Origin of the sequence: Ideonella sp. (assembly GCF_041914305.1) — a bacterium.
Lineage (GTDB): Bacteria > Pseudomonadota > Gammaproteobacteria > Burkholderiales > Burkholderiaceae_C > Ideonella.
This window is the reverse complement of the sequence record NZ_JAYSDQ010000001.1, coordinates 569,292-625,185: the sequence shown is the minus strand read 5'-3', so window position 1 is coordinate 625,185 and position 55,894 is coordinate 569,292. Positions and strand designations below refer to the sequence as shown.

General features: G+C 69.8%; 50 protein-coding genes (2 of these 50 only partly in view). 28 read left to right on the top strand and 22 right to left on the bottom strand.

The features are described 5' to 3' along the window. Positions 1-941 carry the 3' portion of a DUF1501 domain-containing protein gene (locus ACE3SG_RS02560; protein ID WP_374562378.1) on the top strand. 499 nt of this gene lie to the left of the window's left edge, so only the last 941 of its 1,440 coding nucleotides appear in the window; its start codon lies off the left edge, out of view; the stop codon is at positions 939-941. Positions 942-949: 8 nt separating this feature from the next. Here the strand turns inward: ACE3SG_RS02560 and ACE3SG_RS02555 are convergent, their stop codons facing one another. Continuing rightward, a complete protein-coding gene (locus tag ACE3SG_RS02555; protein WP_374562376.1) occupies positions 950-1,975 on the bottom strand; it encodes an NAD-dependent epimerase/dehydratase family protein in 1,026 nt (341 codons plus the stop codon). A 115-nt stretch (positions 1,976-2,090) separates the two neighbouring features. On the opposite strand from ACE3SG_RS02555, the gene ACE3SG_RS02550 reads away from it, so the two are divergent. After that, positions 2,091-3,020, top strand: coding sequence for a LysR family transcriptional regulator (locus ACE3SG_RS02550; RefSeq protein ID WP_374562375.1), 930 nt, complete (start codon positions 2,091-2,093; stop codon positions 3,018-3,020). A gap of 15 nt (positions 3,021-3,035) precedes the next feature. Here the strand turns inward: ACE3SG_RS02550 and ACE3SG_RS02545 are convergent, their stop codons facing one another. Both ACE3SG_RS02545 and ACE3SG_RS02540 read right to left on the bottom strand, forming a co-directional pair. Next, positions 3,036-4,331: an NAD(P)/FAD-dependent oxidoreductase gene (locus ACE3SG_RS02545; RefSeq protein WP_374562374.1), complete on the bottom strand. Its 1,296-nt coding sequence runs from the start codon at positions 4,329-4,331 to the stop codon at positions 3,036-3,038. 27 nt (positions 4,332-4,358) lie between these two features. Then, a complete protein-coding gene (locus ACE3SG_RS02540) occupies positions 4,359-5,762 on the bottom strand; it encodes a glutamine synthetase family protein (RefSeq protein ID WP_374562373.1) in 1,404 nt (467 codons plus the stop codon). Between the two features lie 117 nt (positions 5,763-5,879). Between ACE3SG_RS02540 and ACE3SG_RS02535 the strand changes: the two genes are divergently transcribed. Together ACE3SG_RS02535 and ACE3SG_RS02530 are read left to right on the top strand one after the other, a co-directional pair. Next, entirely contained in the window at positions 5,880-7,430 is a 1,551-nt protein-coding gene (locus tag ACE3SG_RS02535) for a PLP-dependent aminotransferase family protein (RefSeq protein ID WP_374562372.1), read from the top strand. 109 nt (positions 7,431-7,539) lie between these two features. Beyond that, entirely contained in the window at positions 7,540-8,625 is a 1,086-nt protein-coding gene (locus tag ACE3SG_RS02530) for a glycoside hydrolase family 5 protein (RefSeq protein WP_374562371.1), read from the top strand. 72 nt (positions 8,626-8,697) lie between these two features. On the opposite strand, the gene ACE3SG_RS02525 is transcribed toward ACE3SG_RS02530, so the two are convergent. Next, entirely contained in the window at positions 8,698-9,342 is a 645-nt protein-coding gene (locus tag ACE3SG_RS02525) for a hypothetical protein (RefSeq protein ID WP_374562370.1), read from the bottom strand. 184 nt (positions 9,343-9,526) lie between these two features. Between ACE3SG_RS02525 and ACE3SG_RS02520 the strand changes: the two genes are divergently transcribed. The 6 genes from ACE3SG_RS02520 (at position 9,527) to ACE3SG_RS02495 (ending at position 15,743) form a co-directional block, all read left to right on the top strand. Beyond that, positions 9,527-10,750, top strand: a complete 1,224-nt coding sequence (locus ACE3SG_RS02520; RefSeq protein ID WP_374562369.1) for a PQQ-dependent sugar dehydrogenase — start codon at positions 9,527-9,529, stop codon at positions 10,748-10,750. A 154-nt stretch (positions 10,751-10,904) separates the two neighbouring features. Beyond that, positions 10,905-12,929 (top strand): hypothetical protein, encoded by a 2,025-nt coding sequence (locus tag ACE3SG_RS02515; protein ID WP_374562368.1) that lies wholly within the window; start codon positions 10,905-10,907, stop codon positions 12,927-12,929. Between the two features lie 58 nt (positions 12,930-12,987). Next, the gene (locus tag ACE3SG_RS02510) at positions 12,988-13,566 is read left to right on the top strand and encodes a TMEM175 family protein (protein WP_374562367.1); all 579 of its coding nucleotides are present in this window, start codon (positions 12,988-12,990) and stop codon (positions 13,564-13,566) included. Positions 13,567-13,623: 57 nt separating this feature from the next. After that, positions 13,624-14,535, top strand: coding sequence for a PHP domain-containing protein (locus ACE3SG_RS02505; RefSeq protein WP_374562366.1), 912 nt, complete (start codon positions 13,624-13,626; stop codon positions 14,533-14,535). Beyond that, positions 14,532-15,479, top strand: a complete 948-nt coding sequence (locus ACE3SG_RS02500) for a DMT family transporter (protein WP_374562365.1) — start codon at positions 14,532-14,534, stop codon at positions 15,477-15,479. Before ACE3SG_RS02505 ends, ACE3SG_RS02500 begins: the two co-directional genes overlap by 4 nt. A 12-nt stretch (positions 15,480-15,491) precedes the next feature. Further along, positions 15,492-15,743: a hypothetical protein gene (locus ACE3SG_RS02495; protein ID WP_374562364.1), complete on the top strand. Its 252-nt coding sequence runs from the start codon at positions 15,492-15,494 to the stop codon at positions 15,741-15,743. Positions 15,744-15,747: 4 nt separating this feature from the next. Here the strand turns inward: ACE3SG_RS02495 and ACE3SG_RS02490 are convergent, their stop codons facing one another. The 3 genes from ACE3SG_RS02490 to ACE3SG_RS02480 all read right to left on the bottom strand — a co-directional run bounded on the left by ACE3SG_RS02490 (position 15,748) and on the right by ACE3SG_RS02480 (position 17,834). Next, positions 15,748-16,419 carry an alpha/beta hydrolase gene (locus tag ACE3SG_RS02490; protein ID WP_374562363.1) on the bottom strand — a complete coding sequence of 224 codons (672 nt, stop codon included), beginning with the start codon at positions 16,417-16,419 and terminating at the stop codon, positions 15,748-15,750. Positions 16,420-16,467: 48 nt separating this feature from the next. Continuing rightward, a complete protein-coding gene (locus ACE3SG_RS02485; protein ID WP_374562362.1) occupies positions 16,468-16,893 on the bottom strand; it encodes a hypothetical protein in 426 nt (141 codons plus the stop codon). 74 nt (positions 16,894-16,967) lie between these two features. Beyond that, entirely contained in the window at positions 16,968-17,834 is an 867-nt protein-coding gene (locus ACE3SG_RS02480) for an SDR family NAD(P)-dependent oxidoreductase (RefSeq protein ID WP_374562361.1), read from the bottom strand. On the opposite strand from ACE3SG_RS02480, the gene ACE3SG_RS02475 reads away from it, so the two are divergent. After that, on the top strand, positions 17,833-18,474 hold the full coding sequence (locus ACE3SG_RS02475; protein ID WP_374562359.1) for an L-threonylcarbamoyladenylate synthase: 642 nt from the start codon (positions 17,833-17,835) through the stop codon (positions 18,472-18,474). The two genes, ACE3SG_RS02480 and ACE3SG_RS02475, sit on opposite strands and share 2 nt — an antisense overlap. A gap of 136 nt (positions 18,475-18,610) precedes the next feature. On the opposite strand, the gene ACE3SG_RS02470 is transcribed toward ACE3SG_RS02475, so the two are convergent. The 3 genes from ACE3SG_RS02470 to plsY all read right to left on the bottom strand — a co-directional run bounded on the left by ACE3SG_RS02470 (position 18,611) and on the right by plsY (position 20,349). Beyond that, positions 18,611-19,213 carry a di-heme oxidoredictase family protein gene (locus ACE3SG_RS02470; protein ID WP_374562449.1) on the bottom strand — a complete coding sequence of 201 codons (603 nt, stop codon included), beginning with the start codon at positions 19,211-19,213 and terminating at the stop codon, positions 18,611-18,613. A 108-nt stretch (positions 19,214-19,321) separates the two neighbouring features. After that, complete coding sequence (locus ACE3SG_RS02465; RefSeq protein WP_374562358.1) at positions 19,322-19,669, bottom strand: RidA family protein; 348 nt, start codon at positions 19,667-19,669, stop codon at positions 19,322-19,324. A gap of 2 nt (positions 19,670-19,671) precedes the next feature. Further along, complete coding sequence (gene plsY / locus ACE3SG_RS02460; RefSeq protein ID WP_374562357.1) at positions 19,672-20,349, bottom strand: glycerol-3-phosphate 1-O-acyltransferase PlsY; 678 nt, start codon at positions 20,347-20,349, stop codon at positions 19,672-19,674. 178 nt (positions 20,350-20,527) lie between these two features. On the opposite strand from plsY, the gene ACE3SG_RS02455 reads away from it, so the two are divergent. Next, positions 20,528-22,795: an ATP-binding protein gene (locus ACE3SG_RS02455; RefSeq protein WP_374562355.1), complete on the top strand. Its 2,268-nt coding sequence runs from the start codon at positions 20,528-20,530 to the stop codon at positions 22,793-22,795. Positions 22,796-22,911: 116 nt separating this feature from the next. Here ACE3SG_RS02455 and ACE3SG_RS02450 read toward each other — a convergent pair whose 3' ends face one another. The 5 genes from ACE3SG_RS02450 to ACE3SG_RS02430 form a co-directional block, all read right to left on the bottom strand. Beyond that, a complete protein-coding gene (locus ACE3SG_RS02450) occupies positions 22,912-23,694 on the bottom strand; it encodes a substrate-binding periplasmic protein (protein WP_374562353.1) in 783 nt (260 codons plus the stop codon). Between the two features lie 56 nt (positions 23,695-23,750). Beyond that, the gene (locus ACE3SG_RS02445) at positions 23,751-24,245 is read right to left on the bottom strand and encodes an aminoacyl-tRNA deacylase (protein ID WP_374562352.1); all 495 of its coding nucleotides are present in this window, start codon (positions 24,243-24,245) and stop codon (positions 23,751-23,753) included. A 10-nt stretch (positions 24,246-24,255) separates the two neighbouring features. After that, positions 24,256-25,314 (bottom strand): aldo/keto reductase, encoded by a 1,059-nt coding sequence (locus ACE3SG_RS02440; protein WP_374562351.1) that lies wholly within the window; start codon positions 25,312-25,314, stop codon positions 24,256-24,258. A gap of 110 nt (positions 25,315-25,424) precedes the next feature. Further along, positions 25,425-26,870, bottom strand: a complete 1,446-nt coding sequence (locus tag ACE3SG_RS02435) for a carbohydrate-binding protein (RefSeq protein ID WP_374562350.1) — start codon at positions 26,868-26,870, stop codon at positions 25,425-25,427. A gap of 423 nt (positions 26,871-27,293) precedes the next feature. After that, complete coding sequence (locus ACE3SG_RS02430) at positions 27,294-28,760, bottom strand: glycosyl hydrolase (RefSeq protein ID WP_374562349.1); 1,467 nt, start codon at positions 28,758-28,760, stop codon at positions 27,294-27,296. 427 nt (positions 28,761-29,187) lie between these two features. On the opposite strand from ACE3SG_RS02430, the gene ACE3SG_RS02425 reads away from it, so the two are divergent. From ACE3SG_RS02425 to ACE3SG_RS02410, 4 genes are all read left to right on the top strand, one after another. Then, positions 29,188-29,730, top strand: coding sequence for a DUF2975 domain-containing protein (locus ACE3SG_RS02425; RefSeq protein WP_374562348.1), 543 nt, complete (start codon positions 29,188-29,190; stop codon positions 29,728-29,730). A 61-nt stretch (positions 29,731-29,791) separates the two neighbouring features. Then, positions 29,792-30,010, top strand: coding sequence for a helix-turn-helix domain-containing protein (locus ACE3SG_RS02420; protein ID WP_374562448.1), 219 nt, complete (start codon positions 29,792-29,794; stop codon positions 30,008-30,010). Then, entirely contained in the window at positions 29,994-30,641 is a 648-nt protein-coding gene (locus tag ACE3SG_RS02415; protein WP_374562347.1) for a hypothetical protein, read from the top strand. The genes ACE3SG_RS02420 and ACE3SG_RS02415 overlap by 17 nt, the downstream gene beginning before the upstream one ends. A gap of 50 nt (positions 30,642-30,691) precedes the next feature. After that, positions 30,692-31,474, top strand: coding sequence for a hypothetical protein (locus ACE3SG_RS02410; protein WP_374562346.1), 783 nt, complete (start codon positions 30,692-30,694; stop codon positions 31,472-31,474). Between the two features lie 20 nt (positions 31,475-31,494). Here ACE3SG_RS02410 and ACE3SG_RS02405 read toward each other — a convergent pair whose 3' ends face one another. Then, complete coding sequence (locus ACE3SG_RS02405; RefSeq protein WP_374562345.1) at positions 31,495-33,291, bottom strand: acyl-CoA synthetase; 1,797 nt, start codon at positions 33,289-33,291, stop codon at positions 31,495-31,497. A gap of 95 nt (positions 33,292-33,386) precedes the next feature. Between ACE3SG_RS02405 and ACE3SG_RS02400 the strand changes: the two genes are divergently transcribed. Together ACE3SG_RS02400 and ACE3SG_RS02395 are read left to right on the top strand one after the other, a co-directional pair. Beyond that, a complete protein-coding gene (locus ACE3SG_RS02400; RefSeq protein WP_374562344.1) occupies positions 33,387-34,391 on the top strand; it encodes a tetratricopeptide repeat protein in 1,005 nt (334 codons plus the stop codon). Between the two features lie 46 nt (positions 34,392-34,437). Next, positions 34,438-35,184: a 2-phosphosulfolactate phosphatase gene (locus ACE3SG_RS02395; protein WP_374562343.1), complete on the top strand. Its 747-nt coding sequence runs from the start codon at positions 34,438-34,440 to the stop codon at positions 35,182-35,184. Here ACE3SG_RS02395 and ACE3SG_RS02390 read toward each other — a convergent pair whose 3' ends face one another. Next, positions 35,185-35,688 (bottom strand): N-acetyltransferase family protein, encoded by a 504-nt coding sequence (locus ACE3SG_RS02390; protein WP_374562342.1) that lies wholly within the window; start codon positions 35,686-35,688, stop codon positions 35,185-35,187. A gap of 61 nt (positions 35,689-35,749) precedes the next feature. Here ACE3SG_RS02390 and ACE3SG_RS02385 point away from each other — a divergent pair, with 61 nt between their 5' ends. Continuing rightward, positions 35,750-36,700, top strand: a complete 951-nt coding sequence (locus ACE3SG_RS02385; protein WP_374562341.1) for an alpha/beta fold hydrolase — start codon at positions 35,750-35,752, stop codon at positions 36,698-36,700. Here ACE3SG_RS02385 and ACE3SG_RS02380 read toward each other — a convergent pair. Together ACE3SG_RS02380 and ACE3SG_RS02375 are read right to left on the bottom strand one after the other, a co-directional pair. Further along, entirely contained in the window at positions 36,690-38,801 is a 2,112-nt protein-coding gene (locus ACE3SG_RS02380; protein ID WP_374562340.1) for a VC_2705 family sodium/solute symporter, read from the bottom strand. The two genes, ACE3SG_RS02385 and ACE3SG_RS02380, sit on opposite strands and share 11 nt — an antisense overlap. 267 nt (positions 38,802-39,068) lie before the next feature. Beyond that, positions 39,069-39,353 (bottom strand): DUF4212 domain-containing protein, encoded by a 285-nt coding sequence (locus tag ACE3SG_RS02375; RefSeq protein ID WP_374562339.1) that lies wholly within the window; start codon positions 39,351-39,353, stop codon positions 39,069-39,071. Positions 39,354-39,538: 185 nt separating this feature from the next. Here ACE3SG_RS02375 and prfB point away from each other — a divergent pair. Both prfB and ACE3SG_RS02365 read left to right on the top strand, forming a co-directional pair. Next, positions 39,539-40,643, top strand: a protein-coding gene (gene prfB, locus ACE3SG_RS02370) for a peptide chain release factor 2 (RefSeq protein ID WP_374562338.1) whose coding sequence is annotated in 2 segments (ribosomal slippage) — positions 39,539-39,619 and positions 39,621-40,643 — 1,104 coding nt in all. Because the reading frame shifts where the segments join, the coding sequence is not laid out codon by codon here. A gap of 56 nt (positions 40,644-40,699) precedes the next feature. Then, positions 40,700-41,770 (top strand): CDP-glycerol glycerophosphotransferase family protein, encoded by a 1,071-nt coding sequence (locus tag ACE3SG_RS02365; protein ID WP_374562337.1) that lies wholly within the window; start codon positions 40,700-40,702, stop codon positions 41,768-41,770. Here ACE3SG_RS02365 and ACE3SG_RS02360 read toward each other — a convergent pair whose 3' ends face one another. Genes ACE3SG_RS02360 through ACE3SG_RS02350 form a run of 3 tightly spaced genes read right to left on the bottom strand, consistent with a single transcriptional unit; the run spans position 41,771 to position 44,127 of the window. After that, positions 41,771-42,166 (bottom strand): adenylyltransferase/cytidyltransferase family protein, encoded by a 396-nt coding sequence (locus ACE3SG_RS02360; RefSeq protein ID WP_374562336.1) that lies wholly within the window; start codon positions 42,164-42,166, stop codon positions 41,771-41,773. Positions 42,167-42,176: 10 nt separating this feature from the next. Next, a complete protein-coding gene (locus ACE3SG_RS02355) occupies positions 42,177-43,016 on the bottom strand; it encodes a hypothetical protein (protein ID WP_374562335.1) in 840 nt (279 codons plus the stop codon). Between the two features lie 37 nt (positions 43,017-43,053). After that, positions 43,054-44,127, bottom strand: coding sequence for a hypothetical protein (locus ACE3SG_RS02350; RefSeq protein WP_374562334.1), 1,074 nt, complete (start codon positions 44,125-44,127; stop codon positions 43,054-43,056). Between the two features lie 66 nt (positions 44,128-44,193). Here ACE3SG_RS02350 and ACE3SG_RS02345 point away from each other — a divergent pair, with 66 nt between their 5' ends. From ACE3SG_RS02345 to ACE3SG_RS02315, 7 genes are all read left to right on the top strand, one after another. Then, positions 44,194-44,985, top strand: coding sequence for a hypothetical protein (locus ACE3SG_RS02345; protein WP_374562333.1), 792 nt, complete (start codon positions 44,194-44,196; stop codon positions 44,983-44,985). Positions 44,986-45,222: 237 nt separating this feature from the next. Continuing rightward, on the top strand, positions 45,223-47,895 hold the full coding sequence (pepN, locus tag ACE3SG_RS02340) for an aminopeptidase N (RefSeq protein WP_374562332.1): 2,673 nt from the start codon (positions 45,223-45,225) through the stop codon (positions 47,893-47,895). Between the two features lie 12 nt (positions 47,896-47,907). Next, positions 47,908-48,921 carry a class 1 fructose-bisphosphatase gene (locus tag ACE3SG_RS02335; protein WP_374562331.1) on the top strand — a complete coding sequence of 338 codons (1,014 nt, stop codon included), beginning with the start codon at positions 47,908-47,910 and terminating at the stop codon, positions 48,919-48,921. A 108-nt stretch (positions 48,922-49,029) separates the two neighbouring features. After that, the gene (locus ACE3SG_RS02330; protein ID WP_374562330.1) at positions 49,030-49,749 is read left to right on the top strand and encodes a hypothetical protein; all 720 of its coding nucleotides are present in this window, start codon (positions 49,030-49,032) and stop codon (positions 49,747-49,749) included. Positions 49,750-49,849: 100 nt separating this feature from the next. After that, positions 49,850-50,857: a PHB depolymerase family esterase gene (locus tag ACE3SG_RS02325; protein ID WP_374562329.1), complete on the top strand. Its 1,008-nt coding sequence runs from the start codon at positions 49,850-49,852 to the stop codon at positions 50,855-50,857. Between the two features lie 101 nt (positions 50,858-50,958). Then, on the top strand, positions 50,959-53,382 hold the full coding sequence (locus tag ACE3SG_RS02320; RefSeq protein ID WP_374562328.1) for a catalase: 2,424 nt from the start codon (positions 50,959-50,961) through the stop codon (positions 53,380-53,382). 10 nt (positions 53,383-53,392) lie between these two features. Beyond that, positions 53,393-55,894, top strand: the 5' portion of a protein-coding gene (locus ACE3SG_RS02315) for an excinuclease ABC subunit A (RefSeq protein WP_374562327.1). It continues 162 nt past the right edge of the window; only the first 2,502 of its 2,664 coding nucleotides appear in the window; the start codon lies at positions 53,393-53,395; its stop codon lies beyond the right edge, outside the window.

Here is a 55,894-nt window from a genome sequence, read left to right as displayed (position 1 = left end):
GCTGGGGTGGCCGCGCGTCGAAGGTGCTGGGCACGGTGAACCCGGTGATCTCGGTCGGTGGCAACGGCCGCTTCGGCGTCGAGGACACGCGGCCTTCGCCGCTGGTGCTGCCCGGCCCCGGCGCTACCTTCGGCGCCTATGGCCTCGGCCCCGACGACACCGACTGGGAGCCCAACCGCCTGCGCCGCCAGGCCATCGATGCGCTCTACGCCGAGCCGCAGCCGCTGGTGCTGGGCCAGGCCTACGCCGCGCAGCAGACCAACGCCTTCGACATGTCGGAGCGGCTGGCCGACATCGTCAAATCGATGCCGGGCGATGCCAACTCCACGCCGGCCATCGACAGCGCCTTCGCGCCGCTGATCGTCGACGGCAAGGTCTCCACCTCGATGGGGCAACAGCTCTACCAGATCGCCAAGCTGATCCGCTCGAACGCCCAGGTGCAGGGCAACCGGCAGATCTTCTTCGCCCAGCAAGGTGGCTACGACACCCACAGCGGCCAGATCGGCGACAACTCGCTGCAAGGCCTGCATGCCGGGCTGCTGAAAGAGCTGGGGGACGCGATGGCCGCCTTTCAGCAGGCGCTCGTCAACCTCGGCCTGGCGCCGGCGGTCACGACCTTCACGCAGAGCGATTTCGGCCGCACCTTCGCACCGAACTCGACCGCCGGCACCGACCACGCCTGGGGCAACCACCAGCTGGTGATCGGCGGCTCGGTCAAGGGCGGCGCCACCTACGGCAAGTACCCGCAGCTGGTGCTCGGCGGGCCCGACGACGTGGGCGTCGACTCGTGGGAGCTGCAGGGCCGCTGGATCCCCACCAGCAGCGTCGACCAGTTCGCCAGCACGCTGCTGGGCTGGTTCGGCGCCGGTGATGGCCAGCTCGACAAGATCCTGCCGAACCTGGTGCACTTCGGGGCCAAGCGCAACCTCGGCTTCTTGTAGGCGCGCGCTCAGGCGAGGGCCATCGCCTTGCGGCGGCCACCGGCCGGCGGCGTGCTGGCCACGCCGTCGCGCACCGCCTGCAGCGTCTGGCGAATGCCGTCGGCATACGGTGTCTTGCGGATCGGGCCGATCAGGCGCTGCAGCGCGGCATCGTCCATCAGCACCGGCTGCGTCTGCAGGTAGTGCATCTCGACCATCTCGCGCATGAACGGGTTGAACAGGCCCAGCAAGCGCAGCATCGTCTTGCCGACGACACGGTGCTTGATCTCGCGGCCCACCTGGCGGCCCATCTCGTGCAGCAGCGCCTGCTGGCTGGTGACCCCGGCACCGGCCAGATGCCAGACCCGGCGGCCACCAAACGCCGCGGGCGTGTCGATCAGCTTGGCGACGACCGGGCCGACATCGGGCACGAAGACGAACTCGTGCGGCGTGTGGATCGGGCCGATCAGGTCGGCCGTCTTGCCCTGAATCGCGGCCTGCGCGGCGCCATGCAGGAAGCTGGCCTCGACACCGGGGCCGTAGAAGTCGGGCAGGCGCAGCACGGCGGCTTCGATCTGGCCGTCGGCGGCGGCTTGCAGCAGCAGGTCTTCCTGCGCCTTGCGCATCCGGCCCTTGAAGGTGTGCGGCTCACGCGGGTGGTCTTCGCGCACCGTTGCGGTCTGCGGCAGGCCGTAGGGATAGACGGTGCCGATCAACAGGATGCGCTTGACGCCGGCGGCGATCGCGCCGTCGATGGTCTTTTGCATCAGCTGCGGGTGCAGCTCGAAACGCCAGTAGTCGACACCCACCATGTAGATCAGCGTGTCGATGCCCTCGGCCGCGGCCTGCACCGAGTCGGGTGAGTCAGGGTTCCAGGTCTTCACGTCGGCCAGCGGGTCGGCGCCGAACTGGCGGCGCAGGCTGCCCTCGCTGCGGCCGACCACACGGTAGGCGTGGCCCTGCGCGCGCAGCGCATGGGCGATGCTCTGGCCGATGACGCCGGCGGCGCCGAACAGCGCGATCTTCGGGGTGGTGGGGGTGGCGGTGGTGGACATCGGGTTTCCTTTCGGCGGTGGGGTGTCGAACTGCGATGAGGGCAGTGTGCGAGTCCACCGGCAAAAATAAAATTACCGAGACACGGCTAGCCGCTATTCATGATTGAATAGCCCGATGGAGACCCGCAGCGAACCGGATTGGCAGTGGTACCGCTCGTTCCTGGCCGTGCTGGACCAGGGTTCGCTGTCGGCCGCGGCGCGGGCGTTGGGCCTGACTCAGCCCACCCTGGGTCGACACATCGATGCGCTGGAAGCCGCGCTGCAGCTGAAGCTGTTCACCCGCTCGTTCGACGGCTTCGCGCCGACCGACGCCGCGCAGGCGCTGCGCCCCTACGCCGTGGGCCTGGCCGACACCGCCGCCGCGCTGCTGCGCACTGCCAGCGGCCAGCGCGAGGGTGTGCGCGGGACCGTGCGCATCACGGCCAGCGAGGTCGTTGGCGTCGAGGTGCTGCCGCCGATCCTGGCGGCCCTGCGGCGCGACCACCCCGAGTTGGTGATCGAGCTGGTGTTGTCGAACCAGATGGACGACCTGCTGCGGCGCGAGGCCGACATCGCGGTGCGCATGGTGCCGCCGACGCAAGGCGCGCTGATCGCACGGCGCATCGGCGCGATCGAGCTGGGCATGCACGCCCGGGCAGACTACCTGGCGCGCTGCGGCACGCCCCAGCGGGTCGACGAGCTGGCCGGCCACAGCCTGGTCGGCTTCGACAAGGAAACCGCGCGCCTGCGCCGCATGCAATCGACCATCGGCAGCTTCGACCGCTCGATCTTCGCGCTGCGCGCCGACAGCGACCTGGCCCAACTCGCGATGATCCGAGCCGGCTTCGGCCTGGGCATCTGCCAGGTCGGCCTCGCCCGTCGTGACGGGCTGGTGCGCGTGCTGCCCCACCCCTTCTCGTTCCCGCTCGACACCTGGGTCGCGATGCACGAGGACCTGCGCGACAGCCTGCGCTGCGCGGTGAGCTTCGCAGCGCTGGTCGAAGGCTTGAGCGCCTACATCACCACCGCTGCCGCGGCGCCGGCAAAGAAGCCGAAGCGCCGCTGAGCCGTCACGTCGCCGTCAGACGAAATCGCGCACCCGGTACCAACCCATGCCCACGGCCTGCATCAGGCCACCCAGGCGCTCGCCGCCAGGGAACGGCGGGTTGACGATGCCCGAGAACCAGTCGAGCCGCTCGGTGTTGCCTTGCATCGCCTCGGTCACCAGCGTGGCCGCGACGCGCGTGGGCACCAGGCCGTGGCCGCAGAAGCCCTGGGCCCAGAACACGCGGTCGTTGCGGCGGCCCCAGTCGGGCATGCGGCGCATCGTGATGTCGATGTGGCCGCCCCAGGCGTAGTCCATCTTCGCGTCCTTCAGCTGCGGGAAGGCGCGCTTGATGTTGGTCTTCATCGCCTCGGGCAGGTTGGTCGGCGTGCCGCCCAGGTAGGTGCACTTGCCGCCGAACAGCAGCCGGTGGTCGGCGGTGGTGCGGAAGTATTCGAGGATGAACTGGTTGTCGTAGACCGCGTGGTTCTTCGGGATCATGCTGCGGCAGACCGACTCGCCCAGCACCTCGGTCACGCCGATGAAGGTGCCGACCGGCAGCATGCGCGACGACAGCTTGCGCTCGACCTGGTCGACATACGCGTTGGCGCCCAGCACGATCTGGTCGCACTTGATCTTCAGGCCACCGGCCACGTTCACGGTGATGCCGTTCGGGCCTTCTTCGTAGCCTTCGACCTTGGTCTGCTCAAAGATGCGCGCGCCGGCCGACTCAACCGCGCGGGCCAGGCCCAGCACGTACTTCAGCGGGTGGATGTGCGCGCCTTCGGGGTCGATGATGCCAGCCTGGTAACGGTCGGAGTTCAGGTACTTCGGCAGGTTGGTCTTGTCGACGAACTGCAGCTTGTCGTAGAACCACTCGTGCTGGCACTCTTCGATCCAGCCGGTGAGGTCGGCGATGCGGCGCGGCAACACGGCGACTTCGAGGTGGCCTTCGACCAGGTCGCAGTCGATCTGCTCTTCGCGCATCAGCGTGCGGATCTTGCGCACCGCGCGGCGCGACTCGTCGAACATCTCCTTCGCGCGCTCGTAGCCCATCACGCCCTTCAGGCGCTGCATGCCGCACGGGAAGCCGATGATCATCTGGCCGCCGTTGCGGCCCGAGGCGCCCCAGCCCACGCGCGAGGCGTCGAGCACCACGACCTTCTTGCCAGCGCGGGCCAGCTCGAGCGCGCAGTACAGGCCGAAGAAGCCGGCACCGACGACGCAGACGTCGGCGCTCAGGTGCTCTTGGAGCGCCGGGCGATTGACTTGCCATTCACGCGAGGTGGCGGCGTAGTAGGTGTCGGTGTGCTGGGGACTGCTGCGGAACATGGGACGACTCTCTAGAAAACAGGCAAATCAGGCGAGCTCGATCAAGTGGGTCAGGTCCCACTCGTGGCGCGGGTCGGCGAGCTTCGCGCGCTCGGCGTGCTCGTGGCGCTTGATCGCGACGAAGGCATCGACCAGCGGGGCGCCGAACAGCTCACGCAGCATCGGGCTGGCGCTCAGCGCGTCCAACGCGGCGGGCAGCGTGCGCGGCAGCGCGTGCGCGTCGTCGGCACCGGGGTGCGGGGCTTGCGCGGCGGCCAGACCGGCCAGGCCAAGGCCGAGCGTGGCGGCCACGGTGAGGTACGGGTTCGCATCGCCGCCGGGCAGGCGGTTTTCCACCCGGCGGGCCTGCGGGCCCGAGCTCGGGATGCGGAACGCGAACGAGCGGTCTTCGGGGCCCCAGCTCGAGTGCGAGGGCGACGCGTCGCTCAGCGCGATGCGGTCGTAGGCCATGTCGTAGGGCGCGAAGAAGGCCATTGCGGCCGGCGTGTGGGTCTGCAGGCCGGCCACGAAGTGGCCCAGCTCGTCGCTGCTGTCGCCCGAGGCGTGGGCGAACAGGTGGGGCCACTCGCCGGCGGCGCGGCGCTGCACGCTGAAGTGCCAGTGCATGCCGGTGCCCGGCTGGTCGAGGAAGGGCTTGGCGGCGAAGCTGGCCAGGAAGCCGTGGCGGGCCGCGATCTCGCGCGCTACGCGCTTGAAGCGGAACACCGCGTCGGCCTGGGCCAGCGGCGCACCCGGGCGGAAATTGACCTCGTACTGCGACAGCGCCGATTCATGCGCATGGCCCGACAGCGGGATCGCCATCGCCTCGCAAGCCGCGTACAGCTCGTCGAAGTAGGCCTCGAAGTGGCCGGCGCGTTCGAGCGAGAAGGCCTCGCAGGCCCCTTCGCGGGCCAGCGCGCCCTTGTGGGCGCGGGCGCTGCCCAGCTGCACGCGGCCGTCGGCTTCTTCGCGGTGCAGCAAGAAGAGCTCGAGTTCGGGCGCGACCAGGGCCTGCAGGCCTTGCGACTCGAAGCCGGCGATCACCCGGCGCAGCGCGGCGCGCGGCGACAGCTCGCTGGCGTCGATCTCGCGGCCATGGTGCTCGGACCACCAGCGCCCGGTCGGCTCGCACAGCACGGTGGCTTCGCCGGGGCGGCCGGGCCGCGGCGCCAGCGTGGCCAGGTCGGGCACCAGGTGCATGTCGATGTAGCTGGTCGGCAGCATTGGGCCAAAGACTTCGTCGGGCTCGCCGGCAGTCAAGGTGAGGCCGAGGATCACCGACGGCAGCTTGCAGCCGCCCAGCGACAGGAAATCGTCGCGGTTCACCCGCTTGCCACGCGCCAGCGAGGTGAAGTCGCCCAGCGCACATTCGATCGCTTTGACGCCCAGGCGGGACAAGGCGGCGGAGGCCTGCGCACGGTCGATGGGGGGCAAGGGGGTGATCGGGCTCATGGGTAGGGGCATAGCGGTCGAGGCCGGATGATAGGATTGAAATGGACCAACCGACTGGTCCACTATTCGCTTCTTCGACTGGTCCACTTTGGCGCGACGCATGGGTGGATGTGAACAATGACGCAGGCTTCGCCCACCGACACGCTCAGCGACACCTTGTCCGACTGGCTGGCCGCCCGGGGCGACACCGAGCCCGGCCAGCCGCTCGGTGCCCGCCTGGCGCAGGGGCTGCGTGATGCCGTTCTACAGGGTGTCATCGCTGCCGGTCAACGCCTGCCGGCGACGCGGGCCTTGGCGCAGCGGCTGGGCGTGGCACGCAACACGCTGGTGGCGGTGTATGCGCAGTTGGCGGCCGAGGGCTTCGTCGTCGCCGGCCAAGGCTCGGGCACCTACGCCTGCCGGGTGGCGCCTGAGCGCGTCAGCGCCCGCCCGGCCCGCGCGCAGGCCAAGGCGGCGCCGCTGCCCGCCCCCACGTTGTCGGCCCGCGGCCAGCGCTATCAGGTGCACCCGCTGCACCGCTTCTGGAGCCGGCAACCGTTCTGCCCAGGGTTGTTCGACGCCCACCTGTTCCCGCATGCGCTGTGGAACCGCCTGCTGGCGCAGCCGCTGCGCCATGCCGATGCCGCCTTGCTGGGCGCCGGCGAGCCGGGCGGCGCGCCGCCGTTGCGCCAGGCGATCGCGCAGCATGTGCGCGCCACCCGCGGCGTGCGTTGCGAGCCCGAGCAGGTCATCATCACCGACAGCACCGCGCAGTCGCTCGACCTGATCGCCCGGCTGCTGTGCGACCCCGGCGATCGGGTCTGGATCGAGAACCCCTGCTACTGGGGCGCCAGCCAGACGCTGGCCGACCTGGGGCTGGCGCTGCAGCCGATCGACGTCGACGACGACGGGCTGCCGGTGCCGCCCGCACCCAGCCGCGGCGCCCCGCGCCCTCGGCTGGCCTACCTGACGCCCTCGCACCAGTTCCCGACCGGTGCGGTGATGCCGCTGGCGCGCCGGCTCGACTGGCTGGCCCACGCGCGCCAGCACGGCACGCTGCTGATCGAGGACGACTACGACAGCGAGTACCGCTACACCGGCATGCCGTTTCCCTCGCTGCAAGGGCTGGAGGGCGACGTGGGCGCCGGCGGCCGCGTGCTCTACCTCGGCAGCTTCAGCAAGACCATGTACCCCGGCATCCGGGTCGGCTTCATGGTCGTGCCCTCGGCCTTGGCCGGTGTGTTCGGCGACGCCTCGGCCGACTTCTACCGCGACGGCGACCAACTGGTGCAGCACGGGCTGGCCCGCTTCATCACCGAAGGCCACTACGCCGCCCACGTGCGGGCGCTGCGGCGCGAATACGGCGCGCGGCGCGAGGCGCTGGTGCAGGCGTTGTGGCAGCACCTGCCCGACCTGCTCGACGCGCCCGAGCGCCTGCGGCTGCTGGGCGGCGCCCGCGGCGTGCACCTGACCTTGGGTCTGCCCGACACGGTGGACGACCAGGCCCTGGCGCTGCGCTGCCGCGCCCTGGGCGTGACGGTGATCCCGCTGTCGGTCTACTGCGTCGGCACGGTCCGGCGTGGGCTGGTGCTGTCGTACGCGGGCAGCCCGGCGGGGCAGATCGCCGGCCTCGTCGCCCAGATCGCCCCGGCGCTGCGGCGGGCGCTGGCGTATTCAGCGTCGCCCTAACGTCTTGTTTCCATCCATCGGGTACGGCAGCAACACCCGGCGCACACGATGCCACCGTCAGGCAAGCCATTTGCCACGCCCTGCTTCATCGAAGCCCAGGAGGAACCTCATGCTCACCCGACCCTTGACTACCTTGGCACTCGGCCTGTCGCTGACGATGGCGATGCCTGCATCGGCCCTGGCGGCAGCGGCGCATCTGTCGGTGCGCGGCCAGGAGATCGTCGACCCGAACGGCCAGCCGATCCTGCTGCGCGGCTGGAACTGGGGCCACTGGGGCAAGACCCAGGCCTCTGACGCCGCCGACAACGCGGCCCAGGGGGCCAACACAGTGCGCATCCCCCTGCGCTGGTGGGGCCAGTACGACGGCAAGAATATCGACAGCCGCGACGACAACGCCACCACCACCGCCGGCATCGACCCGGCCCACCTGAAGCACCTGGACGACATGGTGCACTGGGCCTCGGCCGCCAAGCTGTGGATCGTGCTGTTCATCGACTCGGACTGCGGCCAGAGCGGCACCCAGAACGAGAAGGAGCGGCAGTACTGCGACCCGCGCGGCGAATACGCCAAGGGCGGCCACAACTTCTGGACCGACAGGGCCGCGCGGCAGAAGTTCATCGCCGTCTGGCGCTTCATCGCCAACCGCTACAAGGACACGCCCTACATCGGCCTGTTCGAGCCGCTGCCCGAGCCCAACCCGGCCGGTGTGCCCGACGACCAGATCAAGGCCTTCTATGCCGAGGTGATGGGCGCCATCCGCGAGGTGGCGCCGGGGGTGCCGCTGCTGATCGGCGGGCGGGCCTACAAGGCGCCGGCGATCCGCCAGGTCTACGACCCGGCCTGGAAAGACGTGGTCTACACCGGCAACCTGTTCCTGCACGCCAAGCAGCACGGCGCCGACGAGGCGAGCCTGAACGAGCTGCGCGAGCGCTCCAAGCGCTTGCTCGAGCTGCGCGCCGAGCACCAGGTGCCGGTGTTCGTGCAGCAGGTCGGCGTGCGATCGGGCGAAGACCCCGACCGCCATGGCGTGAAGGCCGTGTTGTCGAACCTGGTCGCCAACCGCATCGGCTTCGCCTATTGGGAGTACCGCGGCGCGGTGAACCCCAACGAGTACGGCGTGATGTACCAGCGTGGCAACGAGTGGGTGCCCAAGCGCGACTGGATCGACACGATCACGCCCTTCTTCAAGCAGTAGCAGCGCACGCCACAACGCGCCGCCACCCGATGCAGGTGGCGGCGCGCCATGAGGGTGGCCGACGACGCGCGGTCAGGGCGTCGGGCGCATCGGCGGCGGCGGGTAGCCCGCCGGCGGCACTTGCTCGACCGGCGGTGCCGGGGGCACCGGGGCCACCGGCTGCGGCGCCGGCGCGGGGGTGGGCGCCACAGGTGGCGGCGCAGGCTGCGGCGCGGGCGCCGGCGTCACGGGCATCGATATCGGTGGCGCGGCCACGCCCGAGGCGGCCGGGCCGGCCGCGGTGGGCGGCAGCGCCGCCGGGTCGATGACGACCTCGCGCGTCACGAGTTCACGCAAGATCCCGCCGGCGGCCACGCTGCCGCTGACCGTGCCCGCGCCGCTCATGCGCGCCAGGCAGGCCTGCTTGTCGGACGGTGGCAACGGGTCGCAGCGGCGCATCGCGTTTTGCACCAGCAGCGCCGGCGCTTCTTCCGGCTTGTCGGGCTGGGTCTGGGCGAACGCGGTGCTGGCCTCGCTCAGGCAGTTGGCGCGCGCCGTCGACTGGGCCGGCAAGGTGCGGCAACGCGCGGTGTCGCGGGCGTATTGGGCTCGCGCCGCCTGGCTGGCCACCGGGGTGGTGGTCGACGCAGTGGCCGCCTGCGCCGGCAGGCCAGACAGCAGCAGCAGCGTGACGACGGCGGGCAACAGGGCGAGTCGGGAAACAGGTTGCAGGTTCATGAGGTCCCTCCTGGGAGCTGGGGGTACTCGCATGCTCTCCAGCACGGCCCGCGTTCGCCATCGGATCGCAGGCGCAATCGCTGTAGGAATTCGCTGTAGGACGACGGGCCGGCGCGACCGCGCGACCACTTGGCGCACTCAGCGAACTTGGCAAGCCCGCCCCCCGGTGCCAACATCGACCGTCATGTCCGCACCACCGCCTGCCCTGCCCTTGCCCGAAGAACCGCCGCGCCGCGAGTGGCTCCACCGCGCCGTGCGCTGGGCCACGGTGCTCGCGGCCTGGTCGACGATCGGTGCCGGCTGCGGTGGTGGCAGCAGCGGCATGTCACCCTCGCCCCCGCCGCCCCCACCGCCGGGCGGCACGCGGCTGACCACGCTGAACACCAGCCTGAGCAGCCCGTGGAGCCTGGCGTTCCTGCCCGACGGCCGCATGCTGGTGACCGAGAAGTCCGGCCACCTCCGCCGTTTGTCGGCCGATGGCCGCACGATCGAGGCCGACATCAGCGGCGTGCCCGCCGTCGTCTCCGCGGGCCAAGGCGGCTTGCTCGACGTGGTGCTGGGGCCCGATTTCGCGACCACGCCCTGGGTCTACCTGACGTATGCCGAGCCCGGCACCGGCGCCGAGGCCGGGCTGGCCGGTACCGCGGTGGCCCGCGGCCGGCTGGTCGGCAACGCAGTGCAGGGCGTCGAGGTCATCTACCGCCAGGTGCCCAAGACCACGGGCAGCGGCCACTTCGGCTCGCGCATCGCCTTTGCGGGCGACGGCACGCTGTTCGTCTCGCTCGGCGAGCGGCAGAAGGGCAGCCCGGCGCAGGACCTGTCCACCTCGCTGGGCAAGATCGTGCGCCTGCGCGCCGATGGCAGCGTCCCGCCGGACAACCCGGCGCTCGGCGTGGGCGCCCGGCCCGAGATCTGGAGCTACGGCCACCGCAACCCGCAGGCGGTGGCCATTCACCCCGCCACCGGCGAGCTGTGGAACACCGAGCATGGCCCGCAAGGCGGCGACGAGCTGAACCACGTGCAACGCGGCGGCAACCACGGCTGGCCGCTGGTCAGCTACGGATGCGAGTACGGCGCGCCGGTCGGCGACGGTTGCCGCATCGGCGGCGGCACGCACGCGCCCAACTATGTCGAGCCAGTGTCGTACTGGGTGCCGACGTCGACAGCGCCCAGTTCGCTGCTGTTCTACACCGGGGCCGGCTTCCCCGAATGGCAGGGCAACGCCTTCATCGGCGCCCTGGCCGGCCAGACCCTGTGGCGAGTGGTGCTGAATGGCAACAGCGAGGTATCGCGCGACGAGCCACTTTCCGGCATGCTCCATGCTCGCGTGCGCTGTGTGCGCCAGGGGCCCGATGGCTGGATCTACCTGCTGACCGACAGCGGGCAGTTGCTGCGCATCGAACGCTGATCGAGGCCCGCCGCCGCGACCCGGCCACGGGCGCTTGTCCCGCCCGGGCGTCACATCACGTTTCACATCGCGCGATCGCGGTCCTTGACATCGCGCACGACGTCACGCACCGCTGCCCGCGCAGGGCGGACAATCAGCCATCAGAAGTTCTGCAGTGAAAAACGCTTCCACGATGATGGATGACGCATGGTTTCGCCGCCAGGTGGGTCGGCATACCAACTCCTGGCGCGACCGTCCGCGCGAATTCGCCCGGCGCACCGGGCGTGATGCCGCCATGGCGCTCGGCGCCCTGGCGGCGTTGGCGCTGGTGCTGTCGATCGGCCTGCTGCTGTCGCTGGTGGGTTGGCTGCGCGGCTCGTGGGGCTCGGTGTGGCTGATCGTCGGCCTGGTGATCGTGGCCGCCGCCTGGCCGCTGGTGCGTGCGCTGCGGCTGCGCGCGCCCGAGCCACCCGGCGTGGTGATCGGCCCGCAGCAGGCCAAGGACGTGCACGCCCTGGTCGAGCAGACCCGCGCCACGCTGCACGCGGCACCGATCGACGAACTGCGCTTCGACGCCTCGCTCGAGGTCAAGCTGGTGATGCAGCCGCGCCTGGGCCTGCTGGGCCTGCCGCGCCATGTGCTGGTGATCGGCCTGCCGCTGATGATGGCGTTGGGCACCGAGCCGCTGGCCGCGCTGATCACCCACGCCCTGGTGCCGCTGCGGCGCGAATCGGACTGGCGCGAGGCGATGCGCGAGCCCGCCGCGTGGGTCGAGCGGCAGCGCCGCATCTGGGCCACGCTGGCCGCCGCGTGGACACCGTCGCGCCTGCTGCCATGGTGGCAAGACGCGGTGCTGGCCCCGTTCATGAACCGTTTCCTGCCGCGCTTCAATGCGCGCGCCGTGGTGCTGGGCCGCGAAGAAGCCGCGATCGCCGACCGCCTGGTCTTGTCGCAATGTGGCGCACCGGCGCTGGCCACCGCGCTGATGGGCCCTGCCGTGCAGCAGCACTTCCTGGACGAGGTGTTCTGGCCGCAACGCTGGGCCAGCGCACGCGAATCGCACCTGCCCAATGTGCTGCCGCTGCGCGAGCTGCGGGCGCTGATCGGCGCCAGCCTGCGCCACCCGCAGGCCACCGGCTGGCTGCACGATTCGCTGCAGGCGCTGCCGCCCAAGGGTGACCTGCGCGCCGCCCTGCGCGACCGGCTGGCCTTGACCGGCGACGCGGCGCGCCTGTCCAAGCGGGCCAGCGAAGGCCGCAGCGCGGCAGACGCGCTGCTCGGCCGCCAGCTCGACAGCTGGATCGACCTGCTGGACGCCCACTGGCAGCGCGAGACCGCCGCCGAATGGGCCGATGTGCACCGCGCCCACCGCGAGCGCGAGAAGCTGCTGACCGAACTGGTCGAGAGCCACACCACCCGGCCGCTGTCGCTCGACGATCACCTGCTGTGGATCCGCACCGCCAGCCTGGTCCAGGGCCCGGCCAGCGCCGTGCCGGTTGCCCGCGAAGCCGTCACCCGCTACCCCAAGAGCCCCGGCGCCCGCTACCTGCTGGCCTGCACGCTGCTCGATGCGCGCGGCCTGCTGCCGTCGCGCCACCTGCTGCCCGACCTGCCGCCGGACGCCAACGAGGCGCTGGGCCTGCTGCGCGAGTTGTCCGACGAAGACGCGGACGGCACCAAGGGCGGTGCGGTCGACAGCCACGACCTGAGCTGGGCCCTGCCCGCCGCGCGCCGGCTGGAGCGGGCGCTGATCCAGCGCGAGGGCATCGAGGCCTTGCGCGCGGTGCGCCTGCGCATCGCCGAGCTGGAGCGCGACGCCGACAAGGCGATGGACGTGCTGACCGACTTCTCCGGCCCGCAGTTGCTGGGCCCGGCCAAGATGGGCGGGCGCACGCTGCGGCCGCTGCTTGAGCGGCTCAAGCGCGAGCCGGCGATCGGCCGCGCCTGGCTGCTGGCCAAGACCGATACCCGCGCCCGCGGCTGGGTGCTGCACCTGCTGGTGATCGAGCGCTCGACCTCGCTCGACCAGCCCGGCCCGCGCCACGAGTGGGCCGAGCTGCTGGCACTGCTCGATGCGCCGGTGGCGTGCCACGTGATCGACCTGTCGCACCCCGACTGGACCGGGCCGCGGCGGATGGACCTGGTGCAGCAGTTCCAGGAGACGGCGGGCGGCCGCATCTACGCCTCACGCGGCGGCTGACCCGCTCGCTGCACGACACCAGCACTTCGGTTCAAATGCCGGCCACGGAGGGCACGGCATGGGCAAAGGCAGGTTAGAGGCATTCAGCGACGGCGTGATCGCCATCATCATCACCATCATGGTGCTGGAGATGAAGGTGCCGCACGGCGATTCGCTGGCGGCGCTGGCACCGCTGCTGCCGGTGTTCCTGAGCTATGTGCTGAGCTTCGTCTACGTCGGCATCTACTGGAACAACCACCACCACCTGCTGCACGCGACGACCCGCGTCTCGGCCCGCGTGTTGTGGGCCAACCTGCACCTGCTGTTCTGGCTCTCGCTGTTCCCGTTCGCCACCGGCTGGATGGGCGAGAACCACTTCGCCGCCTGGCCCTCGGCCCTGTATGGCGTGGTGCTGCTGATGGCGGCGATCGCCTACTGGCTGCTGCAGCAGGCCATCATCGCGTCGGAAGGGCCGGCATCGGTGCTGAAGCAGGCGCTGGGCAGCGACTGGAAAGGCAAGCTGTCGCCGCTGTTCTACATCGTCGGCATCGTCTCGACGCAGTTCGTGCCCTGGGTGGCCGAGGCCGCCTATGTGCTGGTCGCGCTGCTGTGGCTGGTGCCCGACCGGCGCATCGAGCACGCGCTGCAGCACCACTGAGCCCGCCGCTTACCCCCCGGCCAGCACGGGTCGGTCGCCATTTTTTACAATAGCGGCGTGCATTTGCTGAACGCCGACCTCCACTGCCATTCGACCGCGTCGGACGGCAGCCTCAGCCCCACCGCGCTCGCGCAGCGGGCCCACGAAGGCGGCGTGCAGCTGTGGTCGCTGACCGACCACGACGAACTGGCCGGCCAGCGCGAAGCGCGCGAGGCCGCCGAAGCGCTCGGCATCGCCTATGTCAGCGGGGTCGAGATCTCGGTCAGCTTCGCTGGCGAGACGGTCCACATCCTCGGTTTCGGCTTCGACCCCGACCACCCCGCGCTGGTGGCCGGCCTGGCGGGCCTGCGGGCTGGCCGCATCACCCGCGCGCAGGAAATGGGCGAGAGCCTGGCCAAGGCCGGCATCCCCGGCGCGTATGAAGGCGCGCTGGCGCTGGCGCCCAACCCCGAGCTTGTTTCACGCACCCACTTCGCGCGTTTCCTGGTCGAGCACGGGCACTGCAGCAGCGTGCACGAGGTGTTCACCCGCTTCCTGAAAGAAGGCAAGCCCGGCTTCGTGCCGCACCGCTGGGCCGGCCTGGGCGACGCGCTGCGCTGGGTGCACGGCGCCGGCGGCGTCACGGCCATCGCCCACCCGGCGCGCTACCGCTTCTCGCCGACGGTCGAGTTCGCGTTGTTCGGCGAATTCCAGGCCCATGGGGGCCGCGGTGTCGAGGTGACCTGCGGCAGCCACTTCCCGGACGAAGTGGCCAAGTACGCCGACATGGCGCTGGAGTTCGACCTACTCGCCTCACGCGGCAGCGACTTCCACGCCCCCGACGAAAGCCGGGTGCCGCTCGGCAGCCTGCCCGACCTGCCGGGCAAGGTCGAGCCGCTGTGGTCGGTCTGGGCCGACACGCTGGCGGGCCGGCAAGCGCCCCGCGCCGGCCAACCCGGTGCCCTGGCCGCAGACGCGGCCGTGTCGTGAAGCTGCCGGCAGCGGGCCCGTTGGCCCACCAGCGCCCGCTGCTGGGCGTGACGCTGATCGCGCTGGCCGCGACCTGCTTCGCGACGATGGACAGCACCAGCCGCTACCTCGGCGGCTTCGTGCCGGTGCTGCTGTTCTTCTGGGCCCGCTACTGCTTCCAGGCCACGGTGATGGCGGTCTGGCTGGCACTGCGTGGCGGCCGAGCAGCGTTCGCCACGGCACACCCGCGCTTCCAGTTCGTCCGCGGGGCCTTGCTGGCGGCCACCAGCGCGATGAGTTTCTACGGCGTGCAGCAGATGCCGGTGCCGGAGTTCACCGCGATCAACATGCTGACCCCGCTGCTGGTGATCGTGCTGGCCGGCTGGTGGCTGCATGAAAAGGTCAGCCGGCTGCGCTGGGCACTGGTGGCCGGCGGCTTCGTCGGCGCGCTGATCGTCATCCGCCCCGGCTCGGGCGTGTTCGGCTGGGCGGTGCTGTTCCCGCTGGCGGGTGCGTTCTTCTACGCCAGCTTCCAGGTGCTGACGCGGCGCCTGTCGGGCAGCGAGAGCCCGTACGCGACGCACTTCTACACCGGGCTGACCGGCACGCTGATCCTGACACCGGTCCTGCTCGCCAGCCCGATCCCGGTGCTCGCCACGCTGCAGGCGGCGCCGGCTTGGCAGATCGGGCTGATGCTGGCGATCGGCGCGCTGGGCACCGTCGGCCACCTGTTCCTGATCCTCGCGCTCGGCCTGGCGCCCACCGCCACGCTGATGCCTTTCGTCTACCTGCAGATCGCGGTCGCCACGATCGCCGGCTGGCTGATCTTCCACCAAGTGCCCGACGGCTGGGCCTTCGTCGGCATGGGCGTGATCGCGGCCTGCGGCGCGGCGGGCGCCTGGCTGAACGTGCGCTCGACCGGCAAGCCGGCCGACCCGGTCGTCGTCGACACCATCGCCGACTGACAATCACCGCCCATGACCGACCGTTATCGCCCCACCTCGCGCCGCCAGCGGCTGATCATCATCGCCGTGACCGCAGCCACCGTCGTCGGGCTGTGGATGCTGCTGATCTACCGGCCAGGTTGGCACCTGCGCCCGCGCGAGGACATGCCGAACTGCACCAAGGGCCAGACCACCGGCTGCGTCGGCGGCAAGGCCGACGTGATGCTGATCCCGGCCACGCCCGCGGCAGCGCCCTCCTCTGCGCCGGCCAGCGGCGCGAAGTGAGCGCTCAGATCGGCTTCAGCACCTTCAGCAGCCAGCGGTTCAGGTCCACGATCTCTTCGGGGCAGACCGAGTGCTCCATCGGGTAGTCGTGCCACTCGACCTCGTGGCCGAGCGCCTGCAGTGCATCGCGCGATGCCACGCCGCCGGCCATCGGCACGATCGGGTCTTGGCGGCCATGGGCCAGAAAGATCGGCGTGTGCTGGTTGGCCATGCTGCGTTCGGCCGCGGTGCTGGCCGCCAGCGGCAGGTAGCCTGACAGCCCGACCAGCCCGGCCAGGCGCTGCGGCGCCCGCAGGCCCGCCAGCAGCGTCATCGCGCAGCCCTGCGAGAACCCCATCAGCACGATGCGCTCGGGTGCGATGCCGCGCTCGACCTCGCGGTCGATCAGGGCCTGCACCTCGACCAGCGACGCGCGCAGGCCGGGCTCGTCTTCCTTGCGCGCCAGGTCGGTGCAGAGGATGTCGTACCAGGCCCGCATGCGGTAGCCGCCGTTGATCGTGACCGGGCGGACCGGTGCATGCGGAAACACGAAGCGGACCGCGCCGACGGGGCGCAGGTCCAGCTCTTGGGCGATGGGGACGAAGTCGTTGCCGTCGGCACCCAGGCCGTGCAACACGATGATGCAGGCTTGCGGCGGTTCTTTGCCGGTCTGCCCTTCGAGGGTTTCAAGTGCCATGCGGCCAGCATAGCGCGGGCCGGCGGTGCACCCCCGGGCGTCAATCCGTCACGGGGTCTTGGGCTTGGTGGTCTGGGCCTGGGCCACGACGTAACGCTCGTCCACCGCCTCCAGGCTGCCCGATGCAAACGGCAGGATCAGCCGGATCTCCTTGTTGACGCTGCCATCGACTTCGAAGCGATGGCCGTCGAGGATGCGGGCGCGGTCGCCCTGGCGGCTGATGACCTGGTAGTTGCCACGCGGCAACAACGCCGACACCATCCAGACGGTGGTGCCAGCGGTCGGGCCGGGGCCGAGGTTGTACAGCGGGCTGGTGTGCTCTTGCCAGCCTGCCGCCAGCGGCGGGTTGCTCGAGAACTGCTCGGGTTCGCTGGGTTGCAGCGCCGAGCAGGCGCCCAGCGTGAGCATCAGGCCAGCGGCCAGCAGGCCGCCGGTGCAGCGCGCCAGGCGGCGCAGCAGGGGTGATCGGTTCATGGGGTGCTCCTCGATGGGGGGTCGGGAAACCTGTTCAACGGCCCACAGGGCCCGGCTGTTGACCCACAGTCGTATCAAAAACTCAGCAACTGCCCGCCATCGACCGCGATCGTCTGGCCGGTGACCCAGCGGGCCATCGGCGAGGCCAGGAACAGCGCCACGTCGGCGATCTCCTCGGGCGTGCCCAGGCGGCCGAACGGGATGCGCTCCTTGATGCGCTCGTACAGCGGGTCGTTGGTCTGCCGCCGACGCTCCCAGGTGCCGCCGGGAAACTCGATCGAGCCCGGCGCGATGCAGTTGACCCGGATGCCCTGCGGCGCCAGCCGCGCCGCCTGGCTGGTGGTGTAGTGGATCACCGCCGCCTTCACCGCGGCATAGGCCGGCGCCAGCATCGACGGCCGCAGCCCCGAGATCGACGAAATGTGGACGATCGCGCTGCCCGGCGACTGGGCCAGCCAGAAGACCGCCGCGTGCGAGGCCCGCACCGTGGCCATCACGTCGACCGCCAGGCCGGCGCCCCAGCCCGCCTCGTCGTCAGCCAGACCGAAGCCCGAAGCGTTGTTGACGAGGACGTCGATACCGCCCAGGGCCTCGGCCGCATCCTGCACATAGCTGGCCACGGCATCGGCCTGGGCCAGGTCGCAGACGCCGGCATGCGCCTTGCCACCCAAGGCGGCCAACTCGGCCCGCGTGCGCTCCAGCGTCTCGGCACCGCGGGCACAGATCGAGACGTCGGCCCCGGCCGTCGCGAAAGCCAGCGCGATGGCGCGGCCGATGCCGCGGCTGCCGCCGGTCACGACGACGCGTTTTTGCTTGAAGTCGATTGCCATGTTCAGCCCACCCGCGATCACGTTGCCCTGGATCGACGCTCCGCCAGCACCCTGGCCGCGCCGCGCGTACCTGCGGCCCTGGCGGCGTTGGCGCGGCGACAATCGCCTCATGTCTCAGCTCTTCGAGGTTCACCCCGACAACCCGCAGCCGCGCCTGTTGAAGCAGGCAGCCCAGATTCTGCACGCCGGCGGCGTGGCGGCGGTGCCCACCGACTCCAGCTACGCGCTGGTCTGCCACCTGGACGACAAGACCGCGGCCGAGCGCCTGCGCCGCATCCGCCAGGTCGACGACAAACACCACCTGACGCTGCTGTGCCGCGACCTGTCCGAGCTGGCCACCTATGCCCGCGTCGACAACCGGCAGTACCGGCTGCTCAAGCACGCGACGCCGGGGCCGTTCACGTTCATCCTGGAGGCGACGAAGGAAGTGCCGCGCCGCGTCTCGCACCCGTCGCGCCGCACCATCGGCCTGCGGGTGCCGGAGCACAAGGTGCTGCAGCTGCTGCTGGCCGAGCTGGGCCAGCCGCTGCTGGCAACGACCCTGATCCCGCCCGGCGAACACGAGGCGATGAACGATCCGCAGGAGATCCGCGAGCGCTTCCAGAAGCAGCTGCAGGCGGTGGTCGATGCAGGGGCCTGCCCGATGCAGCCGACCACGGTGATCGACCTGAGCGGCGACGAACCGGTGCTGGTGCGCCAGGGCCGGGGCGACCCGGCCGCCCTGGGCCTGGCGCCCCTCGGCGAGGCCTGAAAAGAAACAGGGCCTGGTCGCAGCCAGGCCCTGGACAGAAGCAAGGCCTGGTCGCAACCAGGCCCTGGACAGAAGCAAGGCCTGGTCGCAACCAGGCCCTGGGGAACGTGGCGCGGCCCGTGCCCGCGCCCATCGATCAAGCCATCACAGCGAGCCTAAGAAGGCCAGCACCGCGGCTCGGTCGTCTTTCGACATCGCCGTCGGCCAGGCCGGGGCCCATGTCGTGCAGCAGCAGGTTGCTGTACGGGTGGATCGTCTGGTTGCGCAGCTCGGCGAACGGGTGGTTGCCGCCGGTCTTCATCTTCGGCGTGTGGCAGGCCACGCACTGCGCCTGGGCAAACAGCTTGCTGCCGCGCCCGATCTTGACCGGGTCGACGTTGTGTTCGGGCGAAATCCGCGCGTCGGCCGGAAAGCCGCTGCGCAGGCTGCGCTGCGCCGGCACGCCGATCAGCGAGAGGTAGTGCGCCATGCGCTGCAGCTCGGCTTCGCTGATCGCCGTGCTGTCGGTCGGCTTGTGGCGGCCCTTGTCGTCTTTCTGGCAGCTGCGGCTCGGGTAGACCGGCGAGGTCACGACCATGTCGCGCACCAGCGCTTCACCCACCTGCTGGCGCAACGTCGCCTTGCCGGCCTTCCAGCCGAAACGGTCGAGGTGCGTCTCGTCCGTCTCGGGGTTGGTGACCCAGTTCGGAATGCCGCGGACGCCGTCGCCGTTCTTGTCGTTGGCGTCACCATTCGCCAGGGCCGAAAGCCCCGGCGTGGTGCGGTTGCTGCACTGCAGCGAACGATTTCGCGCGGCGATCGATACGCGTTTGCGCGTGCACGGCGGTGGCCCGCCGCGACGTGCCCGTCAGACGGCGGCGGTGATGACGATCTCGATCTTCCACTCCGGCTTGGCCAGCGCGGCCTGCACGGTGGCGCGCGCCGGGGTCTGGCCGGGCACCACCCAGCTTTCCCACACCGCGTTCATCGCCGGGAAGTCGGCCAGGTCGGCCAGGAAGATCTGAGCCCGCAGGACCTTGGTCTTGTCGCTGCCGGCACGGGCCAGCAGCGAATCGATCGCGGCCAGCACCTGGCGCGTCTGGCCGGTGATGTCTTGCGTGCCGTCTTCGGCGATCTGGCCGGCCAGGTAGGCCACGCCGTTGTGAACCGTCATCTCGGCCATGCGGGGGCCGGCGTCAAAGCGTGTGATCGACATGGTCAATGCTTTCGGTGGTGTTTGGTGTGATGGGAATGGCGTGCCGGCGGCGCGGGTGGCGGTGGCGCGGCCGCTTTCTGGCCCAGCTTCGATTCGGTGCCGGCCAACAACTTGCGGATGTTGGCCTCGTGGCGCCACACCAGCAGCAGACTCATCACGCTGATCGGCAGCACCATCGGCGAGGCGCCCCAGTTCAGCAGCTGGAAGAACGGCGCAAACGCCGCCGCGACGATCGCCGCCAGCGACGAATACCGCGTGAAGAAGGCGACGATCAACCAGGTGGCCAGCGTGGCCGCACCGAGCACGGGGTTCAAGGCCATCAGCACGCCGGCCGCCGTGGCCACGCCCTTGCCGCCCTGGAAGCGAAAGAACACCGGCCACAAATGACCGAGGAACGCCGCCAGGCCCACCAGGCCGACGGTCAGCTCGCCCCAGCCGAAACGCGGCTGCAACAACAAGGCCACGAGCACCGGCACGTAGCCCTTGAGCGCATCGAAGGCCAGTGTCAACAGCGCCGCCAGCTTGTTGCCCGAGCGCAGCACATTGGTCGCGCCCGGGTTGCCCGAGCCGTAGGAGCGCGGGTCCGACAGGCCCATGACCCGGCTGACGATGACGGCGAACGACAGCGAGCCAATCAGATAGGCCGCGGCCACCGCAGCCAGCGAGTACAGGTAGAGCATCCCGATTCACCGTGTCGGCCAAAGGCCGGGGCCGCAGTGTAAGCGGGCGTCGCGGCCCGCCCTCGCCGCCGCAGCCCCCGCCAGCAACACGGATTGGCGGCAACCCGGGGCTTGGGTATGCTGGTCAAATAAGCCGGGGCTCCGGCTCAACGGCCAAAAAACCCGAGGGACTGAAGGCTTGCTGCGCATCAACTCGTCGCTGGTCACACGCATGCTGGTCTCGGTGGCGGCATTCGCCGTGCTGGTGTTCTTGCTGGCCGGCGGCATCGAGTTGTGGCGTGAGCGCGGCGAGCTGACCCGCTCGGCCCATGTGCGTGCCGATGCGGCGCTGGGCCTGAGCTCACCGCCGATCGCGCTGGCCCTGTGGAACTACGACCTCGCGACGCTGGACCTGCTGGCCCGCAACCTGGTGCGAGACGGTGCGATCGTGCGGGTGCAGGTGCTGGCCGACGACGGCAAGGCGCTGGTCGACGTGTCGCGCCCCGGCTTCCTGCCATCCAAGGCCGGTGCGCCGCACGACATGCCGCTGAAGGTGGCCGCCCGCGCGGTGCCGATCGGCACGCTGCGCATCAGCGAATCGTTTGCCGAGATCGACGCGCAGATCGAGCACCGCGCCATGCAGCGCCTGCCGTGGGAGCTGCTGAAGGTGGTGGCGATCGCCCTCGGCCTGCTGTGGGTGATGCACCGCCTGGTCACCAAGCGGCTGCTGGCGCTGGTGCACGACCTGCGCGACCTGAAAAGCGACGACCCCAAGGCGCGGCTGCCGGTGCAGGCCGGGGCCGACGGCTCGGGCGACGAGATCGTGGTGCTGAGCCAGGCGCTGAACCGCTTTCTCGACGCACGGGCCAGCGAGACCAGCCTGCGTGAAGCCGCCGAGCAGCAGCTGCGCGAGGGCCTGCACGAGCGTTCGGCGATCCTCGGCTCGCTGCGCGACGGCCTGCTCGCGCTCGATGGCGCAATGAGCGTGCGTTATGCCAACGAAGCCGCCGCGCGGCTGCTGGGCCAGCCGCTGGACGCGATGGCCCGCCGCGGCTCGCTGGCCGGCCTGGCCGCGGTAGAGACGGCCAACGGTGAGATCGACCTGGCCGAATGGCTGACGCCCCGGCTGCGGCGGCGCGAATCACGCACCGACCGGCTGACGATCCAGCCGGCCGGCGCACCGGCTTTCGAGGCCCAGGCCCAGATCACACCGGTCAGCGGCGCGCGCGAGGTGGTGTGGATCGTCGTCGTCTCCGACATCTCGGACACGATGCGCACCCGCGCCGCCGAGCAGGCCCGCGCCGCCGCCGAGGCGGCGAGCCTGGCCAAGACCGAATTCCTGTCGCGCATGAGCCACGAGCTGCGCACGCCACTGAACGCGATCGTCGGCTTCGCGCAGTCGCTGGCGCAGGACCCCGAGGTGCAGAACGACCCGAATCGGCGCGAGGGCGTGGCCCTGATCGAACGCGCGGGCTGGCACCTGACCGGCATGATCAGCGACGTGCTCGACCTGTCGCGCATCGAGTCCGGCCGCCTGCGGCTGTCGCTCGGGCCGGTCGACTTAGGCCCGCTGGCCCGCGACGCGATGGCCTTCGTTGCCGCCGACGCCGAGCGCGAGCAGGTGCGCTGCACGCTGGACATCGCCGACAACGCGCGCTGGGTCCATGCCGACCCGGTGCGGGTCGAGCAAGTGCTGGTCAACCTGCTCAGCAACGCCGTCAAGTACAACCGGCCGGGCGGCAAGGTGAGCCTGCGGGCCCAGCCCGGCACCACGCCGGACACGGTGCAGATCGTCGTGCGCGACACCGGCCTGGGCATGACCAGCACCCAGCTCGACGGGCTGTACCAGTCGTTCAACCGGCTCGGCCGCGAATCCTCGGGCAAGCCGGGCGCCGGCATCGGCCTGGTCGTCACCCGCACGCTGGTGTCGCTGATGCAAGGCCACATGAGCGTGCGCAGCCGGCCCGGCGTGGGCAGCGAATTCACGGTGACGCTGCCGGTGTCGCAGGCGCCGACCGAAGCGGTGCCGCACACGGCCGACTTCTCGGACTCGCAACCGGCCGAGGGCCGGCAGCGGCGCCTGCTCTACGTGGAAGACGACGCGGTCAACGCGCTGGTGATGGCCGCGCTGGTCGGCCGCCGCCCCGACCTGACGCTCGAAGTCTGCAGCACGCTGGCCGAAGGCCTGGCCGCGCTGCGTGCCCGCCCGCCCGACCTGCTGCTGCTCGACATGCAACTGCCCGACGGCCGCGGGCTCGACCTGCTGAACACGATGGCCGCCGACCCCAAGCTGCGCCGGCTGCCGGTGGTGATGGTGTCGGCCGACGCGATGGACGAAACAGTGAACGCCGCCATCGCCGCGGGTGCGCGGGCCTATGTGACCAAACCGCTCGCATTCGACGAGGTGCTGCGCCAGATCGACGCCGTGATGGCCGGCGGCGCGACGACCCTCGCCGGGGGCCTTTGACCCCCACGCCCCCTCTCGGGGGCTGCCCCCCGAGGGGGCTCGCGCAGCGGACCGGCCAAGCCGGATCCGCGCACGCCACTTGGTGGGGGCGGCGCTGCGCGCGCCCCGGGGGGCCTCTACTTCGGCATGACGGGCATCGCCAGCCCGACCTTGCATTCGGTGAACTCCAGCAGGCGGCGGTATTCGCCCGACGCTCGCAGCGCTGCCAGGCCCTTGTTCATCGCCTCGAGCCGGGCGGGGCTTTGGGGCAGCGCCTTGGGCAGCATCAGGTGGGTGGTGAAGTTGCTGGTCATCAGCCGGGGGTGGGCGCGGATCATGCGCGCTTCGGCGCCGGTCAGGTGGCGGTCGATCAGGTAGCAGGCGACGTTGCGGTCCAGCAAGGTGGCGTCGACCCGGCCGGCGGCCAGCTTGTGCAGGATCGAGATGTCGTCGGGCGACCAGTCGACCTTCAGCCGGCCGCTGGCGAACAGGGCGTGAAACTCGGGCGTGTAGGTGTAGGTCTTGATCGCACCAAAGGTCAGCGCGGCCAGGTCTTCGGGTTGCGTCCAGTCGACCTGCAGCGGCGCGCGGTACAGCACCACCCACTGCTCGGTCAGCACGTTGTCGCTGAGCAGAAAGCTCTTCTCGTGCTCGGGCTTGTGGCCCCAGTAGGCCGTGCCGTCCCACTTGCCGGCGCGGGTTTCCTCCAGCGCGCGGCCCCAGGGCATGAAGGTGTAGACCACCTCGTGGCCCTGCGTGCGCAGCGCCTCGCGCACGATACGCAGCGCCACCCCCTGGTCGGCACGGGCCTCGGTCGCATACGGCGGCAACTCACCGGTGGCCAGGCGCAACACCTCGGCCGCCCCAGGCGCCGCCACGGCGGCACAGCCCAACCCCACCCACACAGCCCAGAATTTCATGCCCCCATGATAGGAAGCCCTCGGCCCTGGGCCGGGCCGGCGCGCCGCGTCAGCGCTCAAGCCGCCAGCGCGCAACTCACCGGCCTTGCCCCCAGCACGCGGGTCAGCACGTCCGGAGCGATGCCGACGAGGTAACCGCGCCGCCCACCGTTGATCAGGATGCCGGGCAGCGCCAGCACGCTCTCTTCGACGTAGACCGGCATCGCCTTGCGGGTGCCAAACGGCGAGGTGCCGCCGACGAGAAAGCCGCTGTGGCGCTGCGCCACCTCGGGCTTGCAAGGCTCGACGCTCTTGGCGCCGATCGCACGCGCCAGGTTCTTGGTGCTGACCTGGCGGTCGCCGTGCATCAGCACGATCAGCGGCTCGGCCTTGTCGTCCTGCATCACCAGGGTCTTGATCACCTCGTGCTCGGGCCGGCCCAGTTGGCGCGACGACTCGGCCGTGCCGCCATGGTCCACGTAGTCGTAGACGTGCTCGGTGAACGCCACCCCCTGGGCCTTGAGCCACTGCGTGGCGGGGGTTTCGCTGACGTGTTTGTCCTTCTTTGCCATCGTTCTGCCGTCATTGGGCGGGGTCACGGATCTCCCAGCGAACCGCGTCGATCGCGGCCAGCAACTCGGGCGACAGCGTGGTGCCCCAGGCGTCCAGGTTCTCGTCGAGTTGCTCGCGCGTGGTCACGCCGATGATCGTGGAGGCCACTCGCCAGTTGGTGTAGCACCAGGCCAGCGCCATCCGCGTGGGCGCCAGCCCGTGCTCGCGGGCCAGCGCGTTGTAGCGGCGCGCGGCGGCCAGCGCAGCCGGCCGGCCCCAGCGCTGCTGCTTCATGCGTTCGAACAGCGCCATGCGGCCGGTGCTGGCGGGGTCGTCGATGCCACGCTCGTCGTACTTGCCGGTCAGCAGGCCAAAGCCCAGCGGCGAGTACGGGATCAGCGCGACACCCAGGCGGTGCATCGCCTCGTCGAGCCCGTTGTCGACCTGGCGGTTGATCAGGCAGTACGGGTTCTGCACCGTCAACGCGCGCGGCAGGCCATGCGCCTCGGCGATGCGCACGAACTCGGCCACGCCGTAAGGGGTCTCGTTCGACAGGCCGATGTGGCGCACCTTGCCAGCCTTGATGAGGGCCGCGAAGGCCTCGAGCTGATCGTGGATCGAGGTGTACTCGGCGTCGCGCTGCGGCTCGAAATAGATCGAGCCGAAGCTGGGCGCGTTGCGGTTGGGCCAGTGGATCTGGTAGAGGTCGATGTGGTCGGTCTGCAGCCGCTTCAGGCTGGCATCGCAGGCCGCGTGGATGTCGGCCGGCGACAGGTTCGCCGCGCCCCCGCGCACCCACGGCATGCCCCGCGAAGGCCCTGCCACCTTGGTGGCCAGCACCACCTTCTGCCGCACGCCCGGGCGTGCCGCGAACCAGCGGCCGAGGATGGTCTCGGTCGCGCCATAGGTCTCGGCCCGCGGCGGCACCGAGTACATCTCGGCCGTGTCGATGAAGTTCACGCCGCGCTCGAGCGCGCGGTCGAGGATGGCGTGGGACTGCGGCTCGTTGACCTGCTCACCGAAGGTCATCGTGCCGAGGCAGATCGGGCTGACCAGCAGGTCGCTGCGGCCCAGGGGCTTCAATTGCATAAAAGGCGGCTTCCGAAGTGGAAGCCGCCAGTGTGCCGCATCGCGCGGCGCTGAAGGCGCCCGGCTCATGCGGCCGGGCGTGGGTTCAGCTCATCCCAACGACGCCTCGATCACTGCCCCAATTTGGTGATGAAGCGGTTCGTGAAGCCCCAGGTGCCGGCCTGGCCGTAGCTGTTGCAGGTCGGCGAGGCGAAGCCCGGCGGGCAGTCGTTGTCGCGGTCCAGCGACCAGAAGTGCACGCCCGACAGCTTGTTCGTCAGCACGAAGTTCGACACCTCGTCCACGTCTTCCAGCGTGAAGGTCTCGTCTTGCGTGTCGTTGCCGCCAATCATCGGCGTGATCTCGATCTGGCCGTACGGCACACCCCAGTGCTCGTGCAGGTTGATCGCGGCCTGGTTGGCCGACTTGCCCATGTCGCACTTGCCGCTGACCACCACGCAGTTGGTCGGCGTGGTGCTGCCGTAGTCCATCGTCATCAGGTTGATGATGTAGCCGGTCAGGCCTTGCGCCTTGATCGAGTTCATCGTGCGCACGCCCGCATCGCCCAGGCTTTGCGGCGAGCTGCCGCCCAGCGTGGCCAGCGTGAAGCTGAAGCGCAGGTTCGGGTGCTTGGACTGGGCCGCCTTGACGCGCGCCACCAACCCGTCGATCACCGCCTGGCTCTGGCCAGCCTCGATGTCGAAGTCGATGCCTTGCAGCATGGTCGAGTTGTAGGTCGAGATGAACTTCTCGAAGCCCGCGTCCGAGCCGCAGCTGAACGAACCCGCGGCACCGCCGGTCGAGATGATGTATTGCTTGCCGGCAGCCACCCACTTCGACACGTTGGCCGCGACCAGCGCCGCCGGCGTGACGCCGGCCCAGTTCTCCGAGCCGCACTCGCCGGTCGCGAAAGCCCAGGTGGTGGACTTCTGCTTGGCCGGCATCACGCTCAGCACCGGCGTCAGCGGGCCGGTGACCTTGGTCGACAGCTCGTTGGTGTTCCAGTTCATGTTGATCGTGATGTCCTTGTAGCTGCCGAACACCAGGCCGCCCGGGGGCGGTGGCGGTGTGCCGCCGCACTTCTTCGATTTGGTCCACGGCTCGCCGCTGCCCTTGGGGCCGTTGTTCAACGCCGGCTCCTGGTTCAGCGACTTGGCCATCGCCTTGTAGCCCTTGCTGTTTTCGGTGACCAGCGCGCCCTTCGGGTAGGTGTAGTCGGCGCGCCAGGGGTCACACGGCGCCGGCGGCGGCGGTGGCGGCGGGGTGCCACCGCAGCTCTCGATCTGCGTCCACGGCTGGCCGCTGCCAACCGGGCCGCTGTGCGTGGCCGGGTCTTCGCCTTGCGTCCACCAGTTGGCCTGGTACGACTTGCCGCCCTGGGTGGCCGTGTCGCCCTGCACGTAGACGGTGTTGACGTCCCAGGGCTGGCAAACCGGGGCCACCTGGGCAGACACGCGAATGGACTTGGCCGGCGCGGTAGCCGGGGCCAATGCGGCGGTCGCCGCGACGGCGGCCGACAGCACCGCCAACCAATCGAGCCGGTGGCGCCGGATGCCGGCGTTTGCTGGGGTTGTCATGACAGGCTTCTCCTCAGAATTCGAAATGGGGTGACGCAACACGAGAGCGCTTTCTCGGCCACGCCACCGCAGTCTCACCCGCCGCGCAGTGGTCTGCTTCAGGTGAAACCACTATGAGACCAGTAAACAAAGACCGCGCTTGTAATCAAGCGTGAATGCGCGCTCCCATCGAGCGCCTGGATTCGCTTTGACACAGGGAAAGTTTGAACAAAACGACCCTTTGGCTCGGGCCCGGCGACACGGCCAACGCCGAAGATACCAATGCCATTCCACTTCGCGCACTTGCGCGGCGTTTGCAGACCAGTGGGGCGGCCGCCTCGACACCCAGGCCCCCAAGAAAACGCGCCGCTGAAGCCGAGTCCAGCGGCGCGCGCCACAAGTCTTGCGCTGCTCACTGCATGGCCGCAGCGAGCAGCGCCGGCCTCATTGCCCCAGCTTGGTGATGAAGCGGTTCGTGAAGCCCCAGGTACCGGCCTGGCCGTAGCTGTTGCAGGTTGGCGAGGCCCAGCCCGGTGCGCAGTCGTTGTCACGATCGAGCGACCAGAAGTGCACGCCCGAGAGCTTGTTCGTCAGCACGAAGCTCGACACGGTGTCGACATCGGCCAGCGTGAAGGTCTCGTCTTGCGTGTCGTTGCCGCCGATCATCGGCGTGATCTCGATCTGGCTGTACGGCACGCCCCAGTAGTTGTGCAGGTTGACGGCCGCCTGCACCGCCGACTTGCCCATGTTGCACTTGCCGTTTTCCACCACGCAATTGGTGGGCGTGGTGCTGCCGTAGTCCATCGTCATCAGGTTGATGATGTAGCCGGTCAGGCCTTGCGCCTTGATCGAGTTCATCGTGCGCACGCCCGCATCGCCCAGGCTTTGCGGCGAGCTGCCGCCCAGCGTGGCCAGCGTGAAGCTGAAGCGCAGGTTCGGGTGCTTGGACTGGGCCGCCTTGACGCGCGCCACCAACCCGTCGATCACCGCCTGGCTCTGGCCAGCCTCGATGTCGAAGTCGATGCCTTGCAGCATGGTCGAGTTGTAGGTCGAGATGAACTTCTCGAAGCCCGCGTCCGAGCCGCAGCTGAACGAGCCCGCCGCCCCGCCGGTCGAGATGATGTACTTCTTGCCCGCGGCAACCCACTTGGACACATTGGCCGCAACCAGCGCCGCCGGCGTGACGCCGGCCCAGTTCTCTGAGCCGCACTCGCCGGTGGCGAAGGCCCAGGTCGCCGACTTCTGCTTGGCCGGCATCACGCTGAGCACCGGCTGCAGCGAGCCGGTGACCTTGGTCGACAGCTCGTTGGTGTTCCAGTTCAGGTTGACGGTGATGTCCTTGTACGAGCCAAACACCAGCGCGCCCGGGGGCGGTGGCGGCGGCGCGTCGCACTTGGTGGTCTTGCTCCACGGCTGGCCGCTGCCGGGCAGGCCGTTGTGGGTGGACGGCTGCTGGTTCAGCGTCTGGGCCTGGGCCTCGTAGCCCACGGCGTTCTCGGTCACCAGCGCCGCCTTGGGGTAGGTGTAGGTGCCCGTCCACGGGTCGCACGGGGCCGGTGCGGGCGGCGGCGGGGGTGGCGGCGGCGGCGTGCCGGTGCAGCTGGCGATCTTGGTCCACGGCTGGCCGCTGCCGGGGCCGCCGTTGTGCGTGGCCGGGTCGTCGCCCTGCGTCCACCAGTTGGCCTTGTAGCTCTGGCCACCCTGGGTGGCCGTGTCGTCCTTGAGGTAGACAGTGCTGGACGACCAGGGCTGGCACACCGGCGCGGCGGCGTTCGAGACCGGGGCCACCGCCGACTTCACGGCATGGGCGCTCGGCACACTCAACATGCCGGTGGCGGCCACCGCCGCAGACAGCGCGGTCAACCAGTCGAGACGTTGGCGCCGTTGGCTGGCGCCTTCTGATGTGGACATGACGGGCTTCTCCTTGAGAGATGACTTCACTTCGCCGCCACGCCCCAACGGCCAGCGGCCAGCGCAGTCTGCGCGCACGTGCAACCAAATGCTTCAGGTGAAACCACTATAGAACCAGTAAACAGTCTTCACTGGCTTTCGGCGATCGAGCGAGTACTTTCGTATCGCCGCATCGACCATCGATACGCGCCATCTTCATAGGTAATTTCAGAATCCACAGGACGGCAACGGCATCCTCACTCGCCCACATCACTCGGCTCTCTCAGAGAAATACCAATTTAGAACCAATCAATCGAACCGGACACAACCAGCCGGCTGAGCAAAGCCAAGCGGATCGTGTTTGACAGCCATTTTTTATTGTTTTACAGTAAATTCAATGCGCCCCAGCCTGCCCCCGCACCCGTCCGCCCCACCCGTCGCCCGCCCGTTGACCGATCGTCTTCGGCGCTTGTCACGCTGGGTGCGTGGCCTGGTCTTGCTGGCCGCGCCCTCGCTGGCGGCCACGCCGGTGCTGCTGCTCACCGCCCCCGACGCCTTGCTGGCCATGGGCTTCAGCGACATGGCGGGCATGAACCTGCAGCACCTCGCGCAAGGCGGCTTGACGCTGGCGGCGCGGGTGCGCATGGCGGCCGTGACCTTGCTGCCGGTGGGCCTGGGCCTGGCGCTGCTGTGGCAGCTGTGGTCGCTGTTCGGCGAATACCTGCGCGGCCACGTGTTCGGTACGCGCGCCCTGGCCTGCCTGCGCCGTTTCGCCACCTTGCTGTTTGCGTTGTCGCTGGCGCAGCCGCTGGCCGAGGCGCTGATGTCGGTCGCCGTCTCGTGGGACAACCCACCGGGCCAGCGCCAACTGGTGGTCATGCTCAGCTCGAGCGACTATGCGCTGGTGCTCGGCGCCTTGGTCTTCATGGCGATTGCGCGCGTGATGACCGAGGCCGCGCGCGTGGCCGAAGAGAACGAGGGCTTCGTATGAGCCTGAGGCCGGGCCACCCCCAGGGCGCATGCCGCCCGCCCGCAAGCCATGGGGTGCCGTGATGGCGATCGTCGTGCATCTCGACGTGATGCTGGCCAAGCGCAAGATGCGCTCGCGCGAGCTGGCCGAGTACGTGGGCATCACCGAACAGAACATCTCGCTGCTGAAGTCCGGCAAGGTGCGGGGCGTGCGCTTTGACACGCTCGAGCTGATCTGCCAGGTGCTGCAATGCCAGCCGGGCGACTTGCTGGAGTACCGGCCCGATGACGAGCCGAGTTGAGCGCCCCGCCGCGCTGCCGAGCCGCCGGCGCCCCGGTGCGGCGCTGATGGTGCTGGGCCTGCATGCGCTGCTCTTCCTCGCGCTCGCCCACACGATGCGTGAGCGCCGGGTCGACGTGCGGCACGACCGGCCGCCGCTGGTGTGGGTGCAGCCGCTGGCGCAGGCCGCGGCCCAGCCGCCCACCCTTCCTGCCCCGCCCCCGCGGCCGGCCGCCGCGCAACGGCCGCGGCCAGTCGACCCGCCCGCGCTGCCCCGGCCCGCCGCGCCCACGCTGCCGCCAGCCCACGAATCGACCTGGGTCGAGCCGGCGCCGGTGGTGAGCGCCGCGCCACCGGCGCCCGCAGCCTCGGCCCCGCCGGCCGAGCGCCTGCTGGACAGCGCGGCCACGCGCGCCGCCATCCGCCAGACGGGCCGGCAAGCCTTGTTGCACGAGCGCGCGGCCGAGGCCACCGGCACCCCGATCGAGCGCACCGACACCGCGCTGGCCCGGGGGGTCGCCGAGGCCACCATCCCCGACTGCCTGAAGGACCCGAAGGCCGCCAGCGGCCAGATCGGGCCGATCGCCCTCGGCGGCATCCTGGGCCTGCCCTTCCTGGCGGCCCGCGTCGCGAGCGGGCGCTGCGCGAAATGACGCTGGCCCACCCCCAAGCCCGCCCCGCCCCCACCCCGGAGACATCGCCGATGCGACACCCCCAAGCCCTCGGCTGGCTGCTGGCCGCGCTGCTGCTGCAACCGGCCCTGCTCTGCGCCGAAGAGGGCGCCCAGGCCGGCTCGTCAGTGGAGACGCCGGGCGAGACCCAGAGCGTCACGATCACCGCCGAGCCCGCGCAGCCGCTGAATAGCTACCGCGCCTTGCATGTGGGCCTGGCGGCCTTCGATCGCACGCGCCGCACACACGGCCCCGAGGCCCAGCTGCGTTTTCGGCTGCTCGCCGCCGCCGACGACAACCGGCCGCAACCGCTGCCGCCCGGGGTGCAAGTCGTCTTGCGCGGGGCGCAGGCCACGTTGCCGCTGCCGCTCGATGCGCAGGGGCGGTTCGCGCTGCCCGACGACGCGTTCTGGCTCGGCGAGCAGGCCGAGGTCGACATCAACCGGCACGGTGGCTTCGGCTGGTTCCCCGACGTGCGCACGCCCGGCGTGCCGCCGAACAGCCGGCGCCTGGGCGACCTGCGGCTGGAATGCACGGTGTTGACCGAGGTGCTGAAGTCCGAGGCGCACTGGCTGCGCCGCGCTGCGCTGACCGTGGTCACGCTGGGCGGCGACCTGTGCGCCGTTAAATTCGGCCGTTATGTCGCCACCGCCGGCCAGGCCATCCGCGGCGCGCAGCTGCGCAGCCAAGGGCGAACGCTGGCATTGACGCTGGTGTCGCCCTACGACTTCGAGGTCCCGCTGGCCGACGCGAGCTGGCCCGACGATGCGCTGATCGAGTTCAGCTTCCCCGAGGCGGTGCCGGCCTCGTCATGACACCGTTTCCCCCGGGCGCCTCACCCCCGGGCCCGCGCCCTGTCCTCTTCCTGCAGCCGCAGCACGCGCCGCTGCACCTTGCCGGTGGTCGTCATCGGCAAGGCGTCGATGAACTCGATCTCTTTCGGGTACTCGTAGGGCGCCAGCTGGCCGCGCACGTGGCGCTGCAAGTCGGCCACCAGCGCGTCGCTGCCGTTGAAGCCCGGCGCCAGCACCACATAGGCCTTGACCAGCGCGCCGCGCTCGGCGTCGGGCTTGGGCACCACCGCCGCGTTGGCCACCGCCGGGTGCTTGACCAGGCAGTTCTCGACCTCGCTCGGCCCGATGCGGTAACCCGCAGCCTTGAACACGTCGTCGCTGCGGCCCTGATACCAGAGGTAGCCGTCGTCGTCCATCAGCGCGGTGTCACCGGTGCGGCACCAGCTCGAAGCCATATCGCCCGTGAACTTGGCGCGGGTCGCATCGGCGCGTTTCCAGTAGCCGAGAAAGAACACCGGGTCGGGCCGGCCGTGCACGTCGAGCCGGTGCACCGCCACGTCGCCCGGGGTGCCACGTGGGCATTCGTGGCCGTCGTCGTCGATCACCGCGACACGGTGGCCGGGGTAGGCGCGGCCCATGCTGCCCGGGCGGGCCGGCCAGCCGATGCACGGGTGGCCATCGGTGCCCATCGTCTGGCTGCAATTGCCGACGATGTAGTTGATCTCGGTCTGGCCGAACATCTCGTTGACCGTCAGGCCCAACTCGTCGCGGCACCAGTTGAACACCGCGTCGCCGACGGCCTCGCCGGCGCTCATCACCGCGCGCAGACGCAGGCCCGGGTAACGCTCACGCGGGTGCGGCACGGCCTTCATCATCGCCTTCAGCGCGGTCGGGAAAAGAAAGGTGTTGCTCACCCGGTGCCGCTGCATCAGCTCGAACGCGCGCTCGGGGCCGAAGCGGCCCTGGAAGGCGACGATCGGCACGCCGAAGTACAGCGCGGGCAGCAATGCGTCCATCAGCCCACCGGTCCAGGCCCAGTCGGCCGGGCTCCAGAACACCGCATCGGCCGGCGCGCCGCCCGGGCCGAGCTTGCGCTTGGGTGCTTTCCCACCCCCGCGCAGCCAGTTCTGGCTGCAAACAAAACCGCTCAGGTTGCCGATCAGGGCCCGGTGCGGGATCAGCGCGCCCTTGGGTGGGCCGGTGGTGCCGCTGGTGTAGATCAGCACCGCAGCGTCGTCGGCCTGGGTCTTGCGAGCGGTGAAGGTGGCGGCCTCGCGCGCCAGGGCCGCGGCCCAGTCCAGGTCGCCCTGGCCGGCGGCCTCGCCCACGGCGAGCACGGCCTTCAAGTGCGGGCATTGCGCCCGCACGGCCTGCAGGTTCGCCATGGCCGATTCGTCGACGATCGCGACCCGCGCCTCGCTGTCGTTCAGGCGGTATTCCAGCGCGTCGGGCCCGAACAGCATCGACAAGGGCATCGCCACGGCGCCGAGCTGGTAGATGGCCATGTGCGCGACCGCGGTTTCCACACGCTGCGGCATCACCACCGCCACCCGATCGCCCGGTTTCACGCCCAGCCGGCGCAGCGCATGGGACAACCGGTTCGCCGCTGCCTGCAGCTCGGCATAACGGTGCAGTGTCACGCGCCCGTCTTCGCGCTCGGCGCGGATCGCCACCGCCTGCGGCCGCTCGCGCGCCCAGCGCGCGCAGCAGGCCTCGGCGATGTTGAATCGCGCCGGCACGCGCCAGCGAAAACTGCCGTGCCAATGCGCGTAGCGATCTGCGGCGCTCGCGCCATCGGGATTCGCACGGTCAACCGAAACCGAAAGCTCGTCGTTCATCCTGCCAAGCGTACGGCCAGCCGAGGCGCCGGCCCACCGGGCGGACCCTGCAAATCTGCAGCTTCACCCTGCTTCACTCCCCAAACCCACCCACCATGCCCCCACGCTTCGCGCCGCTGCGCACCCTGACCCTCGCCTTGCTCTGCGCTTTGCCGATGCTGCCTGCCACCGCGCAGAGCCTGCGCGACCCGGCCTGGGAGGCCCTGCTCGAAAACGACCGCCACGCCGAGCTGGAAGCCCAGGCCCGCCAACGCCTGAAGGCCGAGCCGGGCGACCCGCAGGCCACGCTGGCACTGGGTTTCGCGTTGCTGGCCGATGCCCAGCCGGCGCAGGTGGACGCCGCGGTGCCGGTGGCCGAGGCCTGCATCGCACGCCACCCCGACGCCGGCGAATGCCACTACGTGCTCGGCACGCTGCTCGGCGCCCAGGCGCTGCGCGCCGGCATGTTCAAGGCCATGAGCTTGGCGGGCCGCATCCGCGAATCGTTCGAAAAGGCCGTCGCTCTGCAGCCTGACGCCTTCAACCACCGCGTCGGCCTGATGCAGTTCTACATGGCGGCGCCAGGCATTGCCGGTGGCGGCATGGACAAGGCGCGCGAGCTGGCGCGCAGCACCGAAGCCAGGCAGCCCGAACAGGCCCGCTGCCTGCGCGCGATGGTCGCGATCAGCGAAGACAAGTTCGACGAGGCCGAGAAGCTGCTGTGGGCCGTGCAGCCCGGCAACGACAACGCGCTGCGCTCGGCCGTCTATGCCAACCTGGGCCAGATCGCCGTGCAAAGGCTGAGCAACAAGCAGCCCACGCAAGCCCAGTCGCTTTTCGAGCGGTTGGCCCAGGCCGACCCCACCCGCGCCTTCGCCGTCTACGGCCTGGGCCGCGTCAAGACCGAGAGCGGCGCGCCGCAAGAAGCACTGCGCTTGTTTGCCCAGGCCCGCACGCTGCGCGGCCAGCTGTCGCTGCCGATCGACTACCGCGAGGCGCTGGCCTGGCTGCAACTGGGCGACCTGGCCAAGGCGAAGGCGCTGCTGCAGAAGTTCGTCAGCGCCGGCCGCGGCCACCCCAAGAACCTCGAAGACGCCAAGGCGCGACTGGAGAAGCTGTGAACCCCCACGCCTGCTTCGGCGGGCTGCCGCCCCGAAGGACACTGACATGAACACCACCACTCAAGCGATGTTCGCCGCGCAGCAGGGCTTCGACGTGCGTGTCGACTGGGGCATGCCGGGCCTGCGTAACGTGGCCGCGCTGTGCCCGGCCGTCGTGCTGGTCGACGTGCTGTCGTTCTCGACCTGTGTCGACATCGCCTGCGCGCGCGGCGCCGAGGTGCTGCCGTATCCGCACAAGGACGAATCGGCGGCAGCGTATGCGGCGCAGCGCCGCGCGCTGCTCGCCGGGCCGCGCGAACACGGCGGCTACTCGCTGTCACCGGGGTCGCTGCAAGCGGCCACGCCGGGCTTGAAGCTGGTGCTGCCTTCCCCCAATGGCAGCTCGCTGGCCCGCGCCTGCCACGCGCCGACGGTGATCGCCGGCTGCCTGCGCAACGCCAGTGCCGTGGCCGCAGCGCTGTCACGCAGCAGCGATGGTCCCGTGGCGATCATCGCCGCGGGTGAGCAATGGCCCGACGGCAGCCTGCGCGTCGCACTCGAAGACCTGATCGGCGCCGGCGCCATCGTGCACGCACTGCCCGGCAGCAAGTCACCCGAAGCGCTGGCCGCCGAGGCTGTCTTCCTCGCCGCCCGCGATCACCTGCTCGACAAGCTGACCGCCTGCGCCTCGGGCCGCGAACTGGTCGAGCGCGGCTACGCCGACGATGTGCGCCTGGCGTCGCAGCTCAACAGCAGCAGCTGCGTGCCGCGGTTGGTGGATGGGGCGTTTCAGTGGGAGGCGGCGCTGCGCTGATCAGGCCTGGCCGAACTTCGCCAGCGCATCCCCCGCCACCCGGCAGATGCGCCAATCCGGCATCACCGTCGCGCCCATCTTCTCGTACAGGCGGATCGCGTTCTCGTTCCAGTCGAGCACGCTCCATTCGAAGCGGCCACAGCCGCGTTCGTTGGCGATGCGGCCCAGGTGCTTCAGCAGCGCCTGGCCGATGCCCAGGCCGCGGTGGGCCTGCTTCACGTAGAGGTCTTCGAGGTACAGCCCCGGCTTGGCCAGAAAGGTCGAGAAGTTGGTGAAGCACAGCGCGAACGCGCCGACCGAGCCATCGGCCATCTCGGCCACCCAGGCCTCGGCCACCGGCTTGGGGCCGAACAGGTGCGGCGCCAGCGTCTCGGGCGTGGCCTGCATCAGGTGGGTCAGGTGCTCAAACTCGGCCAGTTCGCCGATCAGGCCGACGATGGCCGGCACATCGCGCGGCTCGGCGGCGCGCAGGGTGAACGCGGAAGAAGCGGTAGGAGGGGTCATGCGAACGATTCTGTCACCCCCGCGGCAGCGCGATTTCGGCGCAGCCCCTACATTCCACCGCATGGATTCGCTTGCCACCCCCTACTCGCCCCGCCGCCCCGGCACCGACCGCCACGTGCCGGTGCGCGGGCTCGACTACCACGTGATCAGCTGGGGCGACCCCTCGCTCATCACGCCCGACAAGCCCGCCTTTTTCATGGTCCACGGCTGGATGGACGTTGGCGCGTCGTTCCAGTTCGTCGTCGATGCGCTGGCCGCGCTCGAAGGTGAATCGCGCTACATCCTCGCCGCCGATTGGCGCGGCTTCGGCCTGACCCGCGTGCCGCCGACCGACACCTACTGGTTTGGCGACTACGTGGGCGACCTCGACGCGCTGCTGCACCACGCCGACCTGGGCTTGAACGGTGACGCACCGGTCGACCTGCTGGGCCACAGCATGGGTGGCAACGTGGTGATGAGTTATGCCGGCGTGCGGCCCGAGCGCATCCGCCGGCTGGTCAACCTCGAAGGCTTCGGCCTGCCCGAGACCAAGCCGCACCATGCGCCCAAGCGGCTGCGCCAATGGTTGGACGAACTGCGCACCGAGGCCTCGCTGCGCGACTACGCCAGCGTGGGCGCGGTGGCCGAGCGGCTGATGAAGAACAACCCGCGGCTCGACGCGGCGCACGCCGCGTGGCTGGCGCAGCACTGGGCCGAAGAGCGCGCGGACGGCCGCTGGCACATCCTGGGCGACCCGGCCCACAAGCGCGCCAACCCGATCCTCTACCGCAAGGACGAGATCGTCGAGACCTGGAAGCTGATCACCGCGCCGGTGCTGTGGGTCGAAGGCAACGAGACCGACGTGACGAAGTGGTGGGGCGACCGCTACCCACGCGCAGATTTCGAAGCGCGGCTGGCCGCGGTGCCGAAGGTCGAGCAAACCTTGCTGACCGACTGCGGCCACATGCTGCACCACGATCAGCCGGAAGTGCTGGCCGAACGCCTGCGCGCCTTCCTCGACGCTACGGCTTGAGCGTGCGCGGGTAACGCAGGTTGTCGACAAAGGCTTCGATGGCCGGTGGTGGCCTGGGTGTTAGCAGGCTCACGAGCACCGTCACCGCCAACCCCACCGGCACGCCGAAGATGCCGGCCGACACGGGCTGGATGCCCCACCACAGCGTGGCCGGCCCGCGCAGGTGCAGCAGATCTCGCAGCCACGGCTGGGTGATCGCCAGGTACCAGCTGCACACGCCCAGCCCGGCCAGCATGCCGGCGCCGGCGCCCCAACGGTTGGCACGCTTCCAGAAGATGCCCAGCACCAGCGCCGGGAAGAAGGCCGATGCGGCGAGCGAGAACGCCGCGGTCACCAGCAGCAGGATGTCGGCCGGCCGCCGCGCGGCCACGAAGGCCGCCGCCAGCGCCACCACCAGCAGCAGCACCTTCGAGATCATCACGCGCCGCGCGGTCGGTGCGTCGGGGTCGACCATGCGGCCATAGAAGTCGTGCGACAGCGCGTTGGCGATGGTCAGCAGCAGGCCGTCGGCGGTCGACAGCGCCGCCGCCAGCCCACCGGTGGCCACGAGGCCCGACACCACATACGGCAGGCCGGCGATCTCGGGCGTGGCCAGCACGATGATGTCGCCGCCGATCTTCATCTCGGCCAGCTGCAGGATGCCGTCGCGGTTGACGTCGACCACCGAGACCAGCGACGGGTCGACCTTGGCCCAGTTGGCGATCCAGGCCGGCAACTGGTCGAACGGCGTGCCGACCAGCGAGGTGAAGACCTCGAACTTGACCAGCACCGCCAGCGCCGGCGCGGTCACGTACAGCAGGCCGATGAACAGCAGCGACCAGACCACCGACTCGCGCGACTCGCGCACCGACGGCGTCGTGTAGTAACGCGTCAACACGTGCGGCAGCGCGGCGGTGCCCATCATCAGGCAGATGACGAGGGCGAGAAAGTTGTTGCGCGAATCTTCGTAGGCGCGGCGCGCGGTGGCGTCGCCGTTCGGGTCGCCGGCGTAGGGTCGGGCGTGGTCGGGCATGCCGCCCAGCGGGCGGGCGCGCTCTTCCAGCTCGGCGCGTTCGCGGGCCCAGGCCTCGGCGGTGGCGGCAGGGTCGCGCGAGAGCGCCGTCAGCGCGCGCTCGGCGGCCTGGATCTGGCGCTGCGGCGCGTTCACCGCCTTCAGCGAGTCGAGCAGGCGCTCCATCGCCGCGCGCTCGGCCGCCACGGCCTGCGGCACATCCTGCAGCTTGGTGCCCAGCTCGTCGGCCCGCCGGCGCAAGGTGGTGATCACCTGCTGCTCTTTCGGGTCGGCCTTCAGCCGCTCTTCGGCCTGGCTGACCTGCTGCAACTGCTGGCCGTAGACGGCCTGCGGCACCGGCACGCCCGTCTGCTTGACGCTCAGCCACACCACCGGCACCATGTAGGCGACGATCAGCACGATGTACTGTGCGACCTGCGTCCAGGTCACCGCCCGCATGCCGCCGAGGAACGAGCAGACCAGGATGCCGCCCAGGCCGAGGAACACCCCGACCTCGAACGACGCGATGCCGGTCAGCCGCGTGGTGATCAGCCCCACGCCGTAGATCTGCGCGACCACGTAGATGAACGAGACCAGCACCGTCGCCGCCACGCCGATCTGCCTTGCCAGGTTGCCTTCGTAGCGCACGCCGAGAAAGTCGGGGATCGTGTACTGGCCGAATTTGCGCAGGTACGGCGCGAGCAGCAGGGCCACCAGCACGTAGCCGCCGGTCCAGCCCATCACGAAGGCCAGGCCGTCGTAGCCGCCCAGGTACAGCGTGCCCGCCATGCCCAGGAACGACGCAGCGCTCATCCAGTCGGCCCCGGTGGCCATGCCGTTGTACATCGCCGGCACGCGGCGGCCGGCCACGTAGTACTCGGCCGCCTCGGTCGTGCGGCTGACGATGCCGATCACCGCGTAGACCACCACCGGCGCGGCCAGGAAGACGAAGCCGATCCACTTCTTGGGCAGGCCGTAGCGCTCGGCCATCACCATCACCAGCACGAACAGCACGAAGCACAGCGTGTAGGCCGCGTAGATGCGATGCAGCCGGCTGCGAAACAGCATGCTGGCCCGGCGGCTGGCGGTGGGCGCGTGGGGCTCGGCCATCAGGGCCTGTTCCCACTACGCAAGCCCGTGCGAACGGGCCGTGCAGGGATGCAGGGCAAGGCGCCTGCCGCCGCCCAGGCTGGTGCCTGGGCAAGGTGGGCAACGACGCCATGCGCCCTGCACGGCCCGTTCCCGAAGGGTTGCCACCAGAACAGCCGACCGCGGCGTTGCAAAGCCTCGCCGGGGCTGAACCCCGGCGAGGCTTTGCGCCTTGCGCTCGACTTGTTCTGATGGCAACGCATCGGACTTCCGTAGTGTGAACAGGCCCTAGTCGAGTTCGTCCAGGTCGTGCGCTTCGTCCAGCCGGCGGGCCGCCCAGGCGTACAGCCCGACCAGCAGCAGGTAGACCAGCACCGCGCCCTGGGCGCCAACCCAGAAGCTGAACGGCCAGCCGAAGAAGTTGAAGCTCAGCGCCCGGGCCTGGAAGGCCACGCCGAAGGTGACCCCGGCCCAGACCAGCAGCAGGCCCGCCGTCAAGCGCCGCACCGCCCGCCAATGGGCCTGGCGACGCGCGAGCGCGGTGGTCGAACTGTCGCTGGCATCAACCGTCATCGCGGGCAGGAAGGGCGAAAGGACCGTGGACAAGGCCGCCGGCGCGGGGCACGGCGGATCGCGGGTCATTGTGCCGGCGCAGGGGCCCGCCGCCCATTCGCAGCCACCCTGGGAAGCCCGGCCTGCGCACGCGGCGGCGCGGCTTGAGCGAAAATGCAGGGTTTGACAAGAACTGGACACGCGTCATGGACATCGAACGCATCAACGCCATTGGCACCTCGCTGGCCGATCTGACCCAGCGCACCCTCGATCTACGGGGGTATCTTTGACTACGACCGCAAGGTCCTGCGTCTGAGGGAAGTCAACGCGACCCTCGAAAACCCCGACATCTGGAACGACCCCAAGCGGGCCCAGGAACTGGGGAAGGAAAAGAAGGCCCTCGACGAGGTCGTCGAGACCATCGACCACCTGACGAGCAACCTGTCGGACAACACCGAGTTGTTCGAGATGAGCAAGGCCGACGACGACCTGGACGGCCTGCAGGCGATCGAAGCCGAAGCCGCCTCGCTGCAGGCGATCGTCGAGAAGCTCGAGTTCCGCCGGATGTTCAGCAACCCGGCCGACCCGCTGAACTGCTTCATCGACATCCAGGCCGGCGCCGGTGGCACCGAGGCCTGCGACTGGGCCGGCATGCTGCTGCGCCAGTACCTGAAGTACGCCGAGCGCAAGGGCTTCAAGGCCACGATGGAAGACGAGACGCCGGGTGAAATCGCCGGCATCAAGAGCGCCACGATCAAGGTCGAGGGCGACTATGCGTTCGGCCACCTGCGCACCGAAACCGGCGTGCACCGCCTGGTGCGCAAGAGCCCGTTCGACTCGGCCGGCGGCCGCCACACCTCGTTCGCTTCGCTGTTCGTCTACCCCGAAGTCGACGACTCGATCGAGATCGAGATCAACCCGGCCGATGTGCGCACCGACACCTTCCGTGCCAGCGGCGCCGGCGGCCAGCACATCAACAAGACCGATTCGGCGGTGCGGCTGACGCACATCCCGACCGGCATCGTCGTGCAGTGCCAGGACGGCCGCAGCCAGCACAGCAACCGCGACGTGGCCTGGCGGCGCCTGCGCTCACGGCTGTACGACCATGAGATGCGCAAGCGCATGGAAGAGCAGCAGAAGCTCGAAGACACCAAGACCGACGTGGGCTGGGGCCACCAGATCCGCTCGTACGTGCTGGACCAGAGCCGCATCAAGGACCTGCGCACCAACGTCGAGATCTCCAACACGCAGAAGGTGCTGGACGGTGACCTCGACGCGTTCATCGCAGCGAGCCTGAAGCAGGGGCTGTGATCGTCGTTTGACCTCCCCAGCGGCCCGGCAAGGGCCGCTTTTCATTTACAGCTTCCATGCACGTCGCCTTCTTCGCTGAACAGCTGTACTACCTGCCCCAGTTCGCCCCGGTGGTGCGAGCGCTGGTCGCGCGCGGCCACCGCGTGACCACGCTGCTGCGGGTGGACGAGAAGCTGCGCGGCGTGCCGCTGACGATCGACCTGCCGGCCGGTGATTCGCACACGCTACAGCGCGTCGACACCCCCGCCGAGGCCTACGCCGCGCTGCGCAGCCTGGCGCCCGACTGGGCGGTGTTCGGCAGCTTCCTGGCCGAAGACGAAAGCCTGGCGCCGAACACGCGCACCGCGCTGGTCTACCACGGCATCGGCGTCAAGAACGTGCTGTTCGACCCGCGCCTGAACCGCTTCGACCTGCGCTGCGTCGAGTCGCAACGGGTACTGGACGAGCTGGTCGCGCGCGAGCCCGGCGTGCGTGACCGGCTGGCGTTGGTCGGCTTCGCCAAGCTCGACCCGCTGCTGCCGGTGCAACCCGCGGCCCCCTCGGACCCCGCAGCACCGGTGTTGCTGTACGCACCGACCTTCTACCCCTCGTCGCTCGAGCTGATGCCCGAAGACCTGCAACGCCTGGTGCCGGGCGCGCACTGGATCGTCAAGCCGCACTTCTTCTCGTGGGTGGTGCCGCAGTATGCGAAGCAGCGTGAGCGCATGAAGCGCTGGGCCGATGCCGGCATCGAGGTGCTGGGGCCCGAGCGCTACGACCTGGTGCCGCTGATGGCTCGCGCCGACGTGCTGGTCAGCGATGCGTCGAGCGCATTGTTCGAGTTCGCCGCGCTGAACAAACCCGTGGTCTGGTGCCGCTTCTTGAAGCTGCGCTGGAGCTACCGCGGCCTCTTCGCCTGGCGCTACAAGCAGCGCATCGACCCCAACACGCCGCGCTACGAAGCGGTGGCCTACGGCGCCGACACGCCGGCGGCGCTGGCCGGCGTGCTGCAGCAGGCGCTGGCCGACCGGCGCAGCGGCAAGCCACCATCGGCCGAGCGCGAGGCGCTGATCGAGCACCTGATCGGCCCGCGCGACGGGCAGACCTCGCAGCGCATCGTCGACGCACTGGAGCAGCGCCGCGCCTGATCAGGGTATTTGACGTATGACTTCGATGATTTCGGTGGTCGAGATCGACGGCGTGCGCGGCAGGTAGACCACCTCGCAGATCGACTTGAACTCGTCGAAGCGGCCAGCCCAGTCGTCGCCCATCACCAGCAGCGAGGCCCGGTGCTCGCGCAGGTAGTCGCCCTTCTTCTCCAGCGACTCCTCGATGAAGACCTCATCGACGCAGCGCAGCGCGCTGATGATGTGCACGCGGTCTTTCTGGCTGTAGATCGGGCGCCGGCCCTTCTTCGAGAAATTCAGCTCGTCGGACGACACGCCGACGATCAGCTGATCGCCCAGCGCCCGCGCGCGTTCGAGGATCAGCACATGGCCGACGTGCAGCACGTCGAAGGTTCCGAAGGTCACGACACGGCGCATGGCAAGACTCTCAAGTGGGACGATAGTCGCCGTCGAGGTTGTTGAACTGGTGCTTGCTGCAGTGTTCGAGGAACGCGGCGTCGGCGGCGTGCAGCTCGGCGGGCACCTTGTTCGAATCGCTTTCGCGCCGCTCGGCCTGCCAGCCGAAGGACGGGCGCACGAAGCGGTTGGCGACCGCGAAGTCGACCGCGTCCTGGCTGACCTCGCCGGCAGCCAGGCCGCTGTAGAGCGCTTCGAACCACAGGCCTTCGTGCGGGTGGCCGCGGGCGATCCAGGGCTGCGTCGAGCGGCGGGTGTAGTGCACCAGGCAGGTCGCCGGCTCGTGGTGGTCCAGCGCGTTCCAGTGGCGCGGCATCGAGCCTTTCAGCCAGACGGTCTTCAGCTTCATCAGCTGGTGGTAGTCGTAGCGGCCAGCGTCCAGATCGTCGGCAATGCGCTGCGGCTCCCAGGCTTGCAGCTTGTCACAGCGCAGCAGCATCACGCTGGACGCATGGCTGCCGGTGCGGCCGTCCGGCCCTTTCTCGGTGCGCCGCATGATGCGGGCGCCAAAGTGCATCGGCAGGTCGTTCAACGCCGCGATGTCGCGCAGCACCACCTGGTCCGAGTCGCAGTAGATGGCCCGGCCGCGCCAGCCGGCCAGCATCGGCACCGCAAAACGCTGAAACGAAAACGGCGTCACCGGCCGGTTCTCGGGCTTCTTGGGCACCGGCAGGCCGGGCGCGGTCAACTCGCCGATCGAGCGCACCTCGACCGGCCGCGAGGCATGGCGCTTGATCGACCAGCGCAGGACTTCGAACATCAGCCGGTGCGAATGCACCGCGCCGACAAACACGCGAATGGGTTCGGTCATCGGGGGATTCTGTCAGGGACCGGCCACCGCCGGCGGCTCAGGCCGCTTGCGTTGCGTCAAAGACCTGGACACCGGCCGCATCGTAAACGCGCTGCGCGCCGGCTTCGAAGGCGCTCGGGGCGGCCGCAGCACTCGGCAACCGGTAGACGCGCAGGCCCCGGCCCAGCAGCGACAAGCTCAGCAGCGCGGTGGTCAGCGTGCCCACCACCACGGTCTGGTCCAGCAGGGGCGCCAGCACCTCGGCGGGCAGCCGCGCCGGCACCTCGATGCACGCGGCCTCGGGCAGGCCCAGCTGCTGGTGCGCCGGCTGGGCCGCATGGGGGTGCGATTTCAGTGCCACGGCCTGGCCGCGCTCGGCATGGTCACGCACCAGCCGGGCCAGCCGCTCTTTCAACGCGGCGTCGGCCTGCAAGAACCGCGGGTGCGGCAACAGCAGCAGCAGGCCGAGGCCCGCGCAGGCAAGCGCATCGAAACCCGCCAGGGCCGCGGCCGCGACGCAGGTCTGCCGCACCGCATCAGCGGCAAACCAGGCGGGTTGCAGCGCTTGCACCGGCTTGCCGGCAAGCCCGGCATGCACCTGGCCGGGCAGCAGCACATACGCAGACTGCACGGCCTTCGAGCCGCCCACCAGCGCCGGCCGCTCCACCGGCAGGCCGTATTTCAGGCTGCGCCGCCAGTTCGACAGGCGTTCGAGCCACGGCGCCATCGCGTGCTGGTGCGGCAGGTAGCTGTACAGCCCATCGTCGATGTAGACGCGCCGGGCCTGTGGGCAGCCGCACCTCGCGGCGTAGAACTCGAGCCGGTGGTCCATGCCGACGGCGATGGTGGCGGGCGCGATCCGCGCGGCCTGCGCACTCATCTCGCGCAGTTGCGTGCGCGCCGCCGCCGACCCGCGCAGCGCGGCGAAGCGGGTGACCTTCACCTCGATGGCGGTGGACTGTTCGAGCGCCTCGCCGAGGTAGTCGCGTGCACCGGGCGGCTGGTCGATCAGCCACAGGTGCTTGGGCGCCTGCCGCATCGGCCCGGCCATCAGGCCCAGCGCGAAAAAGGTATGCAGCGGCGTGGACGCCAGGAACAGGCACGCCCCGCTGCCCGCTTCACTGCCATCCATCACAATCGCCACAGAAGCCGGGTTTGGCGCCGCCATCACCCGAGGAGTATGCATGAGGAACATTCCATGAGCGGTCAGCCGCTGCCCATCGTGTGCATGGCGTTCGGCGAGCCGCACCCGATGACCGACACCTACATCGAGCGCCTGTACGGCATGCTCAAGCGGCACTGCCACCGGCCGTTCGAGTTGCACTGCTACACCGATTCGGCGCGCCCGCTGCCGGCGGGCGTGATCCGGCACGACTGCTCGGGCTGGACCGAGCTGGACCGCCCAGGCATGCGCGGCACGACCCGCAAGCTGGGCCTGTTCAACCCCGACTACCTGCCCTTCGACGAGTTCCTCTACCTCGACCTGAGCCTGGTGATCCGGCGCGACATGGAAGAGATGCTGTCGTTCGCCTTCGGCCACCCGGCCGACCTGGTGATCGTGCCGAACTGGCACTACGAAGGCTTCAACTCGTCGGTGATGCGCATCCGCCGTGGCGGCCTGCGCAAGGTCTACGACGCCTTCGTGGCCGGCGAAAGCTACAAGCAGAAGGTGCTGGGCGACCAGGAGTTCACCCTCAACGTGGTCCGCGCCCACGGCTTGCGCGACCGGGTGGCGCTGTTCCCGGTGGAGCAGATCGTCAGCTTCAAGAAGACCGTGCGCCTGGGCCGGCACAACGCGGCCCAGGGCCGGGCCCGCATCGCCGGCGCCACGATCGTCAAGTTCCACGGCGACCCGAAGATGCACGAGGCCTTCGGCTTCTGGTACCGCCTGACCAAGGTGCGGCTGAAGGAGCTGGTGCGTGGCCACCTGTCGCCGGTGATCCCGATCGACGAGTTGCGGCGGCAATGGACGGGCGAAAGCTCGTCTTGAGCGCTGCGCCATTGGTGAAAGCCCCGCCTAACGGGCGAATTTCTCATCAATTGGCTCATTTGCTGGCTGGCAACCCGGCCGGTTTCAGAACCCGGCCAGCCAGTAAACTGCCGGGTTGGGCCTACCCGGCCTCAGCCACGGCTGCGTTGCGCTTTGCGCCATGCCGTACCGCGCGCACCGTGACGCGGTTGCGCCGCCGCTGCATCACTCCCGCGACCCACAACGTCAAGACACACCATGCGCGAAGGCACTGCCCCCCTCATTCGCCGCGAAGACTATCTCGCGCCCGCCTACTGGATCCGCAGCGTCGACCTGACGCTGGACCTGGACGCCGCGAAGACCATCGTCGCCAGCAAGCTCACGATCGAGCGCAACGGCACCCAGCCGGTGCAGCCGCTGCGCCTGCACGGCGAAGAGCTGAACCTGCTGCGCGTGCTGGTCGATGGGCAGAGCGTCTCGTTCCGCCATGAAGACGACATGCTGGTGATCGACGCACCGGCGGCCGACCACTTCGTGCTGGAGATGCGCAACACAATCTCGCCGGAGAAGAACACCCAGCTGAGCGGCCTGTATGCCTCGGGCGGTGGCCTGTACACCCAGTGCGAGGCCGAGGGCTTCCGCCGCATCACCTATTTCCTCGACCGGCCCGATGTGATGGCGGTCTACACCGTCACGCTGCGCGGCGACAAGAAGAAGTACCCGGTGCTGCTGAGCAACGGCAACCTGGTCGAGCAAGGCGAGCTCGACGGTGGCCGCCACTTCGCCAAGTGGCACGACCCGTTCCCCAAGCCCAGCTACCTGTTCGCACTGGTCGCGGCCGACTTGGTGGCGCGCGAGCAATGGGTGCGCACCCGCGGCGGCAAGGACCACCTGCTGCAGATCTTCGTCAGGCGCGGTGACCTGGACAAGACCGAGCACGCGATGAACTCGCTGATCGCCTCGGTCGTGTGGGACGAAGCCCGCTTCAACCTGCCGCTGGATCTCGAGCGCTTCATGATCGTCGCGGTCGACGACTTCAACATGGGCGCGATGGAGAACAAGGGCCTGAACCTGTTCAACACTAAGTACGTGCTGGCCAGTGCCGCGACCGCCACCGACGCCGATTTCGACGGCATCGAGAGCGTGGTCGGCCACGAGTACTTCCACAACTGGACCGGCAACCGCATCACCTGCCGCGACTGGTTCCAGCTGTCGCTGAAAGAAGGCTTGACGGTCTTCCGCGACCAGGAATTCAGCATGGACATGGCCGGCAGCGCGTCGGCCCGCGCTGTCTGCCGCATTGGCGACGTGCTGCGCCTGCGCGAGTCGCAGTTCCCCGAAGACGCCGGCCCGATGGCCCACCCGGTGCGCCCGGACGCCTACCAGGCGATCGACAACTTCTACACCTCGACCGTCTACGAAAAAGGCGCCGAGGTCGTGCGCATGATGCACACCCTGGTTGGCCGCGAAGGCTTTGCCAAGGGCATGGCGCTGTACTTCCAGCGCCACGACGGCCAGGCCGTGACCTGCGACGACTTCGCGCAGGCCATTGCCGACGCCAACCCCGGCAGCGCGCTGACCCAGCAGCTGGACCTGTTCAAGCGCTGGTACGCCCAGTCCGGCACACCGCACCTGGTGGCGCGCGGCCAGTACGACGCCGCCAACGCGACCTACACGCTGGAGCTGTCGCAAACCAACCCGGCCACCGCGGCACAGCCGGTCAAGCAGCCGCAGCTGATCCCGGTCGCGATGGGCCTGGTCGGCCGCGCCAGCGGGCGTGCGCTGCCACTGCAACTGCAAGGTGAAGACGCCGCCGTCGGCACCGAGCGCGTGCTGGTGATGACCGAGGCGACGCAGCGCTTCGTTTTCACCGGCATCACCGAAGACTGCGTGCCCTCGCTGCTGCGTGGCTTCTCGGCCCCGGTGGTGCTGGACGACGGCCTGACCGACGCCGACCGCCTGGTGCTGCTGGCCCACGACAGCGACCCATTCACGCGCTGGGAGGCCGGCCAGAAGCTGGCCTTGTCGCGCCTGCTCGCGGCACTGCGCAGCGGCACGCTGGAGCTGGACGAGCCGTTCATCCAGGCGATGCGCACCGTGCTGCGCGACACCACGCTGGATCCGGCCTTCAAAGAACTGGCGCTGGTGCCGCCCTCCGAAGGTTACGTGGCCGAGCAGACCACCGAGGTCGACCCGCAGCGCGTGCACGCGGTTCGCGAATCGATGGTGCAGCAGCTGGCGGCCCGCCTGAAGGACGACTGGGCCTGGGCCTTCGAAGCGCACCAGGTGCGCGAGGGCTATCAGCCGACCGCCGCCCAGTCCGGCAAGCGCGCGCTGGCCAACCTGGCGCTGGCGATGCTGGTGCGCCACGCCGTGGCCACCGGCGACACCGTCTGGCCGGGCCGAGCGTTCCAGCGCTTCAAGGACGCGTCGAACATGACCGACCGCCTGGGCGCGCTGCAGGCGCTGGTCAACGCCCACGCCGAGCTGGCTGCGCCGGCGCTGGAGCGCTTCCACGCGCTGTTCCGCCACGAGCCGCTGGTGCTCGACAAGTGGTTCATGATCCAGGCCCGCGCGCCCGAGCGCGACGGCCGCGTCTTCGCGCAGGTCAAGCAGTTGCTGAAGCACCCCGACTTCACGCTGCACAACCCGAACCGCGCGCGCTCGTTGCTGATGGCGCTGGCCTTCTACAACCCGGCGGCTTTCCACCGCGCCGATGCGGCCGGCTACGTGCTGTGGGCCGATCGCGTCGTCGAGCTCGATGCGATCAACCCCCAGCTCGCCTCGCGCTTCGCTCGCGGCCTGGACCGCTGGCGCGCGCTGGCCGAGCCGTACCGCTCGGCCGCCCGCGAGGCGATCGCCCGCGTCGCCGCCAAGACCGACCTGTCCGGCGACACCGCCGAGATCATCAACCGCGCGCTGCAAGACTGAAGGTTTCGATTCATGAGTTCACGCATCAGCCTCACCCAGTACCTGGTCGAGCAGCAACGCGAGCACGGCCACATCCCGGCGCAGCTGCGGCTGCTGATCGAGGTGGTCGCACGCGCTTGCAAGAGCATCGCGATCTCGGTCAACAAGGGCGCGCTCGGCGAGGTGCTGGGCACCGCCGGCTCCGAGAACGTGCAGGGCGAAGTCCAGAAGAAACTCGACATCATCTCGAACGAGGTGCTGATCGAAGCCAACGAATGGGGCGGCCACCTGGCGGCCATGGCGTCGGAGGAAATGGACTCGATCCACGTCGTGCCCAACCGCTACCCGCAAGGCGAGTACCTGCTGCTGTTCGACCCGCTCGACGGATCGTCGAACATCGACGTCAATGTCTCGATCGGCACCATCTTCTCGGTGCTGCGCAAGGTCAACAACCAGCGCGGCATCAGCGAAGAAGACTTTCTGCAGCCGGGCAAGCAGCAGGCGGCCGCCGGCTACTGCGTCTACGGCCCGCAGACCACGCTGGTGCTGACCGTCGGCCGCGGTGTCGCGATGTTCACGCTCGACCGCGAGCAGGGCTCGTGGGTGCTGACCGAAGAAGACGTGCGCATCCCCGAGGACACCAAGGAATTCGCGATCAACATGTCGAACCTGCGCCACTGGGACGCCCCGGTCAAGCGCTACATCGACGAATGCCTGGCCGGCAAGGAAGGCCCGCGCGGCAAAGACTTCAACATGCGCTGGGTTGCCTCGATGGTGGCCGACGTGCACCGCATCCTGTGCCGCGGCGGCATCTTCATGTACCCGTGGGACAAGCGCGAGCCGGACAAGCCCGGCAAGCTGCGCCTGATGTATGAGGCCAACCCGATGGCCTTCCTGGTCGAGCAGGCCGGCGGCATTGCCACCAACGGCCACCAGCGCATCATGGACCTGGTGCCGACCAAGCTGCACGAACGCGTCAGCGTGGCGCTCGGCTCGAAGAACGAGGTTCAGCGGGTGACCGACTATCACAACGAGGCGGGCCAGTAACCCAGCGGCCATGGAGGCGGCACCCACGGGCCGAGCGACGGGCCGCTCCCTAGCCGGCCCGCATCCCCTCGGGGGATCGCATGATGTACCCATCGGGCGAGGGGCTCCATGAACACCGACTACATCTACTGGACGTTCACGGCGGCAGCGCAGTGCGTGTCGACCTTCGTCGCGCTGCTGCTCACCGGCTACGCGCTGGTGCTGTCGCAGATCGAAGCGGCGCGCGACCGCGACGACACCTTGCAGGAGCTGCACGCCGTGCTGCGCGCCAGCTACCACGCGCGGCTGACCGTGCTGGCGTGGCTCACGGCGCTGGCGGTGATGCTGAGCCTGCTGGTGGTCTGGGACAACCGCAACGACCACATGGCCCCGATGTGGCTGATGAGCGCGGCGGCGGCCTTCGACGTGATCGCCATCGTCGCCGGCCTCGGCTTCGTCGTCACGATCATCGACCCGGCCAAGTACCAAAAGGCCGCCGAGCGCGAGCTCGAGCAGCAGCAACAGCAGCAGGCCCCGGCCGAGGTGCGCAGCCGCACCTCGGCCGAAGAATTCTTTCGTGCTTTTCGCCAGCTCGAACGAGCGCTGCGCGAGCAGCTGCGGCGGCTCGACCTGGTGGGCAACGAGCGTGACGGCAAGAACGCCGGCAGCGTGCGCCAGATGGCCGCCGCGCTGCTGGACAACGGCTCGATCAGCGACGACCTGCACACCGAGCTGCTGCAGCTCGGCAAGTACCGCAACCTGGTCTTTCACGGCCACGTGCGCGAGGCCGACGCCGGCATGGTCGAGCGCGTGACCCGCGCCACGGCCAAGGTGCGCCAGCTCGGCTGAGCCGCTCGCGGGGCGACCCGCGCCCACCCGGCCCTCACGGCCCTCACGGCGATAGGGCACAAACCACGCAGCGTCACCGTGCAGCCCCAGAATCGGCTGCATGAAGAAGCGACTGCGCACCACCACCTGGGCCAAGGCCTTCGAGCGCAACCTGGCGGCCATGACCCGCACGGCCACTCGGTCGGGCACCCTTGCGCTCGCGCAAGCGATCAAGCCTGTCGTCGCCCGTCGCACACCGCCACCGGGGCCGGGGGCGTGGATCGCCGGGGTGGCCGTCGGTTCGGCCGGCGTCAGGCGGTTCAGGCTCTACCGCCCACCCGATGTGAAGATCGGCGAGCGTTTGCCGCTGGTGGTGATGCTGCACGGCTGCGACCAGGATGCGAACGCGTTCGCGGCCAGTACACGCATGAACCGCGTCGCGATGCGCGAGCGGTTCCTGGTGCTCTACCCCGAGCAAGATCGCCTGGCCAACCCCCGAGGCTGCTGGAACTGGTTCGACACCGGCAACGGCCGCGCCTATGCCGAAGCCGCGCTGATCATGAAGGCCATCGACCAGGTCTGCCTGCTGCATCCGGTGGACCGCGCCCGTGTGGCCGTTGCCGGCCTGTCCGCCGGCGCCAGCATGGCCGCGCTGCTGGTCACGCGGCACCCGGAGCGCTTCAAGGCCGTGGTGATGCACTCGGGCATCCCGCCCGGCACCGCGCACTCGTCGATGTCGGCGCTCGGTGCGATGCAAGGCCTTCGGCGCACCCGGCCGCTGGCGACCACGCCGGTCACGATGGCGGCCGACTGGCCACCGCTGCTGGTGATCCATGGTGATGCCGACATCGTCGTCTCGCCGCACAACGGCCACGCCGCGGCGCAGGTCTGGGCCGACGCCGCCGGCGCCCAGCCGGCGCGTGCCCGCAGCGTTCGGCGCGGCCAGCGCTACCCGATGGCGGTGACGGACTTCAAGCGCCAAGGCAAGACGGTGGCGACCCTGGTGGCGGTGGGCGGGCTGGCCCATGCCTGGAGCGGCGGCGCCGCCAGCAAACCCTTCAGCGACCAGCGCGGGCCCGACGCGTCACGCATGGTCTGGGCCTTCGTGGCCAGGCAGTTCAAGGGCTGACCGCGCCTCGTTGACCGACGGCCAACATCGCCGGCGCGCGCTGCGCGGGAACATCGCTTGCCGGATGCGGGCTTCCGACATCAGCCCCGCAGGAGTTCCCCATGCCGAAGCCGGCCCCGACACCCGAGAAGACATCGACCGCGCCGCAGTTGCGCAAGGCCGGCAGCCAAAGCGCCGCGCAGCAATCAACCGGCGGCCCGTCGCACCTCGTCGGCGACGATGGCACCGACCTCCCCGCCCAGCACGCCGCGGGCGTGCAGGCGCTTGCCGGCGCCCGGCCGCACAACGCCAACAAGGCGCTGGAACATGGGCTCGACCATGGCCACGAGCCGCCCGTGGGCGAGACGGCTGAGCCGGTGGCGCCGTTCGTCACCGCCAGCACGCTGAGCGAAAGCAACGCCTCGGCGAAGCTGGGCCCCGGCGTGCCGCCGGCCGGCCACAACCCGAACAACGGCCCGCTCGACCGGGTGCGGTCCGATGCCGGCGGACGGGCGCTGACGACCAACCAGGGCGTGCGCATCGGCGACAACCAGAACACGCTGAAGGCCGGCTTGCGCGGGCCGGCGCTGCTCGAAGACTTCATCCTGCGCGAGAAGATCACCCACTTCGACCACGAGCGCATTCCCGAGCGCGTCGTGCATGCGCGCGGCTCGGGCGCCCATGGCTACTTCGAGTGCACCCGCGCGATCCCCGAGCTGACGCGGGCCGCGCCGTTCCAGGCCGACGGCCAGCAGACACCGGTCTTCGTGCGTTTTTCCACCGTGGCCGGCGAACGCGGGTCGATCGACACGGCGCGCGACGTGCGCGGCTTCGCGGTCAAGTTCTACACCAACGAAGGCAACTGGGACCTGGTGGGCAACAACATGCCGGTGTTCTTCATCCAGGACGCGATGAAGTTCCCCGACCTCGTGCACGCCGTCAAGCCCGAGCCACACCACGGAATGCCGCAGGCCGCCTCGGCGCACGACACCTTCTGGGATTTCGTGTCGCTGATGCCCGAGTCGACCCACATGCTGATGTGGGCGATGTCGGACCGCGCCATCCCGCGCAGCTACCGGATGATGCAGGGCTTCGGCGTTCACACCTGGCGCCTGGTCAACGCGGCCGGCGAATCGGTGTTCGTCAAGTTCCACTGGAAGCCGCTGCTGGGCACCCATTCGCTGGTCTGGGACGAGGCCGTCAAGCTGGCCGGCGCCGACCCCGACTTTCACCGCCGCGACCTGCGGGAGGCGATCGAGGCCGGCGAGTACCCCGAGTGGGAACTGAGCCTGCAGGTGTTCACCGAAGAACAGGCCGAGCAGTTCAGCTTCGACGTGCTGGACGCCACCAAGCTGGTGCCCGAAGAGTTGGTGCCGCTGCAGTCCGTCGGGCGCATGGTGTTGAACCGCAACCCCGACAACTTCTTCGCCGAGACCGAGCAGGTGGCGTTCTGCGTGGCCCATGTCGTGCCGGGCATCGATTTCACCCACGACCCGCTGCTGGCCGGCCGCATCCACTCGTATGTGGACACCCAGATCAGCCGCCTGGGCGGGCCCAACTTCCACGAGATCCCGATCAATGCGCCCATCGCCCAGGTGCACAACAACCAGCGCGACGGCATGCACCGCCAGGCGCTGCACCGCGGCCGCGTGGCGTATGAGCCCAACTCGCTGGGCGGCGGCTGCCCGTTCCAGGCCGGCAGGCAGGGCTTCGTGTCGTTCCCCCAGCCGGTCGAGCAGGACAAGATGCGTGGCAAGCCGGAAAAATTTGCCGAGCACTACAACCAGGCCACGCTGTTCTACGACAGCCAGACCGAGACCGAGAAGCGCCACATCGCGGCCGCCTTCCGCTTCGAGCTGAGCAAGCTCACCGTGCCCGCAATCCGCGAGCGCATGCTGGCCTCGCTGGCCAACGTGTCGGGCCGGTTGGCCGCCGAGGTGGCCGAAGGCCTGGGCATGGATGTGCCGCCGCCGCTGCCGCGCGCGATCGAGGTGCCGCCCGAGCCGGAGGTGCGGCAATCGCCGGCCCTGTCGCTGACCGCCCTGCCCGGTGAGCGTGGCATCCGCTCGCGCAAGGTGGCGATCCTGGTGGCCGACGGCTTCGAAGCTGAACTGCCGGCCGCCGTGGCCGCAGCGCTGCTCGAAACAGGCGCCACGTCACGCTATGTGGGCCCGCACGTTGGGCGCACCCGCACCGCAGCAGGCCAGGCCATCGAGGCCGACGCTTCGCTCGAGAACTCGCCCAGCGTGTTGTTCGATGCGGTCGTGCTGCCAGGCGGTGAAGCGGCCGTGCAGGCGCTGCGCGCCGACCCCCACACGCTGCCCTTCATCCGCGATGCGTGGCTACACGGCAAGACGATCCTGTCCATCGGCGCGTCGTCGGCCTTGCTCGGGGCGGCCGGCGTGGTGGCCACGCTCGCCTCCGGTGAGCCCGACCCGGGCATCTCGCAGGTCGGCCCGCAAGACGCGGCGCAGGCCTGCGCGTGGCTGGTCGAGGCGATGGGCCGGCACCGCCACCCCGAGCGCGAGGCGGCCTTGCCAGCGTGAGCTTCGCCGCATGAAGCGCGACCCACCGTTCAATGGCGGCGACCGCCAGGCCGGCGCCCCCACCGGCTGGATCCGGGTGCGCGGTGCGCGCGAACACAACCTGAAGAGCGTCGACCTGGACCTGCCGCGCGATCGACTGGTGGTCTTCGCCGGCGTGTCGGGGTCGGGCAAGTCGTCGCTCGCCTTCGGCACGCTCTACGCCGAGGCGCAGCGGCGCTACTTCGAATCGGTCTCGCCGTATGCGCGCCGGCTGATCGACCAGGTGGGCGTGCCGGACGTCGACTCGATCGACGGCCTGCCGCCCGCGGTGTCGCTTCAACAGCAGCGCGGCACGCCCAACGCGCGCTCATCGGTCGGCACCGTCACGACGCTGTCCAGCCTGTTGCGCATGCTCTATTCGCGCGCGGGGAGCTACCCGCCGCGGCAGCCCATGCTGTATGCGGAAGACTTCTCCGCCAACACCCCTCAGGGTGCCTGCCGCCACTGCCACGGCCTGGGTTGCGTGTTCGAGGTGACCGAGCAATCGATGGTGCCGGACGACACGTTGACGATCCGGCAACGCGCGGTCGCGGCCTGGCCCACCGCGTGGCAGGGGCAGAACCTGCGCGACATCCTCGTCTCGCTCGGGCACGACGTCGACAAGCCCTGGAAGGACTTGCCGCGCAAGCTGAGGGACTGGATTCTTTTCACCGACGAGCAGCCGACAGTGCCGGTCTACGCCGGCTTCACGCCAGCCGAAACGCGCCAGGCCCGGCGGCACCAGACCGAACCCAGCTACCAGGGCACGTTCATCGGCGCACGCCAATACGTGCTGCACACCTACGCCACCACGCACAGCGCGCTGATGAAGCGGCGCGTGGCGAGGTTCATGACCCCCAGCCGCTGCCCTGCCTGCCACGGCAAGCGGCTCAACCCGGCTTCGCTGTCGGTCAAGTTTGCAGGCCACGACATCAGCGAGCTGGGCTCGATGACGCTGGACGACCTGGCCCGGCTGCTGGGCCCCGCCGCCCATGGCCAGTTCGACATCGAGGCCGACGATGAAGCCCCGCAGGTCAGCCGCCGGCAGGCGCTGGACGACACGGCCCGCAGGGTCCAGGCGGGCGGCTCGGCGCACGCCGGCGCCCATGACGCGCGGCGCACCCCCAACCTGTCAGAGGAAAAGCGCATCGTGGCCCGGCGCATCGCCGCCGACATGGCGCAGCGCATCGCCAGCCTGCAGGGTCTGGGGCTGGGCTACCTGTCGCTCGACCGCAGCACGCCCACCTTGTCGCCGGGTGAACTGCAGCGGCTGCGGCTGGCCACGCAGATCCGCTCGAACCTGTTCGGGGTGGTCTATGTGCTCGACGAACCCTCGGCCGGCCTGCACCCCGCCGACAGCGAAGCGCTGATGGCGGCGCTGAAGCAATTGCAGGACAGCGGCAACTCGATCTTCGTCGTCGAGCACGACCTGGACATCATGCGCAGTGCCGACTGGCTGGTCGACGTCGGGCCCGACGCCGGCGAACAAGGCGGGCGCATCGTCTACAGCGGCCCGCCGGCGGGCCTGGGCCAGGTCACCGGTTCGCACACCGGCCAATACCTCGTGGCCCGGCGCGTGGTGCCGCGCGAGACGCGGCCGTTGACCGCCGGCTGGCTTGGCCTGCGCGGCGTGACGGTGAACAACCTGCAGGGCATCGACGTGCAGTTTCCGCTGCGTGCGCTGACGGCGGTCACCGGCGTGTCGGGCTCAGGCAAATCCAGCCTCGTGACCCAGGCACTGGTGACGCTGGTGCAGCGCCACCTCGGGCTGGACCTGCCCAACACCGACGACGGGGCGCAACTCTCCGAAGCTGATGCCGCTGATCGCCCGCTGGGGCAGTTGCACGGCGATTTGCAGGGCCTTCGGCGTTTGGTGCAGGTGACCCAGAAACCGATCGGCCGCACGCCGCGCTCGAACCTGGCGACTTACACCGGGTTGTTCGATCACGTGCGGCAGCTCTTCGCGGCCACCTCGGCCGCGCGCAAACGCCACTACGACGCCGGCCGCTTCTCGTTCAACGTCGCCAAGGGACGCTGCGCGACCTGCGACGGTGAAGGCTTCGTCAGTGTCGAGCTGCTGTTCATGCCGAGCGTCTATGCGCCCTGCTCGGCCTGCCACGGCGCGCGCTTCAACCCGGCCACGCTGCAGGTGCTGCTGCGTGGCCGGTCGATCGCCGAAGTGCTGGCGATGACGGTCGACGAAGCGCAGGCATTCTTTGCCGACGAGAGTGCCATCGACAAGCCGCTGCGCCTGCTCAGCGAGATCGGGCTCGGCTACCTGCGTCTGGGGCAACCCGCGACGGAGCTGTCCGGCGGCGAGGCCCAACGCATCAAGCTGGCGACCGAGCTGCAGCGGGCGCAGCGGGGCGATGCGCTGTATGTGCTGGACGAGCCGACGACCGGCTTGCACCCGGCGGACGTCGATCGGCTGATGGTGCAGTTGAACCGGCTGGTCGATGCGGGCAACACCGTGGTCGTGGTGGAGCACGACCTG

Excerpts from the sequence above, each read along its gene's own strand:
- ACE3SG_RS02405 (WP_374562345.1), bottom strand. The coding sequence starts at position 33,291 with ATGAACGACGAGCTTTCGGTTTCGGTTGACCGTGCGAATCCCGATGGC.
- ACE3SG_RS02480 (WP_374562361.1), bottom strand. The coding sequence starts at position 17,834 with ATGAGGCGATTGTCGCCGCGCCAACGCCGCCAGGGCCGCAGGTACGCG.
- ACE3SG_RS02475 (WP_374562359.1), top strand. The coding sequence starts at position 17,833 with ATGTCTCAGCTCTTCGAGGTTCACCCCGACAACCCGCAGCCGCGCCTG.
- ACE3SG_RS02420 (WP_374562448.1), top strand. The coding sequence starts at position 29,792 with ATGGCGATCGTCGTGCATCTCGACGTGATGCTGGCCAAGCGCAAGATG.
- ACE3SG_RS02445 (WP_374562352.1), bottom strand. The coding sequence starts at position 24,245 with ATGGCAAAGAAGGACAAACACGTCAGCGAAACCCCCGCCACGCAGTGG.
- ACE3SG_RS02330 (WP_374562330.1), top strand. The coding sequence starts at position 49,030 with ATGAACACCGACTACATCTACTGGACGTTCACGGCGGCAGCGCAGTGC.
- ACE3SG_RS02335 (WP_374562331.1), top strand. The coding sequence starts at position 47,908 with ATGAGTTCACGCATCAGCCTCACCCAGTACCTGGTCGAGCAGCAACGC.
- ACE3SG_RS02550 (WP_374562375.1), top strand. The coding sequence starts at position 2,091 with ATGGAGACCCGCAGCGAACCGGATTGGCAGTGGTACCGCTCGTTCCTG.
- ACE3SG_RS02430 (WP_374562349.1), bottom strand. The coding sequence starts at position 28,760 with ATGTCCACATCAGAAGGCGCCAGCCAACGGCGCCAACGTCTCGACTGG.
- ACE3SG_RS02525 (WP_374562370.1), bottom strand. The coding sequence starts at position 9,342 with ATGAACCTGCAACCTGTTTCCCGACTCGCCCTGTTGCCCGCCGTCGTC.
- ACE3SG_RS02355 (WP_374562335.1), bottom strand. The coding sequence starts at position 43,016 with ATGACCGAACCCATTCGCGTGTTTGTCGGCGCGGTGCATTCGCACCGG.
- ACE3SG_RS02380 (WP_374562340.1), bottom strand. The coding sequence starts at position 38,801 with ATGGCCGAGCCCCACGCGCCCACCGCCAGCCGCCGGGCCAGCATGCTG.
- ACE3SG_RS02365 (WP_374562337.1), top strand. The coding sequence starts at position 40,700 with ATGCACGTCGCCTTCTTCGCTGAACAGCTGTACTACCTGCCCCAGTTC.
- ACE3SG_RS02385 (WP_374562341.1), top strand. The coding sequence starts at position 35,750 with ATGGATTCGCTTGCCACCCCCTACTCGCCCCGCCGCCCCGGCACCGAC.
- ACE3SG_RS02440 (WP_374562351.1), bottom strand. The coding sequence starts at position 25,314 with ATGCAATTGAAGCCCCTGGGCCGCAGCGACCTGCTGGTCAGCCCGATC.
- ACE3SG_RS02485 (WP_374562362.1), bottom strand. The coding sequence starts at position 16,893 with ATGAACCGATCACCCCTGCTGCGCCGCCTGGCGCGCTGCACCGGCGGC.
- ACE3SG_RS02465 (WP_374562358.1), bottom strand. The coding sequence starts at position 19,669 with ATGTCGATCACACGCTTTGACGCCGGCCCCCGCATGGCCGAGATGACG.
- ACE3SG_RS02435 (WP_374562350.1), bottom strand. The coding sequence starts at position 26,870 with ATGACAACCCCAGCAAACGCCGGCATCCGGCGCCACCGGCTCGATTGG.
- pepN (WP_374562332.1), top strand. The coding sequence starts at position 45,223 with ATGCGCGAAGGCACTGCCCCCCTCATTCGCCGCGAAGACTATCTCGCG.
- ACE3SG_RS02360 (WP_374562336.1), bottom strand. The coding sequence starts at position 42,166 with ATGCGCCGTGTCGTGACCTTCGGAACCTTCGACGTGCTGCACGTCGGC.
- ACE3SG_RS02535 (WP_374562372.1), top strand. The coding sequence starts at position 5,880 with ATGACGCAGGCTTCGCCCACCGACACGCTCAGCGACACCTTGTCCGAC.
- ACE3SG_RS02520 (WP_374562369.1), top strand. The coding sequence starts at position 9,527 with ATGTCCGCACCACCGCCTGCCCTGCCCTTGCCCGAAGAACCGCCGCGC.
- ACE3SG_RS02320 (WP_374562328.1), top strand. The coding sequence starts at position 50,959 with ATGCCGAAGCCGGCCCCGACACCCGAGAAGACATCGACCGCGCCGCAG.
- ACE3SG_RS02540 (WP_374562373.1), bottom strand. The coding sequence starts at position 5,762 with ATGAGCCCGATCACCCCCTTGCCCCCCATCGACCGTGCGCAGGCCTCC.
- ACE3SG_RS02490 (WP_374562363.1), bottom strand. The coding sequence starts at position 16,419 with ATGGCACTTGAAACCCTCGAAGGGCAGACCGGCAAAGAACCGCCGCAA.
- ACE3SG_RS02390 (WP_374562342.1), bottom strand. The coding sequence starts at position 35,688 with ATGACCCCTCCTACCGCTTCTTCCGCGTTCACCCTGCGCGCCGCCGAG.
- ACE3SG_RS02530 (WP_374562371.1), top strand. The coding sequence starts at position 7,540 with ATGCTCACCCGACCCTTGACTACCTTGGCACTCGGCCTGTCGCTGACG.
- ACE3SG_RS02325 (WP_374562329.1), top strand. The coding sequence starts at position 49,850 with ATGAAGAAGCGACTGCGCACCACCACCTGGGCCAAGGCCTTCGAGCGC.
- ACE3SG_RS02400 (WP_374562344.1), top strand. The coding sequence starts at position 33,387 with ATGCCCCCACGCTTCGCGCCGCTGCGCACCCTGACCCTCGCCTTGCTC.
- ACE3SG_RS02450 (WP_374562353.1), bottom strand. The coding sequence starts at position 23,694 with ATGAAATTCTGGGCTGTGTGGGTGGGGTTGGGCTGTGCCGCCGTGGCG.
- ACE3SG_RS02375 (WP_374562339.1), bottom strand. The coding sequence starts at position 39,353 with ATGACGGTTGATGCCAGCGACAGTTCGACCACCGCGCTCGCGCGTCGC.
- ACE3SG_RS02545 (WP_374562374.1), bottom strand. The coding sequence starts at position 4,331 with ATGTTCCGCAGCAGTCCCCAGCACACCGACACCTACTACGCCGCCACC.
- ACE3SG_RS02510 (WP_374562367.1), top strand. The coding sequence starts at position 12,988 with ATGGGCAAAGGCAGGTTAGAGGCATTCAGCGACGGCGTGATCGCCATC.
- plsY (WP_374562357.1), bottom strand. The coding sequence starts at position 20,349 with ATGCTCTACCTGTACTCGCTGGCTGCGGTGGCCGCGGCCTATCTGATT.
- ACE3SG_RS02410 (WP_374562346.1), top strand. The coding sequence starts at position 30,692 with ATGCGACACCCCCAAGCCCTCGGCTGGCTGCTGGCCGCGCTGCTGCTG.
- ACE3SG_RS02555 (WP_374562376.1), bottom strand. The coding sequence starts at position 1,975 with ATGTCCACCACCGCCACCCCCACCACCCCGAAGATCGCGCTGTTCGGC.
- ACE3SG_RS02350 (WP_374562334.1), bottom strand. The coding sequence starts at position 44,127 with ATGGATGGCAGTGAAGCGGGCAGCGGGGCGTGCCTGTTCCTGGCGTCC.
- ACE3SG_RS02415 (WP_374562347.1), top strand. The coding sequence starts at position 29,994 with ATGACGAGCCGAGTTGAGCGCCCCGCCGCGCTGCCGAGCCGCCGGCGC.
- ACE3SG_RS02345 (WP_374562333.1), top strand. The coding sequence starts at position 44,194 with ATGAGCGGTCAGCCGCTGCCCATCGTGTGCATGGCGTTCGGCGAGCCG.
- ACE3SG_RS02395 (WP_374562343.1), top strand. The coding sequence starts at position 34,438 with ATGAACACCACCACTCAAGCGATGTTCGCCGCGCAGCAGGGCTTCGAC.
- ACE3SG_RS02495 (WP_374562364.1), top strand. The coding sequence starts at position 15,492 with ATGACCGACCGTTATCGCCCCACCTCGCGCCGCCAGCGGCTGATCATC.